Consider the following 56,188-nt stretch of genomic DNA (forward strand, 5'->3'; position numbering starts at 1 on the left):
TCTCGCCAAAAAAAGATGTGCAGACAATCACTTGGCCAGGGTCGCGAGACACTGCCTTTATCTTGCCTTCCCGGTTCCTCCTGCCTGCCCCCCATCCGGCGCAAAAAGAAAGCCGGGACACGCTGCCGGTATCGCAGCGTATCCCGGCCCGGACCGAGGCGGATTTCACGCATCCGCGAACGCCCGCCTGGCCTGCGCCCCTTGCCCGAAGCTGCGCTTGCCGAGCATGGCCTGGGCATTGCCCTCGCCATCGACAAGCATCACCGCGACGAACCAGCGCCTGTCGATCCGGCCGAGAATTCGCACCCGGTCGAGCTCGATATCGACTCCGCCGCCACCGAAGTAACAGCCGAGCCAGCGCACCTCGAGGCGTGCGTCCCAATGAAAATCGGCCTCCTCGGCCTCGAGGAATCGCGTCGCCAGTGCCCTGCCTGCGCGCGCCCCGAACTCGATCTCGAGCCCTGAAACCAGTGCCGCCATCACGCGATCGGCCGCGTCCGAGAGGGATTGAACCTGTACCATGACCTGTCTCCGCTTGCGGTCCCCATCATCGAGGACAAGGCCTCCGGGACGGGTGGCGGAGCGGCGGTCAGGGCCGCCTGGGCGAAGCACAGGCGCCGCGAAGCGGACATGGGGGGAACCGATTTGCGTAGCAAATTGGGGGGCACCCATGGGCCTTGAGGGCCGCTTCGCCGCCCGTAATGCTGGGACTTCACGACGAGCCTCCCCTGCCTGTCCATCTCACGGGACCTCACGGCGGAGCACGAATATCGTCGATCCCGAAGGCGGTGCAGGCGGCTCCAGCGGCGTTGCGCGCACCTCCCGGCGCACCAGGAACAGGGGTGGCGGCGCGGGGGGCTCGCTCTCCGGCAAGGCCGGTGGCGCGCCCGTCACACGCGTCAGATAGGTCACCGTCTCGGCGGGCAGCCGCGCCGTGCCGGCACGCCAGGCGGCGTAGCGTCCGGGCCCGGCATTGTAAGCGGCGAACGCTCCGGGATAACCGAACCGGTCATACATCCGCCGCAGATAGCAGGCGCCCGCAATGATGTTGTCGGCAGGCAGGTCGGCGTCGTCGCCAAGCCCGAGCTCGCGTCGCAGCTCTGCCCAGGTCGCCGGCATCAATTGCATCAGCCCGATCGCGCCCTTGCGGCTGCGGATCGGGCGCCCGTTCAGGGACGTCCGGCCGCCGCTTTCGAACCGCATCACCCGTGCGATCCAGTCGGCCGGCACGCCGCAGCGCGCGGCTGCAGCGTCGATTTGCGCCGACCAGCGCCACGTCTCGTCCACCTCGACGGGACCGGCGAGAAGGAGCAGCGCGAGGCTCAGCGCCGCCATATCAGCCTCGCCCGGCCGACCAGGTCCCGGCCCGGACTCGTCCCGAAATAGCGCCCGTCGAAGGAGCCCGGTGCGTCCATCAGCAGCAGATAGTCACCGCGTGCGAGCCGCTGGCAGCCCTGCCACCAGGGCAGGGCGCGGCCGCTCGGGTCGCGCGCCAGACGGTTCGCGACCGCCACGCCGTTCACGAAAACCCTCGGTCCCGAGCCACAGACAAGATCGCCGTCAGCCGCGGCGACGCGCTTCACCAGCGGGACGTTGCCGGGGAGATAATGACGCTCGGCAGCAAGTGCGCGCCAGCGCCGAGGGATCCAGGCAATCGCCATCTCGCCGCGTGCAGGCGCATCGCCCGGCCACACCCAGTAGAGCCCGATCGGCGCGCTGGCACTGGCGTTCCACACCAGTCGCGGCGCCGGGGAATAGACCGGCGGCGCGGCGAGCAACACCAGCGCGGCGCCGCCAAGGATCGCGAGACGGAGACGACGCAGCCGTTCCAGCTGGTGCGCATGCCGTGTGTCGCCCCGGGCGAGGAGCGGCGCCTCGCCTTGCCCTCGGGGCGCCGTCACGAGCGGGTGCCGCGGGCACTATGCTCGCGGCTCCACGTGTCGAGATCCTCGATATGATAGTGGACGAAGCGGCTGTGTCGCCGGAAGACCGGTCCGAGCCCGCGCATGCGCAGCCCCTTCAGCAACCGGCTGGAGATGCCGAGATAGGCCGCTGCCTGATCCGTATTCAGGAAGGGCGATCCGCGCTTGGCGCTGGTCGCCCGGTCGATATCGTCGCCGTCCATGCCCGTGTCCTCGATTGCCTCGACGCGACCTGAGATGACGGGCGGGACACCTGGCCGGGAGTGTCGAAAACCGGGGACGCCGATTCCGACACCCCGGCTCGAGGACGCCCCGTGCCGCCCGGCACGGGGCGCCCGGCCTCAGCGCGACCAGATCAGCGAGAAGCCGCCCTGCTCGCCTTCGACCAGCGTCGCGTAGATCGGCGCGGGCAGCGAGGGGTCGTCGAGCTTGACTGAGACATAGGGCCGGTCCTCGCGCGAGACCTTGGTCCAGCCGGCCCCGAACTCGACGCCCTGCGCGGTCGTGATCCGGTAGTCGGGCGCCTTGTCATTATCCTTGGGCGAGGGCTTGATGCTTGCCTTGGCGTTGAGGGTCAGGGTCCGGATGGTGCCGGTGAACACGCCCGAATCGTCGCGGGTGAAGGTGCCGATGGTAGCCATGATGCGTCTCCTTGTGCTCCGACGCCGCGCCAGTGCGGCCTCGATGGCGACGCCCGGGCACCGCCAGGCGGCCGGCATGCACCGGGCTCGAAGAGCCGGGCCGCAGCGTAGCGAAGGGCGGCCAAAGCCGACTTTCTTGCCTCGCGAGGAAGGCGCCGGGGGGCAAAGCTCCCCAAGCCGGGGAAGAAAGCCGGCGACGCCGTTGCTGGCCCAGGCCGCGCGGTGCCAGTCGGCCATCGTGGAGAGGCCGCATGGGGCTGCGAGCCACGGAGAGACAGGCTCTAGCCTTGCGATCGGCAGCTTCGGTCGATGCGATCGGCTCGCCGCAGCCAGGATGCATGACGCCGCGCGGCGCGCTATCAGGCCCGCCCCGGGGGATGGCATGACGATATCGGAACAGGTCCGCAGGCTGATCGAGCGGCTCGCGCCGGAGCCGGTGTGCGACGATTGCATCACGCAGCGGCTCGGCCTGGGCATCCGGCAGCACGCCAATGTCGCGACCCGCGAGCTCGCCGGACGGGACGGATTCGAGCGCCGCAAGGACGAATGTGCGCTGTGCGGTGCGACCAGGCTGGTGATCGGGAAAGGCGCGCGCTGAGGCGCGCTGCGTGACCGCGTCGCAGTCGTGCGGCCCGTCCAAGCCGGGAAAAGGGGCGGCGGAGAGCCGCCCCGTGAAGGTTCAGGCGGCAAGCGGCTGAGGCTCGGGCGCCCTTGCCGCGAGCGCGGCATCCACCTCGGCGCGCGCGTCGAGCGTGCCGACACCGCCGCGAGCGGTATAGGCCGAGGGCGGGAAAGCCATCCAGCGCGGCACCCAACGCTCGACCTTCGCCCGCCCTCCGGCACCGGCCAGATGGTCGGCGACGATCCGGCGCATCGTCTTGCCGGTTTCGCCGGCATTGGCATCGGCGATGGTATTGCCGGCCACATCGGCGACGAGATGGGCAAGCACTTCCTTGTCACGGACCAGCGCCAGAAAGGCATCGTCCGCCTCCCACCAGTCTGTCATGCGGACGCCAAGCTCGGACCCGACCGCCTCGACCGCGGCGCTTCCGGCGGCGAGTGTTTCGCCCATCAGCACCGCGACGACGTCCATCAGATCGGCGTCGGACAGGTCGAGCAGGGTCAGGAAGACACCGACCACGCCCCGTCCGCCATGCCCGCGACACAGCGTCGGCGCCTCCGGATCGAAGCCGAGCAACGCCAGCATGTTCCGGCGCTTCTCGTCGAAGACCGTCTCGCCGCGACAGGTTTCGAGCGACTCCTGCACTGCGTCGCTCCGGGCCTGTTGCGGCTCGGGCTCGACCCGCCAGAGCGGCGATCCGGCGATGGCGTGCGCGACCATCAGGCGCAGCGCGACGCCCGGCCGGGTGAGCAAGGCAGCGCGCACCGCCGCATGGCGGTGCAGGTCGATATAGGCCTGGAGCGGCCCGCTGACCTCGGGGCGCACCGGCCTTGCCGGTGCTGCTTCGGGTGCTTCGCCGCGCGCGATCCGGCGCGCTTCTCTGGCGGAGAGATAGCCTTCGTGGAACACCACTTCGCCGTCGGCGCGGACATCGATGTAGACGCGCCCGCCCTTCCGCTTGGGCGTCTTCTCATGCTCCCAGCCATGGAAATGCTCGGCCGGACCGATGATCTCGACCCCGCTCCAGCCCGCTTCCAGATAGGCGGCGCGCCGCGCCTCGATCGCTGCATTCTGCGAGCGCCAGAAGGCATCGGCATCGGCGACATAATGCTGCTCGGCGAACAGGTCGGCGACCATCCCCAGCCCCGCCGCATCGACATCGAACAGCGCATGACGGGCGGCGATCGCCTGCCCGCCGAGCAGCCAGCCGCGCAGCTGCCAGCCGGTCGGACAATGCGCTTCGGGCGCGTCCCACAATGCGACCCAGTCCCTTTGCCGAGCCTTGGTTGCGAGGGTCAGGTGGCGCACGGTCGCGGCGTCTATCTTCTCGCGCCGGCACAGGTCGCGGATGCGAGGGAGCAGGTTGCCCAGCGCGAGCGTGCGTCGGACGGCGAGCACGGGCAGGGCGAAGGTGTCGGCGATTTCCTCGGGCGACCGGCCTTCGCGCACCAGCCGGACGAAGCTTTCCCAGCGGCTGACCTCGTCAGGATCGAGGCGCGCCATATTCTCGATCAGCGACGCCTCGACGGCGGCGGCATCGTCGCCCGCCTCCAGGATCGCGCAGGGCAGGCGGACGGGCTCGGGGGCGGCGCCGCCCTCGGCCCGTTCCGCGGCGACGATCTGCGCGGCGCGGAAACGCCGCGCGCCAGCGAGAATGCCGAACCGGTCGTCGGTGCCGGGACGAACGATCAGGCTCTGGAGGATGCCGCGCTTGCGGATGCTCGGGAGGATGTCGGAGACGTCCGGCGACCGCTTGGCGAAACGCATATTGGCGGGGTCGACATAGAGTTTGTCGAGTTCGATGAACTGGAGTTTCATGACACGTGCTCCTTGTGGGCACCGGTCTCATCCATGGCGAGGCATGGGCGGAGCCGGTTTGGACTGCGGCGAAAGGCGCGCCGCGCGCCTTCGCGCCGTCACCCGGACGGCGGAAACCGGTCGGCCAGATCGCGCGCGGTATCGCTCGCGCGGCGCAGCAGCGCCTCGGCCGTGAGGATCGACCCCGCCTTGCGGGCCCATGACGTCCAGTCGGCGAGTGGCAGGGTCGTCGCGAAATTTGAGTCGCGCTCGATGCGCAGCCCATAGGGCAGGCGCAGCGCCTCGATTTCGGACAGCGAGAACCAGCCAAGCTCGGGGCAGCCGAACCCGAGGTCGGCGAGGCCGAACAGCGCGTCGCCGTCGTCGTCCAGTTCGCTCGCCAGCCAAGTCGCGGGCGAGAGCGGGTGGAAGAACTTCACCAGCGGCCGCTTGTCGGCGTCGTCGCTGCGATATTGGACCCGCAGCGCCGCCCGAAGCTCGGGGGTGAGCAGGCTCATAGCTCCGCCTCCATTCGAACGACACTGCGCGACGCCGACACCGTAGGAGGCTCCGCCGCATCCCCCGGCACCGGGCCGTCGGATAGAAAGGCGAGCAGATAGTCGGCTGCCTTGCTGGCAAGGCTGGCGGCGCGGAAGATGGCGCGATTGTCGGCTCGCAGCACCTCGAGCCACGACCCCAGATAGTCGGCATGGCGGACGCTTGGGACGATGCCGAGCGCGGAACACAGAAAGGCCGAGGTCAGCTCGGCGACCAGTTCCTCGCGCGCATAGCCGGCGCTGCCGAACGGGTACGACAGGTCGCGCGCGAGGCGGCTGGCATGCCCGGTCCAATGGCCGAGCTCGTGCAGCGCGGTGCGATAGTAATCGATCTGATGGCGGAAGGCAGGCTGGGGTGGGACGCGGACATAGTCCGCGCCGGGCGCATAATAGGCCTCGGCCCCGCCGATCCGGAAGTCGGCCCCGCAAGCGCCGATCAGCGCCTCGGCGACCGGCACGACCTCGCGTTCGGGCAAAGGCGCGGAACCGGCCATCAACCGCTCGGGCAGCCCGTCGCACTGGGCGACGTTGAACACCGTAAAGCGCTTTAGGAACGCCACCGGGCGCGCCTCGCAACCCTCGCTGGCCGCGCGCTCGCGCTCGGCTTCCGGGGTGAACCGATCGGCATAGACGATGCCGACGCCGCGCTCGCCCTTGCGGACGCATCCGCCCGCATCGAGGGCCTGCCGGAAGGTCAGCCAGCCTTGCGAGGCGTAACCGCGCGCGATGACCTCGCCCCACAGGATCAGCACGTTGATTCCCGAATAGGCGCGCCCCGAAGCGGCATTGCGCGGCAGGCCCGGCGCGGTCGCCACGGCGTCCCAGGGCTGCACCCATGGAAACCGCCCCGCCTCCAGCTCGGCGACGATCCGCGCCGTCACCTCGTCATAGAGCGAGGCGCGCCCGGCGCCTCCAGCCTCTCCCCCAGCGCGACGCCCGCGACCCTTGCTCATGCCCGGCCTCCTCGACCCAATGCCACACCCGGCCCCGGAAAGCGGGGTGGGCGGCGAGGAAGCCCGCAAAGGACCGCGGGACAGGGCGGGGCGCACCGTGAGGCAGCAACGAAGTGGAGGACCCGGCCCGCAGGGCCGGGTTGCGCCGCGCCCGAGCGGGCCTAGAAGGGCGCGCCGGCCACACCGCTTGCCGAGGCCGGACCCGAAACGCCGGCGCTACCAGCGCCGACCGCAGACCAGCGCCAGCGATCGGCACCCTCAGGGCAGGGACGCGCGCGCGGCCCGGCAGCCGTAGAGCGCGACCGCGCGAAGCGCGGGGCGCTTGAGTATCGACCCTGAGGCGCGATATGCATGGGTCGGCTTCATCCCGGATCATCGATCTCGACGCCCTGGTGCAAGGTCCCACTGCGCCCCGAAATGCATTCGATCGTCTCGCAGATCGGCACGACCCAATTGCACCCGGGTCCGGCACGGCGCCGACTTGAATTACGTCCCTGCTCGATCCGAGTCGGAGGGAAACATCAATGCGACGGCTAGCGGCCATGAACGAGCCACGCACCGCGCGCGCGCAGACGACGCGCGCGCCTGCGCCAGGCTCGCAACCGCGAGCCGCATCAAGGCAGCACTCTCGCATCCGGACGGCCGTCGCCGCGGCGTGCGCTCGCCTGCCCGTGAGCCAGCCGTCGCGGTGCCCTCCGGCCGGATCGAGCGCGCTACACGTCAAAGCAAAGGGGATTGCGGCCCCTGACGGCTTCACGGAAGGCCGTCAGCGTACGCTCAGCTGAATCCGCGTTCCGCTGCCGGCGCCAGCCGGCCTTGATCGATACCCGGATCGATCAACCGTCAGCTATCGCCACGAGATGGGCCGAAACGGCCAGCGACACGGCGACGTGCCATGCGGCGTAGAGCGGGACCACGCCATGCGTGGGACGCCTGATACATCAGCCCGAATAGTGAGGCCTGCGCCATCCCCTGCTTTTCAACACCACGCTCCGACGCCGAACCAGATCGTGCCACATTGCCGTTGCTCGGCGCGTGGTCAGGTCAGTGCCGAAGAGCACTGAACTTCGCCCACCCCTCTCAACTTTCTGCCACCCGGCCAAGCCGCCTGCCCGTTATCGATCGCTTGATGATTGTCCAAGTTCGTAGAGTATCGCCTTGAGGCGCTCGCTTGATGGATCGAGAGCCAGTGCGCGCTGGTAGCTCTCCTTCGCCCGGCCGAGTTGCCCGGCTGCGCGGTAAGCTTCGCCCAGGCTGTCATACGCATTGGACGAACGCGGGAAACGGTCCACGTTCCACCGAAAGGCTGGCAGAGCCGCGTCAGCATCGAGGATGTTCATGGCGTCATAGCCCACGCGGTTGACCGTCGCTTCCAGCTGCTCGGGCGGCATCGTCGCCGCAACCGCCGCGACCGCCTGCTCCCACCTGTCCGACGCCAGTCCCTGGGAAAGAACCTCCTCCTGTTCTTCCCCCTGTCTTGCGGCCCCGGGCATGACACGGTCGGCGACGAGGGTGGCAAGCCGGTGGCGGTCGAACGTCGTGCGGCCGCCATTATCGAGATAGATCACCGTCGCACTGTCATCCGGATCCATGGTTCGGAAAAAATGTCGCCAGACGAGACGCACATCTCCGCCATGCCCTACGATCGTGACATCATCGTGCCGATAATATTCCCATCCATGCGTATGCCACGCAGCCGTCCCGGAGGGCATGGAAAAGGGCGCCCAGGATGCCAGGAGTGCGTCGAGCGGCACCACTCTCCCGGCGATCAGCGCTTGAGACCATCGGACCAGATCGGGCACGGTCGTGAAGACGCCGCGCGATCCGAAGGTGTAGGCGGGCCAGGATGGCGAGACATAGGGCAGCGGCGGTCGCACCCTCCCGGGTGCGGGTCGATAACTCGACACCAGGTCGGCCAGGCTCGGCTGCCCTTCCACATGATAGCCGGTTCGCGACATTCCGATGCTTTGGAACTGCCGCTCGACCAAGGCCTTCAGCGGCTTCCCTGTCGCCTGCTCAAGTGCCATTCTGGCGAACAGAAAGTTCGTCTGATTATAATCGTTACGGGTGCCCGGCGTGAAGCGAAGCGGGAGCGCGGCGATTGCGGCGAGCGCCTCATCCTGCGTCGGTTCGACATGATCGGGAATATAGTCCGGCAGCCCGGAGACATGGGCGAGCGCCTGCGCCAGGGTGATTCCGGCCCAAGCCGACGGGAGCCCCGCGCGTATCGCTCCAAGGGGTTTGTCTAAGTCGATCCTGCCGGCGCTATGCGCTTTCAGCAACTCCGCGATGACGAACAGCTTCGAGATCGAGAAGAGCGGATAAGCGGAGCGATCGGTGATCGGCGCACCGGTCTCGCGGTCGGACAACCCGGAATGACGCGAGTAGACCAACTGGCCGCGCCGCAGCACCACGACGGAATGGCCAACCGTCCCATAGGCGAGCGCCGCGCTGTCAAGCAGATCATCGATACCGAGCGGGATCGCCACTGCACGAGCGGTCTGCGCCCATCCGATCGTTGACGCAAGGCCGGACAAGCCAAGGCCAAGTACGCCTCTCCGGTCGATATCGCGCAGGTCTGACATTCGTCGCACTGAAACACCTTTCAAAACGAATGCGTCCGCGTTGCACCGGTTGTCCAGTCCAGACTCTCACGCAGCCAAGCATTCATGATCCGATCCAACCCGACGTCCCCGCTCGGTGTATCCCGCACCCTCCAAGAGCGGAGGCAATATCGCCATTCAATGCGGGCTGGCGACGGCGATCAAGGCCCGCTTCACGCTCGAGCGGCGCCGGCTCGAAAGGGTGAGCGTGATCGCCAACCCGATCGCGTTACACATGTCGGCCAGAGGTGACAGATGCCAGCTGTCGCCCTGCAAATCATTATTTTTCCGTAGCATTGGCAAGTGGCGCGAAGCCGACCCGGGCATGAGCGCCGTGGGGACGGAACCAGATTTCAGCACACGCGGCGTAGGATCGGGTTCGGAATATTGCGAAGGCCGTCGATGCGCAGGGAGTCATTCACTCTGAGATGATCGCGTGCAACTTCACCACGGCACCCGGGTCCAATTGTCTCGGACCAGTTGCAGCAGCCCGCGGCCCAGGGATCGATTGTCGCTGCGGCATATTCAAGGCTCAGGAGCGCCTGGAAACCCGCGCGGAGGGCCAGATCGAGGAATATGCCCCATCCGGTATCCTTTATGTTTCCTGCGCTGCCACGCCCAGGATTTCGCCGACGACATCTTTCAGCGCGAACCGCCACTCTCTCGGTTCGAGGGAGTAAACCCCTTTGGCACTGGCCAGGCTCAGCCGGGAGTTCTCCGGCCGCCGAGCGCCTGAGAGAAGTTCGTGAGATGATATGGGCGTAATCCGGGCCATGGGCCCTCCCCAGGCGCGTGAAAGCCTGAACACTTCGGCAGCCACCTCCGCCCAGCTGGCCTCGCCGGAATTGCTGAAATGGATGATCTTCGACGACGGGCTGCCCTCAGTCGCGATACGACATGCGATCACGACGAGCGCACGCGCAAGATCGAGGGCGCTGGTCGGCGCCCCCCTCTGATCGTCCACCACTCGAAATTCATGCTGGTGGGCTGCCTTCCCAAGCAACGTTCGCGCGAAATTGGACCCCCACGGGCTAACTAGCCAGGATGTGCGAACGATCACGCAGCTCGCGCCCGACGCTTGCAAGGCAAGCTCTCCGCCCAGCTTGGACGCGCCGTAGACGCTAAGCGGACCAAGCGGGTCGAAGACCTCCCAGCCCTCCTTCTTCGAACCGTCAAAGACATAGTCAGTCGAGATGTGGACCAGCGGGATATCCGCTTCGGCGCTTGCGCTACCAAGCGCAGCGACCCCCAGCGCGTTGACAGCCCAGGCGCCGACCGGATCCTGCTCCGCCGCATCGACCTGCGTGTAGGCGGCGCAATTTATAATCGCCGCCCACTGCCGGCTATTCACGATACGCGAAACCGCATCGGCGTCGCAGATGTCGAGTTGAGGTCGGGCAAGGCCAACAAGTCTCCAGCCCGCCGGCCATTGGACGCGACGAAGCGCTGTACCAAGTTGCCCGTTGGCGCCGATCAGGAGCACTTCTTTCACAGCAATTCCAATCTTGCAGCGTCATGTGCGGGCGAGGCGCTGAGCATGTCGCGCAGAAAGCAACAACGCCGCTGCACATCACCGAACCACAAGGGCCAATGGGCGCCCATCATACTCGAACGGGCTCTCGAAGTGAGCGAAGGGTGGGTGCATGCCGTCCCTCTCGCTGATGATCGGTCTAAAGCCTTCTGGCATCGGCCAATGGATTCCAAGGTCGGGATCGTCCCACGCCAGACCTCCCTCAAATTCCGGGCGATAGTCCCCCGAACTCTTGTAGGTAACCTCGCATCCGGGCTCGAGGGACAGATAGCCGTGAGCGAAGCCTTCAGGCACATAGAGCTGATGCCCGTCATGCTCGGCCAGTTCTGTGCCGATCCATTTTCCATAAGTTGGCGAACCTTTGCGGATGTCGACGACGACATCGAATATGCGGCCGCGGACACAACGTATCAGCTTCTTCTCCGCATGAGGCGAAGCTTGAAAATGCAACCCTCGCAAGGTGAAGCAAGCCTGAGACGTGGAATGGATGTCGCGTACGAATCCAGTCGTGATGCCCAGCTCGACAAAGTCATCACGGTTGTAGGTTTCGACCAACCAGCCACGTCGGTCAGCATGGCGGTGGCGTCGGATCAATTGAATCGGCGGCGTCGCCGTCAGGTCTGTAACCACCCCGAAAACCTCGTCCTTCAATCACTGGACCTGGGCGACGCATACGTCACCATCGACGCCCTAGCGCCTTTTCTCGCTCGCGCGCGAATATTGCCGTCGCGCCTGGCGCAGTCGGAGGTGGCGACTTGGCCCGGGTCCCATTTATGCCTAGCCTGTGGTTCGCCGAAGCGGGCTCGAGAGCCCCATCGAGACATGAAAGCGCGGAGATCATTGCATGGTTGAAATGCCGAGCTTCCTGGAAGTTGCCGAGCCGGGTTGCGCCGTGGAAGACATGGATGACGAGATTGTCGCGCTGAACCTGGCGACAGGTTGCTACTTCAGCATGCGCGGATGCGCGGCCTCGCTCTGGCGGGACCTGGCTGCGGGGACGCGCGTCGATGTCCTGCGCAACCTGTTCGATCAGCCGGCCACGCCGGAGGGCGGCTTCGACAAATTTGTTGAGGCGCTGCTGTCGGATGGGCTGATGCGCCCCCGCCGCGATGTAGGCGCAGATAGACATTCTCTTTCGGTCGCGACCTGCCTCGACCAAGGCGATCACATCCTTATCCTCGAGAAGTTCGACGACATGCAGGATCTCATTCTTTCCGACCCCATCCACGACGTCGACGCGAATGTCGGTTGGCCAAGACAGCCCCAGAGTGAATGAGCTCGCGGCGCAACGCATAGGCAGCGCATCCGGTCAGCGGATCGTGAGCGCGATCGAAGTCATTGACCGCTGGTTCGACCTGAGCAGATCCCCACCCCCGGGATTGCGTCGCTCGGGATGCACGATCGCGGGGATCGCTGTGAGCATTGGAGCGTGCAGCGCGGGAGTTGCGCAGCGGACCGCAAGGAGGCTGGTGCGGACAGCCGAGCCCGCAGGCGGACTGGCGAATATCTACCTGATCGAGACAGAGATTGTCGGTTGGCCGGACCCTCCGCTAATCGACGACACGCCGCTGCTACGGCGATTGCTGGCGGCTCGGGGAATCGAGGCGATCCATCTCCCCGCCGACGCGGTAGTCCCGAACCCGCTCTGGATCCTCTCGTCTGAGGTGGAGGACACGGTACTCGTCGTGACCCGATCGACAGCCGACATGCCGTCCTGGCTGGCGGACGCGCCCTTGACCATGGCGCTAAGCATGGTCTTGGGCGCTCGCGACCTGACCGTTCTGCATGCCGCCGGCGTCGGGCACGATGGACGGGGACTTCTGATCGGCGGAGCGGGAGGTGTCGGCAAGTCCGCCACGACGCTCTCGGCAGTGCGATGCGGCCTCGGCACGGTCGGGGATGATTACGTCGTCCTGGACGGCGCGCGGCCGCCGAGGATCCATCCGCTTTACAACCTCATGAAGCAAACGCCCCGCGGACTTCAGCGATTTCCCGATCTTTTTTCGCGCTGTGCTCAGCTTCCCCTAAATTGGCACGGAAAAGTGGAGTTTGAAGCCTCACTGGTGCGTTCGGGCTGCATGGCCGACGCCTTGGAACCGACCGCCATCCTGATCCCGAACCAAGCGTTGGGTTCCCGAACCAGCTTCACACCTATTAGCCCCGCCGACGCCTTCAGCGCGCTTGCCGTGAGTACGGTTTCGCAACTCCCAGGGAGCGCGACCAGGGTGTTTTCGAGTCTGACCCGGCTGACGCGGACCTTGCCCTCATTTCGGATCAACCTCGGCACCGACGCCGACGAGGTCGGCACCAGCGTGCGGCATTTCATCGAAAACGGTCCTTGAGCGATGCCCGCGCCATTCCCGCAAGCCTCGGTGGTCATCCCCGTCCACAATCGCGAACAACTCGTGGTCGATGCCATTTCGTCCGTCAGGCAGACCACGGTCGACGTCGAGATCATCGTTGTTGACGACGGGTCAGACGACCACACGGCGCGCATTGTTGGAGACATGGCGCTGCGCGACCCCAGCGTCCGACTGCTCCGCCAACCACGCAGCGGCCCTGCTGCAGCCAGAAACGCAGGCGTCGCGAGCGCGCGAGGCGAATTTCTGTCTTTCGCAGACTCGGACGACCTATGTGCCCCGGGCAAGCTCGAGCGCCAGATCTGCAAGCTCGAAGATCATCCCGAGCTCGTGGCGGTTGTCGGAGCGGTGGCGGGTTTCAAATCCCTGGATGGCCAGGGAAACCCGCTCTGTGACCCGGAGCACCCCCGGCGTCACAACGCCGCGCTTCAGGCCGCAACCTTTCGAACCGAACGCTTCCGTGGCTATGGCGAGCTGGCGCGCGAGATGCGCTTCGCCGAAGATGTCGACTATTTCCTGCGTTTGCTCGAAGCCGATGCGCCCTTGCTTCTCGAGCCCGAGATCGCCTGCATGTACCGATTTCACGAGCATAACATGACGAGGCGCCTGGATGAGCGCAATCAGGGCTATGTTCGCGCTTATGCACGATCGCTCGCGAGGCGCCGACAGGCCGGGAGGAGCGGGCCGCTTCGGTCATTCTTCAATCAGGTGATCCAGCGGGACATGATCATTGGCGGCTGATGCATCTCCAATACCTGCCATGGCGGACACTCGACATTGGGTTCTGCAGCCGTTGCAGCTAGAAGCGGGTGCAGGATGTGAGGCGCTATATTGGCGCCGCCACGGTCCCGGGAACAGCTGGGCAACGGTGCAGGACCCGCGCCGGATACTGTGTGGGTCGACGCTGAGCCTGGACAGTTTCTGCAACAGTTTCTTCGCTGCCTATTGGCTCGAATTGACGGTGCTGGATCAGGTCCTGATCAGGCTGGAAACGACAGGCTATTGCAGATTGAGGGTGATCCGGGCCGGTGCCGACGGGCAGCGCGAAACCGTCGTGAGCCGCGAGATCAGCGGCGACAATATCTCGACAGAATGCAAGGTTGCGCTTCGTCCGGCCGTTGCACCACCGGGTCGGCTGTTCATCGAGATCGATGCGCTCGCCGGATCGGTGATCCTTCATGAAGGGCATTGGGGCACGGCAGCCAAGCCCACCCGTCCGGTCCGACTGGCTTTGGCGACATGCTGCTACGCCGCCGGCGAAATGGTTTTGGAGACGCTGAGGCGACTTGCGCCGACGATCCTATCGGACACTCGGATTGTCCAGGTGATCGTGGTCGATCAGGCCCCAGACAGCGCCCATAGCCCGCTGCCCATCGGCGAACTCGCCGCCAGCCACGGCATCGAATCCAGGTTGCAGTATGTTCGTCAGCCTAATCTGGGCGGATCAGGCGGGTTCGCCCGCGGGATGATCGAGGCATTGGCTGCAGACGCCACGCATGTTCTTTTAATGGACGATGACATAAGGCTCGACCCGAATGTCATTGTCCGGCTGGTCGCCATCCTGGGATATCTCGAACATCCGGTCACGCTGGGTGGCCAGATGCTGGACATGACCGACCCGCTGCGCCTTCATGCGTCGCACGAGAATGTCGAACCTGAAGCGTTCAGGTTACGCAATCCTTGTCACGGCATGCGCTTGGACGAACCCGATACACTCGACGCTTTCGCAATTGTCCATCGAAGCGACTATGCGGGGTGGTGGTTTTGCTGCATCCCGACCGTCACCATCGAGGCGGCGGGGCTGCCGCTTCCGCTGTTCGTCCGGCATGATGATGTGGAATTCGGACTCCGGACCTCCGCGATGGGAAGCGCAAGCTGGGCGATGCCAGGCCTGTTCGTATGGCACGCCTCGTCCGCTGCCAGGCCCGCACCGACTTATGCCTATTACGACCACCGTAACAGGATGATCGCCGCGATGCTGCACGGCAACGTCACAGCGGACCGGCTGGCAGACCAACATGCCGGTGCGACGCAGAACGCTTTGCTGGCCGGTCGGCTCGACCTTTGCCTGGCCCTGTGTCGTGCCGCAGACGACTTCCTGTCAGGGCCCGAAAAGGCGTTTGCCGGCCTCGAAGCGCGGCACCAGCGTCTGGTCGGCGACTTGGCGCGCGCGCTCCTTCTAAGCGTCGCCGCTGAACGCCTCGCACGCCAAGGCGGGTCAGCGGCAAGATCGAGCGTCACCCAGCGGATCGACGGCCTGTGCAAGACACTGCAGGAAGAGCGCAACCGCACGGTGCTGGCCTTGACGCAGCATGCGGAAGACGCGGGGCGTCGCTATCGTACCGAGGCCGGCCAGCATAGCGACGCGACGAAGTGGCGAAGCCTGTTCAACGAGATGGACGCCTCGGGAGGTACGCATGAGACGCTTGCCTGAGGTTTCGGTCGTCATGCCCGTCTACAATGGTGCCGCCTATGTGGAGGCTGCGCTTCGATCGATAGCAGCGCAGGATATGGACATGGAGATCCTCGTTCATGACGACGGCTCCACGGACGACAGTCTCGAGATTGTGCGGGCATTCGCGCGTTTGGATGGGCGCCTGGACATATCGACGGGTTCCAATGCCGGGCCCGCCAGCGCCCGCAACCGATGCCTTGAACGCGCTCGGGGCCGTTGGATCGCTTTTCTCGACCATGACGATGTGTGGCCCGTCGGTCGTCTTCGCAGGCAGGTGGGAATGCTGGAAAAAAATGCAAAGGCCGGAGCGGTCCTCGGGCACTGCATCATGTTCGGCTCCTCACCGGACGACCCCGCATCTTTGTCATCGGCGGACGGCCGGAAAGTCCTGGCGGGCTTCCTTCAGGCTGGAACGTTCAGGTCAGAGGCGCTGCGCGCGCTCGGCGGCCTTGATCCAGACCTTCGCGCCGCAGATGATCTTGATCTCTATCTGCGACTTGCGGAGAGCAATTGGTCTCTCATGATCGACCCTGAGATCGCCTTCCACTATCGCTTGCACCCCGGGCAATGGACCGCCGATACGCGCTTCGCCACAAGCCAGACCGTGCGCGCGCTGCATAAGTCCATCAGCCGCCGACGCGCTGCCCATGGCGGTGTGGCACCGCCCCTGGTCGTGCGATGAGCGTCACGAAGTCGCGCAACCTGCCCCTGGTCTCCGTGATCATGCCGACATGGAACGGTCGCACGTTCATCGCCTCGGCGATCTCGTCGCTGCAGGACCAGGATCATGAGGCACTGGAGATTTTGGTCGTCGATGACGGTTCGACCGACGATACCCGTGCGATCGTGCGCGGGATCGCAGCCACGGACGCCCGCATCATTCTGATCGAGCAACGTCGCGGCGGGATTGCGGCTGCCCGTAACCTCGGCCTCGCGCGAGCCTCCGGCGATCTGATCGGCTTCCTCGACCATGACGATTTGTGTCCCGGCGGCAAAATTGCGCGCCAGGTGCGCAGGCTAAGCGACAAGCCGGAAGCGGTCGCGGTATTCGGACGGACGATATTGTTCGGCTCTTCGGCAATCATCAGCGCGGAGGAGGCAGCGGCCGCCGGAAAACCCGTCCTCACGATGGTGCTGGCATCGGCTCTGTTCCGACGGCGGGTCTTCGATGCGATCGGGCAGCTTGATCCGCAGTTCAAGCTGGCGGATGACTTCGACTTCATTCTGCGGCTCGTCGAATCAGGGCTGACGCTGACACTGGAAGAGGATGTGGCGGCGTTGCACCGCCGGCATGAGCGCCAGGCAACGCACGATTTCTCAGCGACCAGAAGCGACATGATGCGTGCACTTTCAGCCTCGCTCAAACGGCGACGGGCTGCCGGAATGGTCGGCCCACTGCGCCACCCCCTGGTCGAGGCCGGCCGACCGTGAGCGCGATTGCAAACGCCTGCTACGAAGTTATTCTTCCAGCGTTCAATGCTGCTCGGACGATCGAGGCCGCTCTTCACTCGGTGCTGGCGCAAACCCTGCCGCCCGACAGGATTATCGTAGCAGATGATGGATCGACCGACGACACGGCGTCAATTGCCCGCTCCTTCGGCGATCGCGTAACGCTGGTTCGGCAAGCCAATCTCGGCCCCGCGGCTGCCACGGACCTGGCGCTGGCGCATAGCCGCGCGACGCTGATTGCCGGCATGGATGCCGACGATATATGGTTTCCGACCAAGGCTGAGCGGCAGCTCGGTCAGCTTGGCGGCGACGACCGTCTTGACGGCGTCTTTTGCCACGCCGTCAACTTCAACCATGGCGAAGAGCCGAGTGCCGACGGCCCCTCGCGTCCGCTCTGGGGCCGCAGCGCGATGATGATCAGACGATCGATCGTCGATCGTATCGGCCCGGTTCATCACGCTGACACCCCCCGCGCCTTGGGCGAGATGGTGCGATGGCTCGATAGCGGAAGAAGGCTCGGCGCGCGTTTTTCCATGATGCCCGATTGCCTCGTCGGGCGCCGTCTCATCGAGGGCAGCCTGAGCCATGCTCGCGATCCGAAGGCACTGCTGCCGATGTTGCGCGCGCGGCTCAAGGACCGCCGCTAATTCGGCTTGCCGTCTCGGTATCGGCGCTCGGTTCTGGCGCGGCCTAGAACGGCTCGAGTCGCGGCCCGCTTCAGGAAGTCGATTCTGCCTGTCGTCTGCCACGCCGTTGAATAGCGAGACGTGATCGACTTCAGTCTGCCACCACAACTCAAGCCGCTCCGCCTGCTCACGACCCAGAGGCCCAGCGGAAAATGGACGCGCTCCCGCGTCAGGGCAAACTCCATTCGCTCCTGTCGGGTGTCGCCCGCACGCGCCAGCCGACGAACGATCGTTTCCGGAACCGGAAGACTGAAGTGATCATTCAGATAGCCAAGCCCCCGAGATGCAACCAATGCGAATTGCAGTTTCTCGGCACGCTCCGCAAAACGGTCCCAATCCAGTGCCTGGCCATAGGCGCGGATGCAGAAGACCGCATCGGCGACCCAACGGATCGGCGGAACCTCGTTCACCCGCAGGCCGTGGGTCAGCGTGTGGAGCAACTGGTCGTGTCGGGACAGGAAATGTGCGGGTAAGCCGTCTTTCTCGATTTCGCGGCTGTCCTCCCACAATGCTTCGACCTGGCGGTCGTCAGTGATCTCTGGAAAAGGCGAAACATGGACATCGATCTCACCGATCGATGAACGAAACGTCTCCGATTGTCCGAACAGGCCCGGATCGCCGCCCGTCGATATCCAGCCAAGGTCTTGCAAGGTGATCCCGACGATCCTCAGATCGGATGGCCTGACAAGGATGTCGATATCGTCGGCGGGCCGCAGCGCGCCGTGTCCGTAGACATCGGGACCGAGCGCAGCCCCCTTTAGCAGGAGGTGCGGAACGCCGATGTCGTCGAGCAGTCTGCGGATGAGGGCAAGCTGCGCCTGAAAGCGCTGATTGAAGTACCATGCCCTGCGGTAGAAGCCGTCGATCCTGGCCCGCAGCGGATGATCGATACCGTGCTGTTTCAGCCGGGTCGACAGCAGCGGCAGCAGGCGCTGGCTGCCCGCATCCAGGGTGTCGAAAGCTACCCTGCCCAGCCAGTCGCGAGCGGCGCCGGCGGCCGTGGGCCCCTCGTCCAGCACCGCGTGCAAAAGCACCGCCTGAAGCGGATCTGGCCAGAAGCGGCAGGTCGCCATTGAGTTCCACATTGCTGAGAGTCGCCGTTGTTTAGCCGAGCCGGTGCGATATGGAAGGTCAGGTCGAGACCGAGCGTGGCGCCGATCTTGTTCGAGGAAATGCTGCTAAAGTGCCGAAAGCGACTCGTCAGGCTCTGATCGCGAGGCTTTTATCGCACATCTCGCCCGCGCGGCGCCGGGACGTTGCTGGGGTCAGCCTCCTGCTGCTCGTCGGCGCCGCGGCGGAAGTCATGGTTGTTGGCGCCATCATTCCGTTTCTGGATGTCATGACAGGCGGGCAGCAAGCCTGGATGTTCCCCGGTGCCGCACGGTGCCTTGCAAATCTCGCAGAGAATACGGGCGTAGACACCGCGACAGTGGCGGGCCTGATCCTGATTGCGGTCGCGATCCTCGCTGCCGGAGCCAGGCTGGTGGTGGCCTGGCGCCTACACAAGCTCGCATTCGACATCGGTCACGATCTCAGTACATCGGCCTACGGCCACATCCTCGCGCGGCCCTACAGCTATCATGTGGCAAGCAACAGCGGGGAGTTGATCCTGGCGATCTTCGACGTCCAGCTCGTCGTAATGAACGTCCTGCTGCCTGCCATGCAGGCGCTGTCATCGCTGGTCGTCGCCACGCTGATCGTCTGCTTCCTAGTCGCGATCGATCCTGCGATCGCCTTGTTGTCCAGCGGGTTTGTCGTTGCCGCGTATCTGATGATCGCTTTATGGGCTCGGCCCAGACTCCGTGCCGGGTCCGCGGTCGTGACGGCTGCCCAGAGCGAACGCATGCTGCTGCTGCGCGAGGGGATTGGCGGAATCCGGGACGTGATCCTGGGAGCATTCCAGCCTAGCTTCGAGCGCGCTTATGCCAAGACCGAAGAGCGGCTTCGGGAAAAGCGGCGTGAAAGCGTATTCCTGAACGCCGCGCCGCGATATCTGATCGAAGCAGGTGCCGTGATTCTCATCGCGATCATCGCTCTCGCTCTCGCCAACCGACCCGGTGGGCTGATCGAAGCACTGCCGATGCTGGCTGCGATGGCCGTGGGTGCCCAGCGCCTGGTGCCGATGGCGCAGCAACTCTATTCGGGGGTCGCTCTATTTTCCGCGAACGCACACCAGCTCACTCGCGTCCTGAACCTTTTCGATGGGGAAGACGACATATCTCTGGCGCAGCGCTGCGCGGAACCCCTGCCCTTCAGATACGCGATCACCCTCACTGGGGTGTCGTTCCGCTATCCCGGGCGGCCGGATGACGCGCTTCACTCGGTGGATCTGGAGATTGTACGAGGCATTCGGCTCGGAATTACCGGTGCCTCAGGGAGCGGCAAAAGTACCTTGATCGATATCGTGATGGGGCTGCTCACCCCCACGAGCGGCGAAATCCGGATTGACGGCGCCCCGCTGGGGCGGGTGAACGCGCGCAACTGGCAGTCCCGGATCGGCCATGTACCTCAAACGATCTTCCTGCTGGATGGAACGATCGCGGCCAATATCGCCTTCGGTGTCGAGCCTGGAGCCATCGATCCCGACAAGGTTCAGGCCGCGGCACGAGGTGCGATGCTCGAACCGTTCATCATGAGCCTGCCCGAGCGCTTCGAAACCCGCATCGGCGAAAATGGCGTTCGCCTGTCAGGAGGACAAAGGCAGCGAATCGGTATCGCTCGAGCGCTTTATGCAAACACGTCTCTTCTCGTTCTCGATGAGATCACCTCTTCGCTTGACGACGAGACGGAGATGAATGTCGTCGAGACAATCCGGAGCCTGCCTCGTTCGATAACGATCATAATGATTTCGCATCGTAAGGCGTGTCTCGATATTTGCGACCGAACGATCCATCTGTCTCACGGAACCCTATTGCCACGGAAGACGGTGTGATTCGTGAAATCAGTGGCGACAGGACGGTCAGCTGGATCGTTCGGGTTCGAAATGATGGGGAGCGGCGGGGGATCTGGCCTGACTCATCAATGGAAGCAGTGCGGACATGACCACGCTGATCGCCGATAGCGTGGCGTGCAGCAGCCATGTTCATCCGATCGCCTCTGCGGGGGCTCGGCCAGAGGCCTATGACGTGATGGTCGTCGGCGCGGGCTTCGCCGGTGCGGTGATGGCCGAGCGGCTCGCAGCCGATGCCGGCAAGCGCGTCCTGGTGCTGGATCGCCGGCCGCACGTCGCGGGAAACGCCTACGACCGGTTCGACGATGCCGGGGTGCTGATCCATCAATATGGGCCCCACATCTTTCACACCAACTCCGCGGACATATTCGACTATCTGTCGCGCTTCACCGCGTGGCGCCATTATGAGCATCGCGTGCTCGCCGTGGTGGACGACAAGCTCTTGCCAGTGCCGATAAACCGCACGACGCTGAACCGGCTATACGGTCTCGACCTGCAGACTGACGAGGCTGCCGCTGCGTTTCTTGCCTCGCGCGCAGAGCCAGTCGATATGGTGCGCACCTCGGAAGACGTGGTGATATCGGCGGTTGGCCGCGAGCTCTATGAGACCTTATTCAAGGGCTATTCCCTCAAGCAGTGGGGTCTGGATCCGTCGGAGCTGGACAAATCAGTCACCTCGCGCGTTCCGACGCGAACCAATTGCGACGACCGCTATTTCACCGATCGGTTTCAGGCGATGCCTGCCCAGGGGTTCACGCGCATGTTCGAGCGGATGCTCGACCATCCCAATATTGATCTGCTGCTCGGTGTCGACTTCCGCGACGCTCGCGAGGCCCATCCGCACCAGCACCTCGTTTTCACTGGCCCGATCGACGAATATTTCGGCTGGTGCTACGGCAAGCTGCCCTATCGCTCGGTCCGCTTTCGACATGAAACGATCGATGCTGCGCAATATCAGCCGGTCGCCGTGATCAATTATCCCTCGTTGGATGTGCCGCACACACGTATCACCGAATATAAGCACCTGACCGGTCAGCAGTGCGCGCAGACGAGTATCACGTACGAATATCCCAGTGCCGAGGGTGACCCCTATTATCCGATCCCGCGCCGGGAGAATCTGGCGCTGTTCAAGCGCTACGAGGCGCTTGCGCTCGATCAGTCAGACGTGACCTTTGTCGGCCGGCTCGCGACCTATCGCTACTATAATATGGACCAGGTGGTCGGACAGGCACTCGCCAAATATCGATGGCTTGCCTCTCGCTGGGCGAAACCGGAAGAGCGCAGCCCGAAGACATCTCGCGTCCGAACCCGGTAGCCGGATTCCCAAATCCGCATTCCGGTTGCGTCGATCCCGCGCCCCAACGCCGACACGCTCTTGCGGGCATTCTCGGCACCTCAGGGGCGGCAACCGCTACCAGCCCGTCGCGCATGAACGGCCGACCGAGGAGCGCCTCGTCCGGCGCGAGATCGACGCTTATCGCCAGATCATATCCTTCTTCGATCATGTCAGCCGGCCGATTTTCAGTCGTCACCACCAATCGCACCTCCGAAATGTGACCTGCACGATCGGCTGGGAGACTGGCGGCGCGTCTATCCGGCATCGCCGCGCGCGCCTGCGCATAAGTGCAACTTCCTATAGCTGGTCGCCATGACAACCTTGTCGGGTTGACATAGTCGTGTCTCGTACGGCTCCGCCGCCACGGTCACGCATCATGACGCTATTTTTCATGATGACAGGGAGAAAAGTGTCGGTTTATTCATTGCATTGCTATGGTTCGGGAACTCGCAAATCCGATTCGTACTTGGCCTGTCGTGCGGCTCGTCGCATCAACGGTTACCTTTCTCTTAACTATATTTGCTGCACCTGCGAAGGCGCAGACAAGCGGCGAGGTCGGGGTCACCGGGCATGTCGCGCCGCGCTGCTGGGTCGTAGAGGGCAGTACCCAATCGGGGATCTCAGCCGAACCACGCACCTTGTGCAATCATGGCAGCATGACGATGCGGTCGAGCCGGAGTACGCCGCAGACCGAAGTCGCGCTCACCATCGAACCCAAGACCGCATCGCAAGACATGTCGTCTCTCGCCGTACAAGAGTTCACCGTCTCGCCCCGTCTCTGACGGCGGGTAGCGAGCCCTTCACGCACCATCATGACGGCGTCTCACCGAGCCGTAGCGCCTAGTTTCGCAGCAGCGCTCGCCAGCCTCCTGCCGCCATTGCTCGGGCCTCGGCTGCCCGACGACGCACGCGAGACAGAAGAAAGTCCGAGCGTCCTTTCCACTCTGTTCGTACCCGCTCCTCGCCGTAGAGTGCGACAGCCATCTCCCGGTACGACGCCCCCGCCGCGATCGCATCGCCGACACGCAAGGTCTCCAATCGTCGCGGCAGGCCGGGTTCGGCGGGATAGAGTCGGCGAATGAAGCGGCCGGTGCGCCATAATCCCAGCATTCGGCGAAGCGTCAGCACCGGCGCATCGACATGGGTCAGGCCGGACAGAAGATAATCGAGCCGGGCCGGGCCTTCCTCGACGAGGGTCCCCTCGACAACATCGATTCGGATCCGGTGCCAGCCATCGGACAAGGCGACATGCTCTCGGCCGCCGCCGCGCACGATGGTCGCCCAGCGCATCAGCCGGGCGAGATCGATCGCGTCCGGGTCGGCGCCGTCGGCGGGCACCGCACGCACCTGCAGCACGAAGGGATCGAGATCGGCATGCCAGAGCAGCCGGGCCTCGCGTGCGCTCCGGTGTGCATCCTCGGCGAAAGCACAGCCCGAAAGCCCGGGCGTCCACCTCCGTCGCCAGATGCCGGGCCGCGGCGGCGACGCGCCGCAGCCGGGCGCTGGTCGCGGCATAGCCTGGATCACGGCGCAGCCACTCCCAGGCGAGGCCGGCACGATCGATCCCGGCCAGCGCGCGATACGGCGCGCCGGCCCGCCAGTCGGGCCGGCCGTCAGGCACCGGCCTCATGGCCGGCAAGTCGCAGCACGAACCTTGTCGTCGACAGGCGATCTCGCACCTGGAGCCGCGCGGATTTGTCGCGCCGCCGGATTTGGATTACAGACAAGGGCTTATCGATCCGACCGCAGCGGCGACGGGAAAGCGGCGCAGGCGGGCAGGGCAAGTTCGGTCATGGACGCAGCGGCTTGGGGCGCGTCCCATATCGGTACGGCACTGCTCATGGTCATCGCGACAGCACAGCAATTCGCAACGGCGGCAGAGGCCGCGGCAAGCGTCGCCGAGCTCGCCAGGCTCGTCGATGCGATCACCCGCGAGATGGGGTTTCGCTATTTCGCGCTGACCCATCATGTCGAGACCATGGCCGACGCCCGGCCGGCGATCCGCCTCCACAATTATCCGGCCGAATGGGAATCCTATTTCGACAGCGAACAACTCGGTCGCTCTGACCCCGTCCACCGGGCGAGCCACCTGCGCGCACTCGGCTTTTCCTGGGCGATGCTGGGCGAGCTGATCGACCTCTCGCGCCGCGACGAGGAGATCCTGGCGCGATCGAGGCGTGCGGGCCTCGCCGACGGCTATACGGTGCCGGCGCATATGCCCGGCGAATCCGAGGGGTCGTGCTCGTTCGCGACCGCGCATGGGCGCAGCTTTCGCACAGACTGGATCCCACTCACTCAATATGTCGGCACGGCTGCATTCGAGGCCGCGCGCCGCCTGTCGGGCGTCCGCCGCGGCGCAACCGAGCGACCAAAGCTCAGCGACCGGCAGCGCGACTGCATCTACTGGGCAGCGCGCGGCAAGTCGGACTGGGCAATTTCGCAGATTCTCGGCATTGGACATGATACGGCGGTCCAGCACATGAAGGAGGCCCGGAAACGCTACGGAGTCTTCAACCGGACCCAGCTGGCGATCCATGCCCTCTATGACGGGGCGCTCACCTTCAGCGATGCGATGACCCGGTAAAACTCCCCATTTCTGGGGAATGGCAAGCACGAGCGCGCCGGCACAGCATCCAGGCTTTCCACGACCAGGGGAGCCCGGCCATGTTGTTCATGCAAGACGACCAGAGTGCCGCAAGCGACGCGGCGATGCGCGCGATGTTCGAGGCGAGGAAGCGGGTGTTCATCGACCTGCTCGGCTGGGACCTGCCGGTTCTCGCCGGCAAATATGAGGTCGACCGATATGACGATGTCCATGCCCGCTACCTGATCCTCACCGACGCGCACCAGAACCATCTCGCCTCGGCGCGGCTGCTGCCGACGACCCGGCCGCACATCCTGGGCGACCTGTTCGCCGAGCTGTGCGACGTACCGCCGCCCAGGGGCCCCGGAACCTTCGAGATCACCCGCTTCTGCCTGGAGCGAAACCTGCGGGCGCATGAGCGCCGGCGCTGGCGGGGCGCGCTGGTCGCGGCACTCGCACATTATGCGCTCGACCACGGCATCACGACCTATACCGGCGTCGCCGAGCAGGCATGGCTCGACCAGATCCTGCAATTCGGCTGGCAGGCAGAGCCCCTCGGCCGCCCGCGCCGGATCGACACGATGATGCTCGCCGCGCTGAGGATCGACATCGCCGCGGACACACCCGCGCTGCTCGCCGCCAACGGCATCCGCGCCGAAATACAGCTCGAGCGGGAGGCAGCATGATGGCAACCAGGCTCAAATCCGTCGCACAGACGCTACCCGACGCGACAGACCTGCTGCTCGAGCAGGGCTATTGCGTCCTGCGCCAGGCCTTTCCCACCCAGACGATCTCGGCGCTCGACCACGACCTCGCGCAAGCCTTCGCAGACACGCCCTTCTGTCAGGGTGGGTTCTACGGCGAGCGGACCCAGCGCTTCGGCCGGCTGCTCGCCCGCAGCGACCATGCCGCCGAGCTGGTCATGCACTCGCAAATCCTCGCCATCGCCGAACACGTCCTGAGCCCGTGGTGTGACTGCATCCAGCTCAACCTGACCCAGGCGATCGCGCTGCACCCGCAAGCGCTGCCGCAGCTGCCGCACCGCGACCAGGACATGTGGCGCGGGCCGACCGGCGCAATCGAATATCTGGTCAATGTGATGTGGCCGTTCACGCCGTACCGCGAGGCCAACGGCGCCACCCTGATCTGGCCCCATAGCCACGGCATCAGCGCCGCCGAACCAAGCGCCGACATCACGCCCATCGCGATCGAGCTCGACCCCGGCGACGCGCTCCTGTTCCTCGGCTCGACGCTGCACGGCGCCGGCGGCAATCGCAGCACGGCCACGCGGCGCGGCGCGATCGTCAGCTACTGCCTGGGCTGGCTAAAGCCGTACGAGAATCAATGGCTCGCCTATCCACCCGACATTGCCAGCCACTTCGCGCCGGACCTCGCGGCGCTGGTCGGCTACCGCCAGCACCGGCCCAATCTCGGCAATTACGAGGGCCAGTGCCCATCGGTCCTTCTTAACCGGCAGACCAGCCACCCGCTCGGAGCGATCGACGCGCTCCGGCCGGACCAGCAGGCCATGATCGAGGCCCATGTCGCCAACCAGCGCGCGGACGCACGGTCATGAGCCCCGGCGCGACGTTCGAGCGTGTCTACAACGAACTGAAGCGCATGCTGGCCGAGGGCGAGCTGCCGCCCGGCACGCCGCTCGAGCCGACCCTGCTGGGAGAACAGCTCGCATCCAGCATCACGCCCATCCGCGATGCCCTGCATCGGCTCACCGGCGAGCGACTGGTCGAGGCGCCAAACCACAATGGCTTCCGCGTGCCGCTCCTGACCGAGGCCGCACTGCGCGATCTCTACGACTGGAACGGCCAGCTCCTGATCCTCGCGGCGCGGGCCATGCGGCCAGCCTCCGGCAAAAGCCCGGGCGAGAGCGCGTCAGCCGCGCAAATCAACATCTCCGTACCCGATCTTTTCGTCGCCATCGCACGCACTAGCGGCAATGCCGAGCATGCCCGCGCGGTCGAGCAGCTGAACGATCGTCTGGCGCCGATCCGCAAGATCGAGCCGCAGTTGCTGGACGACATCAGCGAGGAGCAGGCGCTTCTGCAGGGCTTTCTCAGCAAGCTCGACCGATCCGCGCTCGCCGCAGCGCTCGATCGCTACCACCGTCGCCGCGTCCGCGCGGTGTCCGGCCTGATCGCCGCGCTCATGGCATCAGCCTCTCTATCCCGGTAGCATGTGCCCACGACACTGGGCGGCGACGCAACGGCTCGACCACTTGCCGCCATCCGCCTCCCTTCGTAGCGTTCGCACAGCGACGCAAAAGGGGCTTCGATGTCGGGAACCAGAATCAAGGCTGACAGCAGGGGCGCGCAGTCGTGACCGAGGATGAGGAGCGCTGGGCGGAGGCACTCGCGATCGAGAGGATCCATGGGAGCCTGGCGGCGCGGTTCGTCGCGGAGCGCATCGGCGCGTTGACCCAAGCCGGTGACGCTGCAGGCGTGACGCGGTGGCAGGAGATCGGGAGGAGGCTGAGCGCGCTCGGCGGACCGGAAGATCGCATCGCCATATGAGCGTCAGCGAGACGGCAATCGGAATTTACGATGCCCAGGCCAGCACGCTCGCCGCACGCTATGACGACCCGGCGCTACTGCGGGTCCACGATCCCATTCTGAGCTTGCTGCCCGACAATCAGGTCGACGCACTGGCGCTCGATGTCGGCGCGGGCTCTGGCCGCGATGCCGCGTGGCTGGTCACGCGCGGTTATCAGGTGGTTGCGGTAGAGCCGGCGGCGGGCATGCGCGCCGAAGGGCAGCGGCGGCACCCCGATCCGGCGATACGCTGGCTCGACGACCGGCTCCCGAGCCTGGCGAAGGTGCACGGGCTCGGCCTGGCCTACGACCTGATCCAGCTTGCTGCGGTCTGGCAGCACATCGCGCCGGAGGATCGGGCGCGCGCGTTCCGCAAGCTGGTCACTTTGCTCAAGCCGGGCGGGCTGATCATCCTCACGCTTCGCGAAGGGGCTGCCCCCGCGGACCGGCCGATGTTCGAGGTGAGCCTGGGCGAAATCGAGGGACTGGCACGCGTGCACGGCCTCGAACTTCTTCGGGCGGTCCCGAGTGGCGATCGCATAGGCCGCGGCGATGTTCGCTGGACCCATGTCGTATTGCGCATGCCTGACGACGGGAGCGGTGCGCTGCCGCTCATCCGCGGAATCGTGCTCGCCGACGATAAATCGTCGACCTACAAGCTGGCGCTGCTCCGCTCCGTCGCTCGTATTGCCGACGTCGCCCCCGCAACCGCCAGGCCGAGCCATGACGAGCCGGATACGGTCGAGGTTCCGCTCGGGCTGGTCGCGCTGAACTGGGTCCGAATGTACCTGCCGCTTGTTCGCGCTGGCCTGCCGCAGGCACCGCGCAACAGCGGACCCGAAGGACTTGGCTTCGCCAAGACCGGGTTCCGCGCGCTGCTCGCCGACGGGTTCGCCGCGCTCGACCTGCGACCTGGTGCGAGCTTCGCCGGCGACCGCGCAGCTGCGGTAGCCGCCGCGATCAGTGAGGCTGCAACCACCATCGCCAACATGCCTGCGAACTTTACGCGTTATCCCGGCACCGACCGACGCGTCTTCGGCGCCAGCAAAGCCCGCGCCACTCGGCCGACCGAGACGCTGACACTCGATGTCGAGACGCTCCGCAAATGGGGCAGCCTCTCCGTGCCCGGCCCGGTCTGGCGTACGCTGACCCGGCTCGGCGCCTGGGTTGAGCCGGTGCTGATCGCGGAATGGGCGCGGCTGATGCGCGGCTATGCCGAGCGCATGTCGCGGTCGCTCCCGCCTGGCGCAGCCGAAGCCGCGCTCGCTTGGGAGGAGCCGCTACGCGACACAGTCCTCGGACGCACGGCGGCCGAGCGCCTGCTTGCGCGTCGTGTTCCCGTCAGCTGCGTCTGGTCCGGCCAACACCTCAACCCGGCGCGGCTCGACATCGACCACTGCCTGCCCTGGTCGGCTTGGCCGTGCGGCGATCTTTGGAACCTCATGCCCGCCGACCGGCGGATCAACCAGCATCAGAAGCGCGACCGCCTTCCCAGCCAGTCGGCGATGGCCGGCGCACGCTTACGGGTCACCAGTTGGTGGCAGTCCGCCTGGATTGAAGACGCCGCACTGGGTGCCCGCTTTCTGCGCGAGGCCGATGCCGCGCTCCCGATCGAGCGCGGTGCCAGTCTGGACGACATCTTCACCGCGCTCGAATGGCGACGCCTGCGGCTGCGTCAGGACCAGCAGGTACCGGAATGGAACGGGCCACGTTCGACCACAGCCAGGTTGGATCGATAAGTCGATCTCATATGAAAGAGCATCTGGCCCAGCGAAGCATCAACACCTCTGAAATGGCCAGCGAGGGCCCGGCATGCGCTGACAAGCTCGGCTGATCAATTCGCAGCCTGATAGAGCTCGAAGCGCGCTGCCAGGCGGTCGCGGTCGGGGCGGTCTAAGTCGCGCGCCGGCATCAACAGGCTACGACCCCGCATCGCCTTGATGCCCTGTTCAAGCATAGGACCGTCGTTGAGCACCAAGAGCTGCTCGGAAACATGGATCCGATAGTCCGCATCGACGCCGATGAGATTGGCGTCGAACGCGGCATGATGGACCTTGGAGAGCGGGAGCCCGTTCGCGACAATCGGCTGGCCCAACTGCTCGTCCCGGTCAGCGACAATATGGGCCGCGTCCAGGAGGCGGCGCTCGGGCAGATGGGAGATGGCGCAGCGACCGTCATAGGCGGTCAGAACCGCTTCTCGGAACGTCGCCTGATGCAGGCGCTGGCTCACCAGGCGCAAGGCATAGCGCCGTTCCGGCGCTGCCGGCATTGCAGTCGCCGACGACGCGAGAGGCATCCCGAAGGCAAGCTTGGCGGCGAGGTCCGCTGCAGACCAATGCGCGATGAAGGTGGGGTAGATTGCGGTATAGCGCCCGGGGGCAATGCCGAGGAAATAGATGACCGGGACCTGCGCCTCCATCGCTTCGCGCATCCAGCGATTGTCGGCTGCCTCCGGATCGGTGCCCATGAATGCATAGTCGATCAGTTCTTCACCCGCGTGGATTTGCTCGTGAACCCGCCGCTGATCATCATACCAAATTCGAGCACCGGTGCGCGGGAAGACGGTCCGAATGCTGAGCAGGTAGCGCATGACCTGCGGCTTGAAGATACCGCGCCGCATATTGACCAGGGGGATGCGCTCGCCGCGGAATATAAAGCCCGTGGCGAGATCCTCCGACGAGAGCGGCCGAATTGCCGCAAGTCGCTCTAGATGAGCGATCGCAGTCTGGCGCATGGCCGCATCGAGAGCATCGGTAGAGATCATCCCAAATACCGGTTCTCACGATGCCACGCGAGGGCATCCAGCGCCGGCGGGGCATAGCCAGGGCGCGGCGGCCGAACGCTCGTACCGTGCAAATCATAATAATGGCGACCATTGTCGAAGTCCGCCTTGAGCCGGTGGCTGACCTCGAACCGATGATCGTCGGACACGGTGACATACCCCAGATCGAACAGCCGGTGGATGTCTGTGCGCAGGAGCAGACCATTGGCCGGATCGTGGGCGCCGCCTTCGCCATAGCCGCGAATGTGGGCCGCATCCAGGATCGGCAAGGTCTTCTCGCCCGATACGGCACAGCGCCGCTCATACGCATCGGTTACCGCCAACCGAAATGCGCCCTGACCCAGCCGCGGGCGGACCATCTGAGGTGCGCCATATCGCCCCGCAGGCTCCTGAAAGGAGGGAGGAGCCAACAAGGTCGATCGCGCCACGACGGCATCCCAGAGGTACCGCCCTTCCGCCTGGTCGGCGCTATATCGCTTGCCGGTGACGATGTTGCGAGCGAAGCTCTGAGGTACGGTCAGCCAGTGTTCGCGCGGCCAGAAAAAGGGCTGGGTCAGGATCCGGCACCCGATCAGCGGATCAACGCGGGGATCGAGCAGCCCGTCGTCACGACGATACCGAGCGATCCGACGCCGCATCTCAACGAGCGACGGTACCCCGTTCTTGATCCCGAACGCCTCCCAAGCCAGTGACAGCGGCACGTTCGAAGCATGGCTGAATACGCCGCCGCCGACGATATAATCGTCGGGGGAATGAAGCTTGAAGAGAAAGAGTTCGCCGACGGAGATTGCGCGGAAGTTTCGCGAGCCACTCGGCTGCCAGAAGTTGACCTCTTCAGGCTGCTCCTGGGATAGCAGATCGAACCAGCTGCGGTCCGTGATGCCGACGAACAGATTGACCACAGGCTAAACTATCGCCGTCGGGCATCTTAGAGCAAGTCCTCGGCGGCGGGAACTAGCCCCCCTGCGAAATAGTAGGTTTCGAGTTGCGATCCGCTCAAGCAAGACGCTCGAGGAAATCCCTCTTGGTTAGACTCAGAAAGCGGCAAGAAATGCCGGCCAGAACGTTGTTAGAGGGATAGAGGCGGCGCTTGACACATCGAGCGATCACAATCTCATCTCGCCAGCCGACGCTGCCAAATTTATAGGTCCCTTGCGGGTTCGGATCGCGCGCAATCCGAACGGGCCTCAACCACTGTTCAACAAATACCTAGAAGACCTCTGTGAGGCCTGTCAAACGGCCCTCTCTAATGGCGGACCAGTTGCGCTGGCGTGGTGATGCAGAATTCTGCAATGACGTTCAGGACCAACGCCGTCATTTATGAGTTATAACCTGGTACACGGGCAACCGCCACGTGCGGCCGGGGGGATTACGACGCTGCCGCCGTCCAGTTCAAAGAGGCGGAGCCTGCGCATTTCACAGAACTGAGTGACCCCGCAGGACCGGGCACCGCTCAGTCGAGAGCGCGTGTTTACGATAACCGCAAAGTAGTGCATGATTCGTACGGCAAGGGCCTACGGGGCCCTTGATGGGGAGCAACTGAGGTGAACCTGCCATTGGCCCACGGGTCACGGACATCCGGCCTCGGCGGGCGGACGCCACGCTATCAGGGCCCGCTCAAAGTCGAAGAGACCTCGCTTCGTGCGATCCTGCGCGAAACCCATCGGGGCAACCTCGAGCCTAGTCAGCTCAGCCTGCTCGATCGCGGCATGAAGCCAGATGCGGTCGATGGCTTGCCCATCTTCTACGCAGGCGATTTGAACCTGTTGAAGCGACCGGCGGTCTCCGTCATTGGCACCCGCAATGTGAGCGAGATTGGCAGGAAGCGCGCGATGCGAATCGCCCGCGAGCTGGTCGAGGCCGGCGTCGTGGTGGTTTCCGGATTGGCTGAGGGCGTCGACACTCACGCCCTGACGAGTGCACTCCGCAATGGTGGTTCGGTCGTCGCCGTCATCGGTACCCCGCTTGATAAAGCATACCCGGCGAGCAATGCGCGACTCCAGGAAGAGATTTACGACCGGCACTTGCTGATTTCTCAATTCCCGGCCGGTGAGCGAACGTTCCCCTCCAGCTTCCCTGCCCGCAATCGCACGATGGCCGCCCTGTCCGATGCCAGCGTCATCATCGAGGCATCGGAAAGCTCAGGGACGCTGCATCAAGCGGCCGAATGCGTGCGGCTTGGCCGGTGGCTGGGTATTTCAAAAGGGGTCGTTGAGGACCCGCGCCTAACGTGGCCAGCGAAATTTAAGAGCTACGAAAAGTGCGTCGTGCTGGAGAGTACTGAGGAGCTGCTGCATAAGATCTACGGGTCAGCTGCCTGATGCGTCTCTACGCAATTTGCAACTACCGCGGTAACAGCGAAACATGGACCGAGAAGTGGGAGAGTTCTCACTATACCGCGCGCAACCTCGTAAAGGCCGTAAAGGGCCTGCCCTTCAACGGCCACTCGATCGTGACACAGGGCGGGTCGGAATACAGGGTTGAGAATACGGCAGCGGGCCGCGCCGCCGCTCTTCACGTCAGCAGCCGCAGCATCGCTAAGGCCATTGTAGATGCCGGATACGAAGACGTCGCGATCATTCCCATACCATCGTCGACGTGCACTGACCCGGCATTGCAGTACACAGGCGCCAAATTAGCTGATGCAATTGCCGCTCTCGTGCCGGGCTTCGTCGCACGGCCGGTGCTTTACTTCGCGAAGGAGCTGCTAAAGAGTTCCGCCGGCGGCGGGCGCAATGAGGAGGCCATCAAAGCGAATCTGCGCTCAACTAGTCTAGCAGGAATTAACGCTGCGGTGCTGATCGACGACGTTTACACTACCGGGGCGCATTCGAGGGCGGCTGCGCGCTATTTGCGACAGCACGGTATCGACATCTCTGACATCTTCGTCATCGGAAGGACGGTTCACGAGAAGCCCGACAAAATGCTGAACCCGCCGTCGGAGTGCGTGCCTGATGGGGGTGGCTTGTTCGACTAAGCGGACGTCCTACCTTTCCGAAACTGTCGTTCACCCGTGGCGATGCACCATCTCGTGGCGTGTCCTGCGATCGCTGGTGGGGACCCGGCTTGGCCGTGCCGCCTGCTTTGAGCACGGAACGGTTCTTCCAATGACACTGACGGTATTGAGGAAGAGACTTAGCTGCTGGGCGCCGCAGGGTTAAAGCCAACCCGTTCGCCGGTCCGACCTTTTCTTCTGACAATCTGGGCTGCGCGAAATGGAAGCCGTCGACGGCCCACGCTCGCGTATTAGAGCAATCTGGCTCGGCAGAGCCCTACAAGCTCGGCAACGAGCGGAGGGTGCGACGGGTTCTGCACCAAGATCTGTGTCAGATTTACGGTCGGAAGGCGCAGACGCCCGCTACCAAGGGCTATGAGCGCCTCCGCCGCGGCCTCGCCTCTCGGCCGGTGGGCGCCATCGATGATGCGTCCGACGATCCGCCCTGCGTCCAGCCGCGCCCCGGCCTCGCCTGAGAAATCGATCTCGGTGGGCCTGGCGGCGCGAAGCAGGCTGGCCTGTATGACGCCGTCGTTGAACCGACCGAGATTCGAGGGGTCGAGCAGCGTCTGTTGAAACCAGTTCGCGCGCAGCACCCGTGCGCCGGGCTTAGGCGCCGTGGTGCGCAGCTTTTGCAAGACGTTACTGATCGTATAGAACACGTCCGCCTGGGTGGGCGTTGCGGTGGTCCGCTCGGGCAACTCCGCCGGCCAGAAGACGAAACCTGGTTGCAGCACCAACGGGGTCGCCCCCCCGGCGACGAACAGTTCGTTCGTAAGAGGATCCGAAGTTTTTCGGAGCAGGGCCAGTCTTGCCTGAAGGGATTCCGAGAGTGTAGCGCCGCGCACGACAGCGTCGTCGAGAAATGCTAGCTCGGCCTGCCAGGCGTTCGGGCCTCCGCCGGACGGCAGTATCAGTTCCTCGATCGCAGCGAACCTATGCTGACTCGGCTCCTGGGTTTGAATAAGCGTTTTCTCGAGATGCTGCCGCCCGGCCGCGCTGGCCGACTTCACCAACCCGACCACATAAATCTGCGGAGAGCTCGGTCGGACCTTGCGGAGATCACGGCTGATGTCGAGGAGTGCTCTCCCGCTCTCGATCACTGCGGCAGCAATCACGATCGGTGAGCCGTTCAACGGCACACCGTTTAATAAATCGGCCCGATCGAGGGCGTCGATGTCAGAGCGCGTAACGAACACAGGCTTGATGCCCGCTTTATTGATCAGATCCTCAGCAAAAAGCCTCGAATCGTCATTCAGAATGATGCATTCGCTTGTGCTCGACGGCACATGGGTCTTTGCGAAATAGTCAAGACGCTTCGCGAATCCTGGCGCCTGCAAGAGCCTGTCTGCGTCGACGACATACTGTCGAGCCGTCGCACCTGCCGCAAGCGACACACCGAACGCAGCGGACCCGGCAAGCCGATCCATCGTCGGCGCGAGGCGATCGGACGCATCATTCTTGTTGAGCGTGATCGGCTCAAATTCCGGACCACTGAGATCGAACTGGTCGCCGCGCAGATCAACGGCGATAGATCCCGCGTCGCACATGGCGCAGTCAGGCTCCCGATAGGTTTCGCGTGCCTCCGTGATGCCCAGCGGATTCAGCCATTTGTCGTACGAGAGATCGACCGCCGACGGGAACCGCGGCGACGAGGCTCCAAGGTAAAGCACATGCGCGATTCGGGAGCGATCGACCTTCCGCGCCTCGACGATGGAACCCAAACTGCCGCTCGACGTCGCCGAAATGAGGACGATCGCGGTCTCGCTTCTGCCGAAGTCGTAGCTCGCGACGCCCAGATAGGACCGGAAGCTGTCGCACTGTAGCGGCTGGCGTCCCGGTTGGAGAACGCTGAGATGTTCGTTCACGGCCGCGACGAGCGCGAACATAGAAGGTGTGTCGATATGCGCCTGCACCGCATTGTCCGGGATGAGCGGTAGAAGCGCCATCGCGATGATCGAGATCTCTGCGTGGCGCACCAGAAGGTTGGACAACCGCATGAAGCGATCGGTGTGACGCCCCGACGGATTGCGGAAATGATAGCTGGCACTGGCCTCAACGAAGCCGCCGTGATCTAGGAAGATCGCGGTGGCGGACCGCCTCGCGATCTCCTCAAGCGTGATGCCGCTCTCCTCCCCGTCACCGATCGCGACATCGCGGCCGGCCTCCGCACCCTTCCGGTCGAAGCCGATGACGGTGACGGTCGCATGCGGGGTAAGCCGGTGGCGGAGGCGCTTCAGATCGCGATCATTCCGGATCGCCGCTACCGCGGCCGCACGGCTGGTCTCCCTGACGACGAGTACGACATCGTCCGGCACGAGGTTCCGTTCGACCTCGGCGTCGATGAGCGCGACGAGCGTGTCGGCGGGAAGCACGTCTGCGGCCAGGAAGACGACGAACGTGTCGATCACGTGGGCCTTCGCCCGCCTCTCGAGGCGAAGGGAGTAGAATGGGCGCAAGACCTAGACCCCCAGGGGAAAGAGGAGTGTGAAAAGCGTACCGGCAACTGGCGCAACATCGCCGTTAGGGTCAGCCCAGTCGCACAGCTCGGGAAGATCGCCGAACTCACGCCGATCTTCGAGCCCGAGATCGCTGAACAGCGAAAGCCTGCCAGTCCGAAGCCGCAGGAAGCCATTTCGCTCGCGCAGAAGGTCAATTACGGTGGGCAGACCGAGCCCTGCCGAAGAGATCGACTTTCGGGAGACGTTCTTGCCGAAGCACCGTCGGACCAACATGCGCTCTTCGTCCCGATCAATCGAGGCGAGAGGCCGGCCGGAGAGACTGGCGGCCATGCCTGGCCCTGTGTCGAACACTGAGAGCTCGATCAGCTGGATGTCTCGACTGCCCGCCCGCGCCGGACGCAACCGCGAGAAATAGTCGGAGAACGGTTTGGCGTCGGCGGCGAGCGTTGGCAATGTCGTAGGTGTGATCGAATGACGACGGGCGTGGAAACCCCGCACCGATTTCGCCGGGACGTTCCCGCTATCGGTCGCGCGGCCATGCTCCTCGGTATTGCGAAATAGCTCGTGCAATGCACCGCCCAATGCCGAGGTAAAACCGTCCGGTATCCCTCGAGAGAGTGTCGACGGGATCAGTTCCTTTATAACCTCTGCCGCGAACAGGTTGAAGGCAGGCAACCTCCTGACCTGGAGCACGCCTTGCTCGTCCGGTGCATAGAAGGAACTTGGATTGCTCTTGGCGAGGTGGTCGAAGCAGATGATTTCCAGCTGCGGCCCCCTTGACCCATCCTCGGGCGTTTCAGACTGCAGAATCGAGAGGCGGTCGAGCGCCGCCTGTCGGAGAACCTCTGTGAGATCAGGGCCCCGGATGCTCGAAATCGCATCCGCAACCAATATGCCAACCAGGCCGTGGAGCCTGCTGACGAGCCTTTCAATCTGCACCTCGTCGCCCGGGCCTTCAGCGTAGCTCACGAGGACCGCCGGATCCGCCTCATTCGCCCAAGTCGACACCGCCTGGACGAACGCAGCCTCACCGCCTGCGGCGTGGTGTCTCGCGCGCGTCGGAATCTGAAGCTTGCCGACCGTGCCGGCTTGAGTGCGGCGGAGAAAGTCCTCTGCCGCCGAGACCGTCATGAAGCTTGAAAGTTGCATTGCTTTACCTTCGTGGCGTCGGCAAGCGTCCCCTATCCACCGTTCTCCGCTGTCGCAACCGCCTTGAGCACGGGCCGAAACCACTGATCTGCTCAACCACGGGCACGAGGCGCTGCCCATCCCGCGTCAGCGTCTATTCGGTCGTCACCGGTATGGTTGCCGATTCCTCGAGCGCGCGCAGGTCGAGCGTCAAAATGCGACGAAAATACGCCGTTCGGCTCCTGCGATCGGTATGTCGCTCAAGCCGAAAGCCGCCGGTCACACTCCGCAGACTGGCTGGTGGGGGTGCGCCCCAATCTCAGCCGTTCGCTGCCCAGACCGCTAATCCTGGAGCTGTCCTTCATCCGTAGGTGATCGATACAAAGTGGTGCTTGCGGTTGGACCGGTCGAGACCTTCGCGAACTGGTTGATTATACTCAACGGGTGCACGTTGCCATCGACCAGGACGACGCCCGACTTGCCAAAGTATTTCGGCGGTCCGGTCACCGCGAGAACGCGCTGGGCTTCGGGAAACCGCCCTGCACCAGCACCGTCACCACGCTGACGATACCGGCGCCAGTGTCGTGACTATGCAGGAACAGGCAGGACCCGAGCGGCAGCGGCGTGGCGGTCTTTCGGCTACAGTCGAGCACGCATAGCACGGCGACGCGCTTACCGGTTCCCACCGCGTACATGGCTGCCTGCTCGGCGAAGCGCTCGCAGTCCGCCGGCAGCAGCCGCTTGGACCGCTCGCTCTTGAGTTCGAGCCGCACCCCACGGAACGACAGATCGGTCCTTCCGCCGGCTGCGTACGCCTGCTGCTCCAGAGCCCCACCGATGCTCGGGACGCCGCGCAGGCGATCGCGCACGTCCTTCTCAAACGTGGCCTCGTCGACGGGGCTTGGGTAAAGCGCGTCCTGCACCGAGGCTCCGGCAAGGTTGGCGAGGTACGGCAGGAGCAACATCACGCTGCGGACGTCGTCCTCGGGAATCATCGGATCGCCGCGCAGCGCCTGACGAACATCGAGTATGCTGCGATCCAGCTCGCCGTAGCCGGACACCGCCTGTCCCTCCGCTCCGATCCCATCGAGGCGCAGCCGGCGCTGGCCTGCGACCACCACCTTCTCGTCGGCCGCGCTGGGCTGGAATTGCGCGGCGTAGATAAACTCAAGCGGCCTCGCGTCGAAACCCTGTGCCGCGTGGATGATCATCCGCTGGTCGGCCTGGAACGTGTAGGGCGGGTCGCCGTCCGGTCGCGGAAAGGTGAAGCGCGGGAGGTCCCAGACGGATGGCGGCTCGACCGAGACCGGCGTTATGTCGAGCCTGTCGGCATCTTGCGGCCAGCGCGACACGCGTATGATGAGGCCGAGGTCGTGTACCTGGTTCGGGCGCAGAGCGTGGAGGTTAGCGGCAGGAAAGCGGTCGATGGTGAATTCCAGGAACGCAACCGCGAGGTCGTCCCTTGTTGGGATGGGGTCGTCGGCGAACCTGGGATACTCAGGCACTGGATCCGCGAGGATCGCGACCGGTAGGGTGACCGCCGCGAGACTGCCGCGGAGCCGGGCCACATCCTCGGGTTCGATCGCGGCGGTGATCGGGTCGAGGAGTGCGGTGACGGTCGCGTGGTATTCGCTCGGTTCGCTTTCGCCGTTCAGTGCCTTAAGCTTCTGGCGCGCGGCGCGCAGGTATCGTTCGGCATCGGCCTCGGCGGTCTCCACCGCGGCCGCCCACTCGGTGAGGAGCGCGACGGTCTCGAGCGCCAGATCCAGCGCCCGCCAGTCCTTCGCCCCAGGCATTCGACCGAGACCTTTGGCGATCTCCGCCGCCCTTGTCGCCGAGACCCTGAGGTCTGCACCGGTGGCATCGACGCGCCGGAGCGCGTCGATCGCGTCAATCCGGGAGGGTACGAGCTGCTCGACTATCACGCTCACGCTGTTCGTCACGACGGGCCTTCAACTCCTCTTCTATATCGTTCCACCTTGTCGAGACCTCGGCGACTCCGCCGTACTCGTCCGCTTCGACGGCTGCCTCCAGCGCGAACGCCAGCTCGACCTTCTCGCCGAACAGCCGAGCGATGCGGTTACTCGGATTGTCCTCGAAACCGTCGATTCGGGCCCGCGCCACCCGTGCTGCGGCGGCGGTGGCGCCCGACCGGGCCAGCGCGTCGACCACCACCAGGGTGACCCACTGGTCGGTCTTCGCGAGCTCGAGGCCGACCGCCTCGAACTCCGCCGAATGGGCTGCGATGGCTGATGGCGAAAGTCCCATTACAAGTTCTTGGGCACGATCGCTGTTGTTGTAGCGGTCGACCATATGCGGCAGCAGCCGGATGACCAGCCTGGCGAAGTTGGCCTCGGTGCCCAATGTGTGGACGATGCTTCGGATGTCGGACTGCAGGTAGATCGGCTCGACGTCCATGCACACGCCTATCAGCCATCGGCGGATGGCGCCGCTATCCTTGCCGAATGCATCGGCCGAGCCGGCTAGCGTCCGCACACACTCCATCACGAAGTTGTCCTCGTCGCTCTGCGTTCGGTAGTGGCGGATCAGGTCAAGTAGGGCCCAGAGCGCCCGCATGCGCAACTCGTCCGGGAGGAGCGACGACCTGAGCGCCCTCGCGGCGTACTTATGCACGATCACGAAGTTGTCGTGGAGCAGGGGCACGAACGCCTCGAAAACGAGCGTGGGCAGGTTGCCGAGCGCCGTGTTTCCCAGCTTGCCGATTGCGGCGGCCGCTCCGGCGCGTTCGAGCGACGAGGGGCCGACCATCGCCCGGTAGAGGTGCGGAAGATACGTCGCCAGACCTGCAGCGTCGTCGGCGATCGCCGAGAACGTCTCGATGGCGATGCTGCGCAGAAGCTCGTGACCCTCCGGGATGGCAGTCAGGAAGCCGTCGAGCTTCGGCAGGAGCGCCATGTCTGCGAGCGCCGCCTCGGCCGCGAGGCGCGTGAGCGCCTTCATCAGGGATCGATAGCAGCCGAGGTCGTTGTTCCGTTCGATCCGCCCCATCGGATGCATCGCGTCGAGCGGAGCGTTCTCCAGTTCGCGGTATCGCTCGGCGAGTAGCAGCGTCGCGCCGAGCACCGCGTCGGTTTCGGCGGCGGCGAGTGGAACCAGGTCACGCGTGTGGCCGCGGAAGGCCTCGACCGCATTCTCCATGATCCCCTGATCGAACGGACCGGTCGTCGCCCAGATCAGCCGCCGGAACGAGATCCTCGCGCGCTCCGACTCTGGCGAGAGGCGGTCGTCGTGGCCGGTCCGCAGGGATCGCGCGTAGAGGTCGTGAACTCGCTTGGTGAAGTCGCTTCCGGTAACACCGATGTAATCCTGAAGCAATGCGTCCACCGTTGCGGGCCTGACGTCGAAGGCCGCGACGACCGCGCTCCGGACCGCATACAGATCCCCATGCAGTTCGTCGAAGTCGCGCACGAGGAGGCGGGCGCGGACGTACGTCGCGATCAGGGAGCGGGCATGGCGGTCCGCGGCTGCCGGATGGTCGGGCAGCAGAGCGCCGACGCCCCGGCCGGCGCTCTCGGCCGGCCACGTCTCGCCCGACGAGAGGAGCAGGCCAATCGCCTGGTCCACGGCATCTTGATGCATCTCGTAGAGACGTCGTAGGAGGGCCGGATCCCGAGTGCGTCCTCGCGCGAGGAAATCGCGGTGGTCCGGTTCCGCGAGGTCGATCGCGCCGTGCACGGAGGCCTGGGCGTCGTCGGGGCTGAGATGCTCGACGAGCGGCAGGAGCACCCGGGCTGCCAGCGCCCGGTGCGTCCCGGCCGCAAGCGCCTTCGCCGCCACGGCCGCCAGGCGTACCGAATCGGTCCCGAGGGTTTCTAGGATCTCGAGCGCGGGGCCATCGAGCCAGCGCTCGGTCTCGCAGACATCGAGTATGTACGCCTGCAGGTCGCCGGTGAAATGCTCGGGCGCCATCCGGGCGCTGGCCATGAGCCGCTGCAGGTTTTCCTCAGAGGCATCGCGGTCGAAGAGGGCGATGTCATCGACAAGCGTCTGACCGATCGGCGAGAGCCGTTCCTTGAGACGGCGTCTGGTCTCGTCCCGCGCGGCGAGCGCTGCGGCGTTCGCGGCCTCGGCTCTCGCGGCCTCGGCCGCGCGTAGTTCGCGCCGACGCTCGCGCGCGGCGAGAAACTTGCTGATGTTGGGCAGGCGCATTGGCTTGCGGTGCCCACAGCCCACACAATTCCGGTCGTGGAAATCGAGAGCCACATCTGAAACCTCGTAGAAGGAGGACGTGCCGCCATTGTCGGCGAAATCGCACTGGATGTGGTGGTGTCCGATCGGGAGACCTGTGTGCATAGCGAGCATGCCGCGGGCGTCGCATACTACCTTCGCGTTTCCGCACCAGTTCAGGATGAGCTGGATCGCCTCGCGGTTCCGCTCCCCGTTGGCGATCGCCTCGTCGAAGTCGTGTCGGCCGAGCATTAATGCATATTCGGCAGGATGGCAGTCGCGGGCAAGTGCTACGGCGTTGTAATCGGCGTTTTGGTACGTGGGGCGACGCGGCACCATCCGATCATGGCTGCCGGGGTTCGAATTCCGGACCGTTGGGCTCGCCTTCCGATGCCGCTTCGCATGCACCCCCCATCGCTTGCCCATCATGTCGCGGCTGTCGGCCATCCAAGCTATCAACAAGCTTGTCTGCTCACGCTTTCCCCCGATGGGCCGCAACGGCCCAGATTGAGACGCAAAGCCGCCGTTGACTTAGCGCGGGCGCCACCTATCAAGCTGCGGCGCTACGCCTCAAGGCTCCAATACGCTCCTCGCAAATAACCCGAACTGCGTGACCTAGTGCCTCCACACGACCGGCTAGCCAGGCCAGCTCGTCCGCCGTAATGTGGTAATGCTTTGAATAACGCGCTTTAACATAGGCTTCCTTTAGCTTCTCAAAGCGACCGCGGTCTACGCGAGTGTCGCGCGGCCAAGCGTCGATTAGACACGGATCAATGCGTTCGGCCTGGGCACGGAGGAAGCCAAGATTGTGAACGTGCGGCGTATAGAAGGTGCAGACCAGCAGTGCGCAGTGGTACAGGAACTCCGAAGTCTGATGCAGATCGAACGCCGCTGGCTTTAGGAAGCCGCGCTCCAAGCCAAGCTTGGCGAGTTCAAAGCGCTGCATCGAAGCAGGAAACCAATCCGCGAAATATTCCTCCGCCATCGCGAGTGCCTGCTGCGGCGTCTTCGGCTTGGGCTGGTGCAACTCCGTGCTGTCACTCTCGTACAGCGCGATCCCGTCCCGCGCGACGTCCATGAAGAAGTAGCGCCCATGCGCCAGCCCGTCATTAACCTCGTGCAGCGTATGCACGATGAAGTTGACCGGCGTGCGCAGCGTCTTCGTGACCGCAAGCTCACGGTTCAGACGATCCTCGGCCGTCGACCAAAAGGCTGCCCTGTCGGTCAGCTTGTCATGATTGACGATGATCAGCAGGTCGAAGTCGGACTGATAGCCCTTCGCGGTGTGCGGCTCGTCCACCCAGCCGCCGCGCGCATAGCTGCCGTAGAGGATGACCTTGAGGATGCGCGCCTGGCGCTTCCACTCGACCGTGGCGCTCGCGGTCGCATCCCTGAACTCCTCGAACAGGATCTGCACCACGCGCTCAAGCTCGCGCTGCTTGGCCGGTGGCAGGTGGTCGAGATCGGTACGCATTGAAAAATCCTAGACGCGTGAGGCAGCGATGCAACCGCGGGAAGGGTAATCATGCGCCACTTTCGAGCCTTCTCATCGGTTGTCTGATGATAGGTGGCGCCCGAGCCGTATCAGCGCCGATGCCAATAGCTGTTCGACCTCGGCAACGCTGATCGCGAGACGCTCGGCAATTGCCGGATAATCCAGGCCATCGACCGCGTGAAGCTCGAACACCCTGCGCTCGCTCCATGGCAGCGCGTCAAGCGCTTCGCGCAGTCGTGCAGCTGGTTCGGGACATACCTCGGTCATCGGAACGCTCCTTCCGCCGGCCGGAAGGGGCCGACAGCACGCGCACCGGGCACGCCGTGAGCGGCGGCCCGCACCGCAGGGCGAAGCGAAGCGGAGCACCCGGCATCGCCGGGTTGCGGGATACCGCGGCGTGCCCGACACGCGGCGCACGGCCCCCTCCGGCGGAAGAGGCGATACCCCGCACCGCCAGTCACCTGTTGCGAACGCCTGCGAACTGACGCAGACTCGGACGTGCAGCGCGGTATCGAGCCGGCAGCCCGCTGCGGACTGACCGCCAGGCATCAAGCGCTTCCGGCCATGACGGTCGGGGGTAATCCTCTGAGGCACCGCCCGGCACGAGACAGCTTCTCGTGCGACACTATTTCCACGCCCGCGCGATGCGCGGCGGCAGCTGCCCGCGGTGACGCGAATGCGGCAGGCTGACGAGGATCCTGGCGAGGCCGGCGTTCGAAGCGGCAGCGGTGAGGCACGCTTCGATACGCTCTACCGCGAGCAGGCACCGCGCCTGCGGCGCTGGCTCGATGCGCGCCTGCGATCGCGCGAGGAAGCGAACGACCTGGTGCAGGACGCATTCTCGCGACTGCTCGGCTCAGATGCCCGGGAGGGCCTGCGCCAGCCGGAGGCGTTCCTCAACCGGATCGTGCGCAACCTGTTGATCGACCGGTCGCGCCGGGTGTCGAACCGGACCGCCCATGTGCCGATCGACGAGATGAACGAACCCGCGGCCCGGGCCACCCAGGAGGATGCCATCGAGCTGACTCAGATGCGCGAGCGCTACCGGGCCGCCGTCGATGCGCTGCCACCGCGCACGCGGCAGGTGTTCCTGCTCCACCGTGCCGACGAGCTGGGCTACAAGGAAATCGCGACTCAGCTCGGCATCGGCATCCGCACCGTCGAATGGCATGTCGGCGAGGCGCTGGTGCGGATCGGCAAGGACCTGGGACAATGACCATCGCCGGCGGGCCGGCAGGTGAAGATCGCGAAACCCTCGAGCGCGAGGCCGCGCATTGGTTCGCGCGGCTTCGCGGCCCCGATGCCGAGGGCAGCCGTGCCGAATTCGAAACATGGCTTGCCCGGGGACCCGGGCACCTGGCCGCGTACAACCGCGCCGCCGAGATCTTCGCGATGGGCAAGCTGCTCTCGGAGCCACGCCAGCCCGTCCCCGGGGGCTCGGCCGACCCCGAACGCACGCATCAGCCTGTGCCCGCTCTCGCGCCCGCCGAGCGACGCAGGGTGCCTTCGATAATAGTGGCATCCATCGCCGCGTGCGTGATCACCCTGGGCGGATGGGCGGTCTTGCATCGCTCGGGACCAGGTGCGGACTCGAGCACAGTCTTGGCCGCCACCACGGATCATCGCCGGATCACGACGGTCGCGGGCGAGACGCGCGTCGTGCGGCTGGCCGACGGCTCGACGGTGCATCTCGGCGCCGGAACCATCCTTGACGTCGAAGTCGGCAAGGATCAGCGTATCCTCGCCCTCTCGCGCGGCCAGGCCCGGTTCGAGGTCGCGCATGAGCGCCGCCCCTTCATCGTTCAGGCCGGCGGCGGGAGCGTGACGGCGCGCGGGACGATCTTCGAGGTCGCGCTGACGCCGGCGGGAAAGGTCGATGTCCGCCTGCTCCAAGGCGCGGTCGATGTCACCCTGCCGCGGGAGCGGCGTTCGGCAAAGCCGCCGATCCGCAAGCTGGCGGCAGGCGAAGGCGTCTCCTTCGAAGCGCAGTCGGACGCCCCGGCGACGTCTGCGGTGACCATTGGCGAGACACCGGCGAAGGCGGCCGTCGCGCGCGAGTTCGAGGGGGTGAGCGTCGCCGAACTGGTCGCCCTCGCCAACCGCGGGCCTGGGCGACGGATCAATCTGACCGACGGAGCGCTTGCCGGCGAGCGCGTCTCCGGACGGTTCCGGGTCGACGATACCGAACTCCTGGCCAGGCGGCTGGGTGCGCTCTTCGGCCGCCAGGTCGGGGTCAACCCCGCCGGGGAGATTGTGCTGGCGCCGCCGGGACCTGCCATTAGCGGCAGCTGAACCATGGGAGAGGCCGAGCGTCCGCACCCAGGCGGGCACGAGCAAAAGGCTTTACCCCAAGGTTGCGAATGAAGTCATTTCGGGACAATTGGGCTTGGATCGGCATGGATCGTAAATATATCAGCGGGCGATCCAGGCGCCGCACAGACGAGTGCGGCCGGGTGGCCGCCATTATGTCCAGGCCTCGCGGCTAAAGGTGGCGGCGCGTGTCCAAGACATGCTTTCCCGCCCGGCTCTCTTGCGCAGCAAGATTGGCCAAAACAATCACGTTATAACCGGATTATAAGCTTCTTATCCCGGCAGATCCGATTATCTTCGGAGTGGTCATGGCCATGACTTTTCTCTTGTTTGGAGGACTGCCATGAAACGCGAAAATGAAGACACCATCGAACTCGGCGTCGTGAGCATCGACACCAAGGGCCTCTTCGTCGGCGGTGCCGACCAGGATAACGGCCAGCTGAAGCCGATCGGCCTCAGCGACGACTGATGGAACCTGGCGCGTGCCTCAACGGGCACGCGCCTTTCTCATATAAGAGGTTCAGCCATGCCGCTCAGCCTGCGCGCCGGGCTGTCCTGGTGCGTCTGTGCGCGTCAGGCAGTCTTTCTCGACCTCAAGGGCGATCGATATTTTCGCCTGCCCGAGACACTCGACGGCCTTTTCCAGCGCTGGGCGGCCGGCGAGGAGGTCGTCACCGGCGACCTCGCGCCTCTCGTCGCGCGCGGGATTCTCGAGCCAGGCGACCGCGGACCGGTTCCCCCTGCCCGACATGTACCGGCAATCAGGGACTTCGCGCTCGGCAATAAGCGGCGCGCTCCGCTCCGGCACGTCATCGCCGCGATCGGCAGCCAGCTATGCGCACGCCGTGCCCTCAAGCGCCATTCGATCGCGAGCGTCGTGGCGCGCCTCGTCGCAGAGAGCTTGACCGCGACGGACCTTGTGCTGGACGAAACGCGCCACCGCAGCGTCGCGAGCGCGTTCGCTGCCAGCGGCATGGTGCTGCGCGCGGCAGACGAATGCCTTCCCCGCGCGATCGCAGCCCGGCGGATGTGCCAGCGACAGGGGCTGGACACGGCCCTGATTTTCGGAGTCCGCCTCAGTCCGTTTGCGGCACATAGCTGGGTCCAGGCAGGCGATGCAGTGATCGTCGGCGATCTCGAGAATGTGCGGCTCTACACGCCGATCCTGGTGCTGCCATGAGGCCCCGCTATCTCCTGCTCGTCGGCCCCGAGGCAGTGCCTGCAGCGAACTGCGCGGCGCAGGCGACGGGCCTGCACCTGGCCTGGTCCGCCCCGAGCGTCGCAATATTGGTGAACGATTCCTGCAGCTGTCTCGAGATCGATAGCCAAGCGACGGTGGTCGGCACCCTGTTTCATCGCCATGGCCCCGCCCGGCCGATCGAGGCATTCGGCGAAGCGGAGCAAGTGACGCTGGCACGTGACGGCACGCAAGCGCTGCTGCGATCCTATTGGGGCGGCTATCTTGCGCTCTTGATGCGCGGCGACGCTGTCGAGATCTTGCGCGATCCCTCGGCCTCGCTGCCTTGTTACCGCGCGCGGTCAGGCCGCACCGCATTGTTCGCTTCCGACGTCGATCTGCTGGCGCAGACGAAAGGCGAGCCGCTCGCGATCGATTGGAATGCACTTGGACGTTTCCTCCATAGCTGCGGGCTCCCCACGACCGAGACCGCGCTTGAAGGCGTAAGCGTACTCCTGCCCGGCGATGCTATCCTGCTCGACGGCGCATCCGAACGCACATCGCCGGGCTGGTCGCCCTGGGACTTTGTCGAGCCGCGCGCCGAGGAGCCGAACGCTACGGTCGAAAGGCTACGCCGGACCATCGAGCTTTGTGTCGCGGGATTGTCGGCCCGCTACAAGCATCCGCTGGTCAGCCTGTCAGGCGGTCTCGATTCCTCGATCGTCGCGGCGTGCCTGGCACGCGCCGGCCGGACCGCGTCCTGCCTCACCATGTACACCGATGACCCGGCCGGCGACGAGCGCGGATTTGCCGGAACGCTGTGCACCGAACTCGGCCTGCCGCTTGCGACGTGCCGCTACGACCTGGGCAATGTGGACCTCGGCCGCGCCCTTGGCGCGCATCTCCCATTTCCTGTGGGCCGGGCAGAGGCCCAACCCTATGAGGCAGCCCACCGCGCGGTCGCCGCGCGCGTCGGCGCCGACGCCTTTTTCAGTGGCAATGGCGGCGACAATGTCTTCGGCTTCTCGCAGTCGGCCGCGGCGCTGGCGGACCGAGCCCTGTACGAGGGACCGGGCGCCGGCGCTTTCGCCACCTTGCGGGACATCTGCCGGCAGACCGGTGCAGGGCCGCTGCGCGTCACGCGCGCGGCTGCGCGCATCGCGGGGCAGCCCGCCGCCTATGTCTGGAAGCCGAGCCTCGGCTTCCTGCATCCCGACCTGATCGCTTCGCTGAGCGACCGCGTCTTCACGCATCGCTGGCTCGATGCGCCGCCGGGCGCGCTGCCGGGGAAAGCGGCCCATATCGCCGGCTTGTTGCGCGCCCACCTCACCCTGGAGTCGGATCGCAGCCGGATCGCTCCGCTCGTCAATCCGCTGCTGGCGCAGCCGATCGTCGAGGCGTGCCTCAGCATTCCGAGCTGGCAATGGCGCGAAGGTGGACGCGACCGTGCCGCGGTCCGTAGCGCTTTTGCAGGTCGGCTTCCCGAGGGGATCCTGGCGCGCAGGGTCAAGGGAACGCCCGATCCGTTCTGCGGCGAGATCGTCCAGCGCACGCGCGAGGAACTGCGTGCGCGGCTGCTGGACGGACAGCTCGTCGCTCGTCGGATTCTCGATCCAAATGCGATCGACGAAGCATTGAGGCCGGATCGGTCGACAAGCGCCGAGCAGAATGTGCGCCTGCTCGAACTCGTCAACGCCGAAGCATGGTGCGGCGGCTGGTCGTAAAGCCGCGCAGGCGACCGCGCGCCGGAAAAAGTGTGAAGGCCAGAACCAGAAGAGGAGAAAAGTGATGACTGCGGAAGGATTGCAGGTGATCGAGCTGGGTTCGGTAAGCGGCAACACTCGCGGGAACCCGGTTGGTCGAGCCGCAAGCGACTCCGGATTCTTGCAGCTCGGCGGCTCACGGACGATTAGGCCGGGTACCCAGGGTCCCTTTCGATCGTGCGTTGCCGGAACTAGAAGAGCCGCCGGTCGATACGCCGGAAGGCACTTCACCCGCAGCGGTTACCTCCCGAGCCATTGCGGCAGTGACGGTCGCCGATCCGAGCCAGCGGCATCTTATCGCTTGGCGTCGATCGCTCCTACAGGCGCGTGACTATTGCGGGGTGAGAAAGCTGCGAGCTTTTGCGGCGACAGGTGAGGCGCTAGGTCCGACAGGATGAAGCGTCGAACGTTCCGCCTCCTGTTCGCTACCACCGTGCTGGTCGGCATCACGTTGGGTGCCTTCGCGATACCTGCCCCTCCCCGAGCCCCTTCGGATGCGTGGGCCACCGACAGATTGACGGGCTGCCGGGTTGTCGACGGCGACACGCTGAATTGCGAGGGAGAGCGTATCCGGCTTCTTGCGATCGACGCTCCCGAGAAGGCCGGGACATGCCGCCCAGGGAGGAAATGCGCGCCCGGGGATCCTGTGGCATCTGCTGCCAGCCTGCAGGCGGCGATGCGCGGGACGTTGACCATCGAGAGGCTCGGGCAGGATCGCTATGGTCGGACATTGGCCCTCGTGCGAAGCAGCAGGGGCGATCTTTCATGCTGGCAGCTCAGCCGGCGCCAGGCGGTCTACCGCAAGGACTGGGACGATGCGAACCGGGTAGCGCGCCTCTGCCCGGACGCGCTTCCGGCGGCTCACAGGTAATCTATCCCGTTGCCGGACAGGTTGCCGGCCGCCCCGTTATCGGACCTATGCTCGATTCAGGGCAGTCCCGTTCACCTACCTGCCGATATCGAGAGATCATCGCAGGGGTAACGTCGCTTGCGAAGCATAGGGGCGCATATCCACCGCCGCGACTCCAGGCGCTGCGACCACCGCATCGGCTGCCATTGCGTGCCGAGTTGTAGGGGCACGGGCAATTGCCAGGATAGCTCGCGATAGATTGCTTGATCAGCCGCTGCTTGATTTGTGCTGTAGAGAGCGCGCCACTTTGCGCAGCCGCAGGCGCCGCAAACATCACAGCAGCGCCCACCAAGAGTGTCAGCCTCATTCTTTGCCCCCCCAATCCGTAAGGAGAGCCTAAATAGTCGTTACGAAAACGCAATAATCAGTTTCCGATCATGCGAAGGCGCGTGGATCGACGGGCAAATAGATTGGCCTGTGCGGCTTCCGGATTTACCGGACCACATGCCGGGCGATCATGCGCGACGAGCTTCCCGAGCCGCCAATCCGTGTCGCCGAAAGACGACGTGCCGCCCCTCTGTTAAGTTAAGCAAAGCCTGACGGTTGGAAACGGTCACAGCGGCGTGCGCGCGCCCTTTTTGTACTGGAAACCGCCACCGCGCATGCAACATCAAGGTTCGGGATTTCATGCCTATTTGCTGGCGCCTGGCGAAGCTGACGCGTCAATCGATCAGCGGGGGGGCCGAAATTTCCCACATTGGCGATCGCACACGATTCCCTCTGCCGGATCCCTTGCCGACATCCGGCGCGCGCAATATGTGCTAATCCATGATAACAGAATGTTCGCCGAGGCGGTTCTTCTGACAATGGTGAGGAATGGAAGGGATCTGGCGGTGGCACTGTCGTGCCTCGCGTTCATCGGATGCGCGATCTATTTCGATTGGCGCGCCGCCGTCCTGATGTACCTCGCATGGCTTGTCGAGGATCGGCTGCTGACGAAGCCAGGCCACAACGGCGGGCCTCGGGATCAGTAGTGAAGTCTGCGCAGGCCGTCCAAGCGCGGAAGCGCGCTCAGTCGGCGTGCAACTACCCAACTCGTCGATCTGATCGTCTGCAGCGGTGCAACTATGGGAAAACCTCGTCGATCGCCGTTTTCATGCCATCGCAGGGGTCTCATCGTAGCTCGCTTGAGCTTGCCGCCCCGGGGCGATGCCGCAAACGAGTTAACCAGGCAGGTGCGGTTCGAACAGGTCCGACCACGCGGGGATTCTCTTCGGCTTGACCTTGATCGAATGGATGGCTGAGCAGGCAGGCGACCGGCGCTTCAGGGTTTGCCCGCTTCATCGGGCTCGAGGCCCAGGGGTCTCGCAAGAACAGAGCGAACGCCTCGCTCATCAGCAGCGGATATTACGCCTGCGCGTTCCATGCGATCGAGGTGATTCATGGCTTCGTTGAAGCCGATTCCCAGGCTGCGCGCGACAAAGCTCCCGGACGCGCGGCGCGAAACGATCACGAGATTGCGCGAAAGAAGATAGTTGAGCTCGCTATAGGGGCGGGGCTGCTGCCAGCCCGGTGGGATCACGACGGTCATCGTCAGGCGCCTCCGAGGCCATCGAGAAGCCATGGGCGGCGTCATGATGGGCGCGATCATATGGCACCGCCAGACCGAGGGATGCAAAGTCCTCGGGGGTTTCGCTTCGTGCCAGGTCGGGCGGATGCAGTCGCGAAGACGCGTCTGCGCCTGTGCATCCCGGGAGGGCATGATCCCTTGCCGGACGATCGCACAAGAACGGTGCCCGACAGTGGCAAAAGCCCGGACCGCATGACATGCTGGGCTGGTGACGTGGTTTAGCTCGATCAAGCTCGTCGAATACCGGCCGAACAGCCGCATGGAGAGCCATGCGCACGAGCAGGCCAGCCTGAGCCTGATCGTCGACGGCCGATATGATGAGCAGGTTCAGGACAAGACTGCCCGGCATGGCCCCGGACACATGCTCTATTGCCCCGCTGGCGTCGAACACGCGCAGTCCTTCCTCGGCGCAGGGGCCTGGCAGGCGCTCATCACCCCGGCTAGCGATTGTCTGGATGCCCTGAGCGAGGGCATCGATCTGGCAGATGCATCATTTCAGACGAGCGAGCAGTTCGCGACCCTGGGCCGGCGAATGGCTGGCGAGCTGCGCCGGAGCGATCGGTTCAGCTCGCTCGCGCTTGAGGCACTCGCATTGGAAGCGGCGACGTTGTTCGCCCGCGCGACCTGCAGCCATGACCGCCCGCCCAGATGGCTGCTGCGCGTGCTCGACTATGTCCGGGATCATGGGAGCCAGGTCTTCACGATCGACGACGTCGCCCGCGCTGTCGAGTGCAGGCCCGAAGATATCGGGCCTGCACTCAAGGCGCATCACGGTGTATCCCTTGCAGGCCTGGCGCGCCGTTGCCGCCTCGAAGCCGTGGCCAGGATGCTGGTGGCCGACGAGCTTCCGATCAGCGCGATCGCCGTCGATTGCGGATTCTGCGACCAGGCCCACCTCACCCGCGCGTTCAAGAGCGTCTACGGCATCACGCCGGGCGCTTTCCGAAGAATGAAGCCCGCCACCGCGCTGCTTACAAAAGGGCGATAGGCGTTCAATACGGCCGTTTCAGGCACCGCTAGATCATGTGCGATCACGGTCCCGGAGCATGCCATGTCTTTTATCACCAAATTCGTCCTCGGTTCGGCGGCTGCAGCACTGCTCGTCGCCAATGCTCCGGCGTCGACCGACCAGGACCGCTGGATGTCGGACTATGAGGCGCTCAAGAGCGCGCTGGAAGCGCAGTACGCCAATCTGACATGGTTCGCCTCCTCGCAAAGTGGCGTCGACCTGCCCGCGCTTGATCGAGCCACAAGAACCGCGCTCCAGCGGGCGAAAAGCGAGCAGGAAGCGCGGACGGCGCTGCTTGCCTTTCAAAGCGCGTTTCATGACGGACATTTCGTCGGGCGCGCGAGTCCGGACCCAGCGTCATCGGAAAGCCCCGAACCCGACATGCCCGATCTCAAGGCCACGGACGACGCCGGTCGCGCCTGTGTCGCCCTCGGTTATGCTGGCGCGCAGGCCCAGTTTTCGCTGCCGATCGAGACGCTGGCCGGCTTCAGCCTTGCGACGGATGGTGAGGCGCAGCCGTTCAGGACGGGGATCATGACCATGGGCTCGCACCGCATCGGGGTCGTGCGGATCGAAAGCTTCGCGATGGACAATTTTCCATCGCTATGCCGGCTCAGCTGGAACGTCGAGGGGGTCAACCAACAGGGCGATGTCAGTCAAAGCGCGCTCGAACGGGCTGTGGCAAAGGCGTGGTATAGCGAACTCGCGGCAAGACTGCGCTGGCTGGCCAGCCAGAATGTCGAGGCGGTTCTCGTCGACATCGGCGGCAATAGCGGCGGGGACGATTCCGGCGATATCGCCACGCGCCTGTTCACCGATCGCGTCGTCAAATCCTCGCCCCTGCTCGTCAAGAAGGGCCCGTCCGCCAAAACTTATCTGGCAGAGCAGGTGCAGCAGGTCGACTATGGCTTGAGCCTGCGTCCTGATAGAGAGGGAGCACGGCTGCTGACCCAGGCCCGGGCGCGACTGGCCGCAACCGATGCAGCACCGCCGCCGGCTGCCTGTAGCCTGTCCTGGGTCTGGCGCGAGCAACGCCCATGGAATCCCTTCGGACCCTGCAGTGACTTGGTGCAGATCGGAAGCGCTGGCGGGCCGATGGACAGCCTTGGTCCGGCCGTCATCCCCCAGCCACGCATCGCCAGGCGGCTGTCCTGGGCGATCGATGCAAGGGACAACTGGGGCGCATGGACCGGCCCCACCTACGTCTTCGTGGATGGCCGCACCGCGTCGTCAGCGGAGATGTTTGCTGCGACGCTCCAGAACAATGGCGTCGCGCGCATTGTCGGCGTCCCATCGGCCGGAGCCGGATGTGGGGCGATGGGCCCAGACGGAATGGCAATACTGCCGGCCACACGACTGACCTTCCGCTTCCCGACGTGCGTCCGGCTTCGTCCCGACGGAAGCAACGAGGTCGCCGGCATCACCCCCGACATCCCCGTCAAGCCGACGCAGGGCGAGAGCAGGCGCGCACGCGCGGTTCGAATGTTCGGCGCGCTGATCGCGGACCTGCCTGGACAACGCGGCAAGCGCTGAACGCACCTCACGGACCATCCTGCGGACTGCGGAGCCGACGCCGCCAAGGGTGTCAAAACGCGTATTGGCGCCGAAAGCCCAAGCGAGAAAGGTCAGGCATCGCCGCTAAGTTCACCACATGCGCTGTCGTGACTAGCGACCCGGCTCGCGTTCCGCACCTTGCTCGGAATGAGCCCGAAGGCGCGCAAAGGAGAGCAAAGCGAGAGGATAGGGCTAAGCATCCTATTCTCGGCGCGAGGTCGACACCAGCGTGCGCGACTGGTGCACTGCGATGCCGATGGATCAGGACAGCTGGCCATCGGTACGAGGTTCGGCTCTGCGCTGAACGGGGTGCGCCAAAGAAGCTCCGTTCTCTGGCCATCGGCACGGGGAGGCGCATATCCTGGCGTGGTCCGTCCTGCCGACCACGCACAGCGCCATTTTGAAGGAAGCTCGGATTGGCGGACTTCAAGCGTATCTGCTGGCGGGTAACGTCATGCTCCACCACAGGCCGCCCCGAGGGCTTCCCGAACGCACCCGCGTAAGGCCGGAAGCACTTCCCTTTCGAACCAGGGATTCTTGACCATCCAGCCGCGCGAGCGCCAGGACGGGTGTGGCAACGGAAAGTGCGACGGCAAATAGCGATCGAACTGGCGGACTCGGTCGGTCATTCGACCCGGCCCGAGCGCATGTTCCTGGGCGAAGGTTCCGACGAGCAGCGTCAGCCGAAGCGAAGACAACTCCCTCAGCAGTGGCCAACGCCATAGCTTCGCACATTCCGCTCGCGGAGGAGCGTCCCCACCGCTCGCCGCTCGGCCTGGATAGCACAAGCCCATTGGCAGAATCGCGACGCGACGCGGGTCGTAAAAGATATCGTCGGCGATTCCCATCCAGTGCCGAAGCTGCTCGCCCGACGCGTCGTCGAAGGGCTTGCCGCTGTTATGAGCGCGTGTCCCGGGTGCCTGGCTCGCAACGAGCAGGGTGGCCGTCTTCGACATCTGCAGAATAGGCCTGGGACCAAGCGGAAGATGTGGCATGCATTCGCAGCATGAGCGGACCTGGGCCAGCAACGTATCGAGATCGGGTTGGGTCATCTCTCTGTTAAAGAAAGGAACTCTCACCTCGTTCCCCTCGTTCTGAGCATCGCATTGCGAGATAGTGTTCGGCCGGTTGCTTCTTGTCACGTTGAGCGGCGGCGCCCCCCATATTCGAGAGGACGGGTGGTGGAGATGCAGCGAAAGCAGAGTGGCTCAACCATCGTAATTCCAACGATCAAGCGTGAAAGCAGTGGGCGATCGGCCGCTGAGCGACGCGGATCACCAGACCGTTGCAGCGTTCAGAGAGGATCCCCGCAGGTTTCTTCGGTTCAGCGAGAACGCAGCCGAGGTGGCCGGAGTCACCGCGCAGTACTATCAGCTACTTCTTGCCCTATGCGCCTCCGGTGGGCCGATTGTCCGTGGGCGAGCTGGCAGAACGGCTGCTGCTTCAGCCTCCCAGTACCAGGTGGATTGATCAATCGGATGGAGTCAGCGGTAGTGGTCATGCGGTTGAAGTCAGTCAGAGGTGCGCGCCGCGTAGATGTGCGCGCGCCCGATGCCGGTGATGCCTTGCTGCCCTCTCTCGCGAAGGTGCAGCGGAACGAGTTGCAGCGAATGCGGCCTATGGTGACCGATCTGGCAGATCGCGTGGCTTAGGCGCGAGCCCCCGCCAATGACATCAGAAGGTCAGACTCTGCGCGAAGCGCTTCCAGTGTTCACCATCGGTCATTCGACACGGTCGATCGAGGAGTTCGTAACTCTGCTCCGGGCAGGTCGCGTTGAGCTCGTCGTAGACATTCGAACCGTCCCTCGGTCCCGAACCAACCCGCAATATAATCTCGACGTGCTCGCCGATGCGCTTCTTCCATTTCAAATTGCGCACTGCCGCATCGCCGAGTTGGGCGGGTTGCGGAAGAAGTCCGATGTTCCACCGGATGTGAATGGGCTCTGGCGGAACAAGAGCTTCCACAACTATGCAGACTATGCACTTTCCCAGCCGTTCCGTGACGGGCTCGCTATCCTGAACCAGCTCGCGTCAGAGCGCCGGACGGCGATGATGTGCGCCGAGGCGCTCTGGTGGCGCTGTCATCGCCGCATTGTCGCGGATTATCTCATGGGTGAGGGTAAAGAAGTCTTTCACCTGATGGGAGAAGATACCGTTTCCCGGGCGAAGCTGACGGAGGGGGCGATCGTGAGTGGCCACCAGATTCTTTATCCGACAAGCGCCGTTTCAGCTTAGGTTTCGATCAGGTCCCTGATGCGGCTTGCAATGTCGTCCATCGTGAACGGCTTGATCAGGACATGCATGCCCGGCGCAAGGTGGCCATGGCTCAGAACCGCATTTTCGGCGTAGCCGGTGATGAAGAGGATTTTGAGGTCGGGACGATGGCGGTTGGATCGACCAATCCTCAGATTCGAACCGCAGCCCCAGTCTGCGACTTCGAGGACCCTCGCCCACAGCGTGATGACGAAAGCTGAAAGTCGCTTGAATTCGAGACCCGTCTGAGCTGCCCCAGAGATGTCCGTCCAGACACCAGCCGGTGCCTGACGCGAAGTTTGGAATCCGGCGATCCTTAGGCCCGAACCCAAGACGCTGAGTCGCTTGGGCGGAGGCCCAGATGACACCGACGAAGCTCCTCATTGGCCAGATGCTGATTGTCGCCGCGATCGTCATCGCGGGCATCTGGTTCGCGACCCAGTGGGCGGCTGCGGCGCTGGCCTACCAGCCCGAACTCGGCGCGCCCTGGTTCCGGTTGGGCGATCTGCCCGTCTATGCGCCCTGGTCGATCTTCCCCTGGTGGTTCCATTTCGACGCCTACGCCCCGGTCGTGTTCGACGAAGCCGGCGCGATCGCCGCGGCCGGTGGGATGGTGGGGTGCGGCGCAGCGGTCGCCGGTTCGATCTGGCGCGCACGCCAGCAAGGCAATGTCACCACCTATGGCTCGGCGCGCTGGGCGAATCCCCGCGACATCCGCGCCGCCGGACTCGCCGCCGACGCCGGCGTGTTTCTGGGCCGGGTCGCGTCGCACTATCTGCGCCATGACGGGCCGGAGCATGTCATGGCGTTCGCGCCGACGCGCTCGGGCAAGGGCGTCGGCCTCGTCGTGCCGACCCTGCTTGGCTGGACTGGCTCGGCGGTCGTCCACGACATCAAGGGCGAGAATTGGCAGCTGACCGCCGGCTGGCGCTCGCACTTCTCGCACTGCCTGCTCTTCAATCCGACCGATGCGCGCTCCGCGCGCTACAACCCCCTGCTCGAGGTGCGTCGCGGTACCGACGAGGTCCGCGACGTCCAGAACATCGCCGACATCCTGGTCGATCCCGAGGGTGGGCTCGAACGCCGCAATCACTGGGAGAAGACCAGCCACTCTCTGCTGGTCGGCGCGATCCTGCACATTCTCTATGCCGAGGAGGAGAAGACGCTCGCCCAGGTCGCGACCTTCCTGTCCGACCCCGAGCGCCCGTTCGTCGCGACGCTGCGCGCGATGATGACGACCAACCACCTCGGCAGCGAGGAAATGCCCCTCGTGCATCCGGTCGTCGCCTCGGCCGCGCGCGAGCTGCTCAACAAGTCCGAGAACGAGCGCTCGGGCGTGCTGTCGACGGCAATGTCGTTCCTCGGCCTCTACCGCGACCCGACCGTCGCCGCGGTCACCGCAGCTTCGGACTGGCGGGTCGAGGACCTTGTCTCGGCACGGCATCCGGTCTCGCTCTATCTGGTCGTCCCGCCCTCGGACATCAGCCGCACCAAGCCGCTGATCCGGCTGGTGCTCAACCAGATCGGCCGTCGCCTGACCGAGCAACTCCATGCCGCGGGCACGCCCGGCCGCCACCGGCTGCTGATGATGCTGGACGAG

Annotated in this window: 52 protein-coding genes and 3 pseudogenes (1 of these 55 only partly in view); 29 read left to right on the top strand and 26 right to left on the bottom strand. The window is 64.8% G+C overall.

The features are described from left to right. Positions 1-165: 165 nt before the first annotated feature. The 5 genes from TPR58_RS02595 to TPR58_RS02615 all read right to left on the bottom strand — a co-directional run bounded on the left by TPR58_RS02595 (position 166) and on the right by TPR58_RS02615 (position 2,563). Positions 166-522, bottom strand: coding sequence for a hypothetical protein (locus TPR58_RS02595; protein WP_346245033.1), 357 nt, complete (start codon positions 520-522; stop codon positions 166-168). Between the two features lie 219 nt (positions 523-741). Next, the gene (locus TPR58_RS02600; RefSeq protein WP_346245034.1) at positions 742-1,335 is read right to left on the bottom strand and encodes a lytic transglycosylase domain-containing protein; all 594 of its coding nucleotides are present in this window, start codon (positions 1,333-1,335) and stop codon (positions 742-744) included. Further along, positions 1,323-1,901 carry a S26 family signal peptidase gene (locus tag TPR58_RS02605; RefSeq protein WP_346245035.1) on the bottom strand — a complete coding sequence of 193 codons (579 nt, stop codon included), beginning with the start codon at positions 1,899-1,901 and terminating at the stop codon, positions 1,323-1,325. The genes TPR58_RS02600 and TPR58_RS02605 overlap by 13 nt, the downstream gene beginning before the upstream one ends. Next, a complete protein-coding gene (locus TPR58_RS02610; protein ID WP_346245036.1) occupies positions 1,898-2,125 on the bottom strand; it encodes a DNA-binding protein in 228 nt (75 codons plus the stop codon). Before TPR58_RS02610 ends, TPR58_RS02605 begins: the two co-directional genes overlap by 4 nt. Before the next feature lie 138 nt (positions 2,126-2,263). Beyond that, positions 2,264-2,563: a DUF736 domain-containing protein gene (locus tag TPR58_RS02615; protein WP_110151342.1), complete on the bottom strand. Its 300-nt coding sequence runs from the start codon at positions 2,561-2,563 to the stop codon at positions 2,264-2,266. A gap of 382 nt (positions 2,564-2,945) precedes the next feature. On the opposite strand from TPR58_RS02615, the gene TPR58_RS02620 reads away from it, so the two are divergent. Beyond that, positions 2,946-3,161, top strand: a complete 216-nt coding sequence (locus TPR58_RS02620; RefSeq protein WP_346245037.1) for a hypothetical protein — start codon at positions 2,946-2,948, stop codon at positions 3,159-3,161. Between the two features lie 81 nt (positions 3,162-3,242). Here TPR58_RS02620 and TPR58_RS02625 read toward each other — a convergent pair whose 3' ends face one another. The 6 genes from TPR58_RS02625 to rfbC all read right to left on the bottom strand — a co-directional run bounded on the left by TPR58_RS02625 (position 3,243) and on the right by rfbC (position 11,277). Beyond that, positions 3,243-5,003 carry a ParB/RepB/Spo0J family partition protein gene (locus TPR58_RS02625; protein WP_346245038.1) on the bottom strand — a complete coding sequence of 587 codons (1,761 nt, stop codon included), beginning with the start codon at positions 5,001-5,003 and terminating at the stop codon, positions 3,243-3,245. A 98-nt stretch (positions 5,004-5,101) separates the two neighbouring features. Next, positions 5,102-5,500: a DUF2958 domain-containing protein gene (locus TPR58_RS02630; RefSeq protein WP_346245039.1), complete on the bottom strand. Its 399-nt coding sequence runs from the start codon at positions 5,498-5,500 to the stop codon at positions 5,102-5,104. Continuing rightward, positions 5,497-6,492, bottom strand: coding sequence for an ArdC family protein (locus tag TPR58_RS02635; protein ID WP_346245040.1), 996 nt, complete (start codon positions 6,490-6,492; stop codon positions 5,497-5,499). Before TPR58_RS02635 ends, TPR58_RS02630 begins: the two co-directional genes overlap by 4 nt. Positions 6,493-7,607: 1,115 nt before the next feature. Then, positions 7,608-9,077 (bottom strand): serine hydrolase, encoded by a 1,470-nt coding sequence (locus tag TPR58_RS02640; RefSeq protein ID WP_346245041.1) that lies wholly within the window; start codon positions 9,075-9,077, stop codon positions 7,608-7,610. Between the two features lie 613 nt (positions 9,078-9,690). Then, positions 9,691-10,587: a dTDP-4-dehydrorhamnose reductase gene (rfbD, locus tag TPR58_RS02645; protein WP_346245042.1), complete on the bottom strand. Its 897-nt coding sequence runs from the start codon at positions 10,585-10,587 to the stop codon at positions 9,691-9,693. 78 nt (positions 10,588-10,665) lie between these two features. Continuing rightward, entirely contained in the window at positions 10,666-11,277 is a 612-nt protein-coding gene (gene rfbC, locus TPR58_RS02650) for a dTDP-4-dehydrorhamnose 3,5-epimerase (RefSeq protein ID WP_346245043.1), read from the bottom strand. A 193-nt stretch (positions 11,278-11,470) separates the two neighbouring features. Between rfbC and TPR58_RS02655 the strand changes: the two genes are divergently transcribed. The 7 genes from TPR58_RS02655 to TPR58_RS02685 all read left to right on the top strand — a co-directional run bounded on the left by TPR58_RS02655 (position 11,471) and on the right by TPR58_RS02685 (position 17,537). Further along, positions 11,471-11,902, top strand: coding sequence for a hypothetical protein (locus TPR58_RS02655; RefSeq protein WP_346245044.1), 432 nt, complete (start codon positions 11,471-11,473; stop codon positions 11,900-11,902). Next, entirely contained in the window at positions 11,895-12,968 is a 1,074-nt protein-coding gene (locus TPR58_RS02660) for a hypothetical protein (RefSeq protein ID WP_346245045.1), read from the top strand. Before TPR58_RS02655 ends, TPR58_RS02660 begins: the two co-directional genes overlap by 8 nt. 3 nt (positions 12,969-12,971) lie before the next feature. After that, positions 12,972-13,727: a glycosyltransferase family 2 protein gene (locus TPR58_RS02665; protein WP_346245046.1), complete on the top strand. Its 756-nt coding sequence runs from the start codon at positions 12,972-12,974 to the stop codon at positions 13,725-13,727. A gap of 127 nt (positions 13,728-13,854) precedes the next feature. Beyond that, positions 13,855-15,420: a glycosyltransferase gene (locus TPR58_RS02670; RefSeq protein WP_346245047.1), complete on the top strand. Its 1,566-nt coding sequence runs from the start codon at positions 13,855-13,857 to the stop codon at positions 15,418-15,420. Next, positions 15,404-16,123, top strand: coding sequence for a glycosyltransferase family 2 protein (locus TPR58_RS02675; RefSeq protein WP_346245048.1), 720 nt, complete (start codon positions 15,404-15,406; stop codon positions 16,121-16,123). Before TPR58_RS02670 ends, TPR58_RS02675 begins: the two co-directional genes overlap by 17 nt. Further along, positions 16,120-16,872, top strand: coding sequence for a glycosyltransferase family 2 protein (locus tag TPR58_RS02680; protein ID WP_346245049.1), 753 nt, complete (start codon positions 16,120-16,122; stop codon positions 16,870-16,872). The genes TPR58_RS02675 and TPR58_RS02680 overlap by 4 nt, the downstream gene beginning before the upstream one ends. Then, positions 16,869-17,537, top strand: a complete 669-nt coding sequence (locus TPR58_RS02685) for a glycosyltransferase family 2 protein (RefSeq protein WP_346245050.1) — start codon at positions 16,869-16,871, stop codon at positions 17,535-17,537. The genes TPR58_RS02680 and TPR58_RS02685 overlap by 4 nt, the downstream gene beginning before the upstream one ends. On the opposite strand, the gene TPR58_RS02690 is transcribed toward TPR58_RS02685, so the two are convergent. Further along, complete coding sequence (locus tag TPR58_RS02690) at positions 17,534-18,649, bottom strand: nucleotidyltransferase domain-containing protein (protein ID WP_346245051.1); 1,116 nt, start codon at positions 18,647-18,649, stop codon at positions 17,534-17,536. The genes TPR58_RS02685 and TPR58_RS02690 overlap by 4 nt on opposite strands. Before the next feature lie 50 nt (positions 18,650-18,699). Here TPR58_RS02690 and TPR58_RS02695 point away from each other — a divergent pair, with 50 nt between their 5' ends. Further along, complete coding sequence (locus TPR58_RS02695; protein WP_346245052.1) at positions 18,700-20,508, top strand: ABC transporter ATP-binding protein; 1,809 nt, start codon at positions 18,700-18,702, stop codon at positions 20,506-20,508. A gap of 106 nt (positions 20,509-20,614) precedes the next feature. After that, complete coding sequence (gene glf / locus TPR58_RS02700; protein ID WP_346245053.1) at positions 20,615-21,841, top strand: UDP-galactopyranose mutase; 1,227 nt, start codon at positions 20,615-20,617, stop codon at positions 21,839-21,841. Between the two features lie 85 nt (positions 21,842-21,926). Here the strand turns inward: glf and TPR58_RS02705 are convergent. The 3 genes and pseudogenes from TPR58_RS02705 to TPR58_RS22645 all read right to left on the bottom strand — a co-directional run. Further along, a pseudogene (locus tag TPR58_RS02705) lies at positions 21,927-22,127 on the bottom strand (hypothetical protein); the annotation flags it as partial. A 575-nt stretch (positions 22,128-22,702) separates the two neighbouring features. After that, complete coding sequence (locus TPR58_RS02710) at positions 22,703-23,377, bottom strand: DNA -binding domain-containing protein (protein WP_346245054.1); 675 nt, start codon at positions 23,375-23,377, stop codon at positions 22,703-22,705. Further along, positions 23,343-23,492 (bottom strand): annotated as a pseudogene (locus TPR58_RS22645) (transcriptional regulator domain-containing protein); the annotation flags it as partial. The pseudogene TPR58_RS22645 and the gene TPR58_RS02710, both read right to left, overlap by 35 nt. A 162-nt stretch (positions 23,493-23,654) precedes the next feature. Between TPR58_RS22645 and TPR58_RS02715 the strand changes: the two are divergent. From TPR58_RS02715 to TPR58_RS02740, 6 genes are all read left to right on the top strand, one after another. After that, positions 23,655-24,446 carry a LuxR family transcriptional regulator gene (locus TPR58_RS02715; protein ID WP_346245055.1) on the top strand — a complete coding sequence of 264 codons (792 nt, stop codon included), beginning with the start codon at positions 23,655-23,657 and terminating at the stop codon, positions 24,444-24,446. An 80-nt stretch (positions 24,447-24,526) separates the two neighbouring features. Further along, a complete protein-coding gene (locus TPR58_RS02720) occupies positions 24,527-25,132 on the top strand; it encodes an acyl-homoserine-lactone synthase (RefSeq protein ID WP_346245056.1) in 606 nt (201 codons plus the stop codon). Continuing rightward, on the top strand, positions 25,132-26,022 hold the full coding sequence (locus tag TPR58_RS02725) for a phytanoyl-CoA dioxygenase family protein (RefSeq protein WP_346245057.1): 891 nt from the start codon (positions 25,132-25,134) through the stop codon (positions 26,020-26,022). The genes TPR58_RS02720 and TPR58_RS02725 overlap by 1 nt, the downstream gene beginning before the upstream one ends. Continuing rightward, complete coding sequence (locus tag TPR58_RS02730; RefSeq protein WP_346245058.1) at positions 26,019-26,636, top strand: GntR family transcriptional regulator; 618 nt, start codon at positions 26,019-26,021, stop codon at positions 26,634-26,636. The genes TPR58_RS02725 and TPR58_RS02730 overlap by 4 nt, the downstream gene beginning before the upstream one ends. Positions 26,637-26,779: 143 nt before the next feature. Then, on the top strand, positions 26,780-26,974 hold the full coding sequence (locus TPR58_RS02735) for a DUF6961 family protein (RefSeq protein ID WP_346245059.1): 195 nt from the start codon (positions 26,780-26,782) through the stop codon (positions 26,972-26,974). Next, positions 26,971-28,731, top strand: a complete 1,761-nt coding sequence (locus TPR58_RS02740) for a class I SAM-dependent methyltransferase (protein ID WP_346245060.1) — start codon at positions 26,971-26,973, stop codon at positions 28,729-28,731. The genes TPR58_RS02735 and TPR58_RS02740 overlap by 4 nt, the downstream gene beginning before the upstream one ends. Positions 28,732-28,826: 95 nt before the next feature. Here TPR58_RS02740 and TPR58_RS02745 read toward each other — a convergent pair whose 3' ends face one another. Next, positions 28,827-29,756 (bottom strand): HNH endonuclease, encoded by a 930-nt coding sequence (locus tag TPR58_RS02745; RefSeq protein WP_346245061.1) that lies wholly within the window; start codon positions 29,754-29,756, stop codon positions 28,827-28,829. Beyond that, positions 29,753-30,676: an HNH endonuclease gene (locus TPR58_RS02750; RefSeq protein ID WP_346245062.1), complete on the bottom strand. Its 924-nt coding sequence runs from the start codon at positions 30,674-30,676 to the stop codon at positions 29,753-29,755. Before TPR58_RS02750 ends, TPR58_RS02745 begins: the two co-directional genes overlap by 4 nt. 642 nt (positions 30,677-31,318) lie before the next feature. Between TPR58_RS02750 and TPR58_RS02755 the strand changes: the two genes are divergently transcribed. Together TPR58_RS02755 and TPR58_RS02760 are read left to right on the top strand one after the other, a co-directional pair. Beyond that, complete coding sequence (locus tag TPR58_RS02755; protein ID WP_346245063.1) at positions 31,319-32,095, top strand: DNA-processing protein DprA; 777 nt, start codon at positions 31,319-31,321, stop codon at positions 32,093-32,095. Beyond that, complete coding sequence (locus TPR58_RS02760) at positions 32,095-32,751, top strand: hypothetical protein (RefSeq protein WP_346245064.1); 657 nt, start codon at positions 32,095-32,097, stop codon at positions 32,749-32,751. The genes TPR58_RS02755 and TPR58_RS02760 overlap by 1 nt, the downstream gene beginning before the upstream one ends. Before the next feature lie 269 nt (positions 32,752-33,020). Here TPR58_RS02760 and TPR58_RS02765 read toward each other — a convergent pair whose 3' ends face one another. The 6 genes from TPR58_RS02765 to TPR58_RS02790 all read right to left on the bottom strand — a co-directional run bounded on the left by TPR58_RS02765 (position 33,021) and on the right by TPR58_RS02790 (position 42,309). After that, the gene (locus tag TPR58_RS02765) at positions 33,021-35,180 is read right to left on the bottom strand and encodes a hypothetical protein (protein ID WP_346245065.1); all 2,160 of its coding nucleotides are present in this window, start codon (positions 35,178-35,180) and stop codon (positions 33,021-33,023) included. Between the two features lie 51 nt (positions 35,181-35,231). Further along, positions 35,232-36,380 (bottom strand): hypothetical protein, encoded by a 1,149-nt coding sequence (locus TPR58_RS02770; RefSeq protein WP_346245066.1) that lies wholly within the window; start codon positions 36,378-36,380, stop codon positions 35,232-35,234. A 482-nt stretch (positions 36,381-36,862) separates the two neighbouring features. Continuing rightward, the gene (locus tag TPR58_RS02775; protein WP_346245067.1) at positions 36,863-38,302 is read right to left on the bottom strand and encodes a hypothetical protein; all 1,440 of its coding nucleotides are present in this window, start codon (positions 38,300-38,302) and stop codon (positions 36,863-36,865) included. After that, complete coding sequence (locus TPR58_RS02780; RefSeq protein ID WP_346245068.1) at positions 38,250-40,994, bottom strand: hypothetical protein; 2,745 nt, start codon at positions 40,992-40,994, stop codon at positions 38,250-38,252. Before TPR58_RS02780 ends, TPR58_RS02775 begins: the two co-directional genes overlap by 53 nt. A gap of 103 nt (positions 40,995-41,097) precedes the next feature. Beyond that, positions 41,098-42,021: a HEPN domain-containing protein gene (locus tag TPR58_RS02785; protein ID WP_346245069.1), complete on the bottom strand. Its 924-nt coding sequence runs from the start codon at positions 42,019-42,021 to the stop codon at positions 41,098-41,100. Between the two features lie 72 nt (positions 42,022-42,093). Beyond that, complete coding sequence (locus TPR58_RS02790) at positions 42,094-42,309, bottom strand: RNA polymerase sigma factor (RefSeq protein WP_346245070.1); 216 nt, start codon at positions 42,307-42,309, stop codon at positions 42,094-42,096. A gap of 409 nt (positions 42,310-42,718) precedes the next feature. On the opposite strand from TPR58_RS02790, the gene TPR58_RS02795 reads away from it, so the two are divergent. From TPR58_RS02795 to TPR58_RS02825, 7 genes are all read left to right on the top strand, one after another. Further along, positions 42,719-43,258: an RNA polymerase sigma factor gene (locus TPR58_RS02795; RefSeq protein ID WP_346245071.1), complete on the top strand. Its 540-nt coding sequence runs from the start codon at positions 42,719-42,721 to the stop codon at positions 43,256-43,258. Beyond that, positions 43,255-44,334 (top strand): FecR family protein, encoded by a 1,080-nt coding sequence (locus TPR58_RS02800; protein ID WP_346245072.1) that lies wholly within the window; start codon positions 43,255-43,257, stop codon positions 44,332-44,334. The genes TPR58_RS02795 and TPR58_RS02800 overlap by 4 nt, the downstream gene beginning before the upstream one ends. 361 nt (positions 44,335-44,695) lie before the next feature. After that, a complete protein-coding gene (locus tag TPR58_RS02805; protein WP_346245073.1) occupies positions 44,696-44,821 on the top strand; it encodes a benenodin family lasso peptide in 126 nt (41 codons plus the stop codon). 57 nt (positions 44,822-44,878) lie between these two features. Then, entirely contained in the window at positions 44,879-45,532 is a 654-nt protein-coding gene (locus TPR58_RS02810) for a lasso peptide biosynthesis B2 protein (RefSeq protein ID WP_346245074.1), read from the top strand. Beyond that, entirely contained in the window at positions 45,529-47,253 is a 1,725-nt protein-coding gene (locus TPR58_RS02815; protein ID WP_346245075.1) for an asparagine synthase-related protein, read from the top strand. The genes TPR58_RS02810 and TPR58_RS02815 overlap by 4 nt, the downstream gene beginning before the upstream one ends. 433 nt (positions 47,254-47,686) lie before the next feature. Next, the gene (locus tag TPR58_RS02820) at positions 47,687-48,163 is read left to right on the top strand and encodes a thermonuclease family protein (RefSeq protein ID WP_346245076.1); all 477 of its coding nucleotides are present in this window, start codon (positions 47,687-47,689) and stop codon (positions 48,161-48,163) included. A gap of 818 nt (positions 48,164-48,981) precedes the next feature. Next, the gene (locus tag TPR58_RS02825; RefSeq protein ID WP_346245077.1) at positions 48,982-49,176 is read left to right on the top strand and encodes a hypothetical protein; all 195 of its coding nucleotides are present in this window, start codon (positions 48,982-48,984) and stop codon (positions 49,174-49,176) included. 290 nt (positions 49,177-49,466) lie between these two features. Here TPR58_RS02825 and TPR58_RS02830 read toward each other — a convergent pair whose 3' ends face one another. Continuing rightward, positions 49,467-49,733, bottom strand: a complete 267-nt coding sequence (locus TPR58_RS02830; RefSeq protein WP_346245078.1) for a DNA translocase FtsK — start codon at positions 49,731-49,733, stop codon at positions 49,467-49,469. A 247-nt stretch (positions 49,734-49,980) separates the two neighbouring features. Here TPR58_RS02830 and TPR58_RS02835 point away from each other — a divergent pair, with 247 nt between their 5' ends. Then, a complete protein-coding gene (locus TPR58_RS02835) occupies positions 49,981-50,760 on the top strand; it encodes an AraC family transcriptional regulator (protein WP_346245079.1) in 780 nt (259 codons plus the stop codon). A gap of 63 nt (positions 50,761-50,823) precedes the next feature. Next, complete coding sequence (locus TPR58_RS02840; protein ID WP_346245080.1) at positions 50,824-52,314, top strand: S41 family peptidase; 1,491 nt, start codon at positions 50,824-50,826, stop codon at positions 52,312-52,314. 473 nt (positions 52,315-52,787) lie between these two features. Here the strand turns inward: TPR58_RS02840 and TPR58_RS02845 are convergent, their stop codons facing one another. Further along, on the bottom strand, positions 52,788-53,387 hold the full coding sequence (locus TPR58_RS02845) for a uracil-DNA glycosylase family protein (RefSeq protein WP_346245081.1): 600 nt from the start codon (positions 53,385-53,387) through the stop codon (positions 52,788-52,790). 655 nt (positions 53,388-54,042) lie between these two features. Here TPR58_RS02845 and TPR58_RS02850 point away from each other — a divergent pair. Further along, on the top strand, positions 54,043-54,570 hold the full coding sequence (locus TPR58_RS02850) for a DUF488 domain-containing protein (RefSeq protein WP_346245082.1): 528 nt from the start codon (positions 54,043-54,045) through the stop codon (positions 54,568-54,570). Here TPR58_RS02850 and TPR58_RS22650 read toward each other — a convergent pair. Beyond that, positions 54,567-54,716: pseudogene (locus TPR58_RS22650) on the bottom strand (response regulator); the annotation flags it as partial. The gene TPR58_RS02850 and the pseudogene TPR58_RS22650 overlap by 4 nt on opposite strands. Before the next feature lie 233 nt (positions 54,717-54,949). Between TPR58_RS22650 and TPR58_RS02860 the strand changes: the two are divergent. Next, positions 54,950-56,188: the 5' portion of a conjugal transfer protein TraG gene (locus TPR58_RS02860; protein ID WP_346245084.1), read on the top strand. The gene runs 780 nt beyond the window's last position; only the first 1,239 of its 2,019 coding nucleotides appear in the window; the start codon lies at positions 54,950-54,952; the stop codon falls past the right edge of the window.

It is taken from the genome of Sphingomonas rustica (assembly GCF_039652585.1).
Lineage (GTDB): Bacteria > Pseudomonadota > Alphaproteobacteria > Sphingomonadales > Sphingomonadaceae > Sphingomonas > Sphingomonas rustica.

What these genes read in the sequence shown, in the direction of transcription:
- TPR58_RS02680 (WP_346245049.1), top strand. Translation starts at nt 16,120, where the DNA reads ATGAGCGTCACGAAGTCGCGCAACCTGCCCCTGGTCTCCGTGATCATG.
- TPR58_RS02690 (WP_346245051.1), bottom strand. Translation starts at nt 18,649, where the DNA reads ATGGCGACCTGCCGCTTCTGGCCAGATCCGCTTCAGGCGGTGCTTTTG.
- TPR58_RS02840 (WP_346245080.1), top strand. Translation starts at nt 50,824, where the DNA reads ATGTCTTTTATCACCAAATTCGTCCTCGGTTCGGCGGCTGCAGCACTG.
- TPR58_RS02845 (WP_346245081.1), bottom strand. Translation starts at nt 53,387, where the DNA reads ATGACCCAACCCGATCTCGATACGTTGCTGGCCCAGGTCCGCTCATGC.
- TPR58_RS02665 (WP_346245046.1), top strand. Translation starts at nt 12,972, where the DNA reads ATGCCCGCGCCATTCCCGCAAGCCTCGGTGGTCATCCCCGTCCACAAT.
- TPR58_RS02640 (WP_346245041.1), bottom strand. Translation starts at nt 9,077, where the DNA reads ATGTCAGACCTGCGCGATATCGACCGGAGAGGCGTACTTGGCCTTGGC.
- TPR58_RS02800 (WP_346245072.1), top strand. Translation starts at nt 43,255, where the DNA reads ATGACCATCGCCGGCGGGCCGGCAGGTGAAGATCGCGAAACCCTCGAG.
- TPR58_RS02785 (WP_346245069.1), bottom strand. Translation starts at nt 42,021, where the DNA reads ATGCGTACCGATCTCGACCACCTGCCACCGGCCAAGCAGCGCGAGCTT.
- TPR58_RS02595 (WP_346245033.1), bottom strand. Translation starts at nt 522, where the DNA reads ATGGTACAGGTTCAATCCCTCTCGGACGCGGCCGATCGCGTGATGGCG.
- TPR58_RS02600 (WP_346245034.1), bottom strand. Translation starts at nt 1,335, where the DNA reads ATGGCGGCGCTGAGCCTCGCGCTGCTCCTTCTCGCCGGTCCCGTCGAG.
- TPR58_RS02760 (WP_346245064.1), top strand. Translation starts at nt 32,095, where the DNA reads ATGCGTCTCTACGCAATTTGCAACTACCGCGGTAACAGCGAAACATGG.
- TPR58_RS02810 (WP_346245074.1), top strand. Translation starts at nt 44,879, where the DNA reads ATGCCGCTCAGCCTGCGCGCCGGGCTGTCCTGGTGCGTCTGTGCGCGT.
- TPR58_RS02795 (WP_346245071.1), top strand. Translation starts at nt 42,719, where the DNA reads ATGCGGCAGGCTGACGAGGATCCTGGCGAGGCCGGCGTTCGAAGCGGC.
- TPR58_RS02620 (WP_346245037.1), top strand. Translation starts at nt 2,946, where the DNA reads ATGACGATATCGGAACAGGTCCGCAGGCTGATCGAGCGGCTCGCGCCG.
- TPR58_RS02790 (WP_346245070.1), bottom strand. Translation starts at nt 42,309, where the DNA reads ATGACCGAGGTATGTCCCGAACCAGCTGCACGACTGCGCGAAGCGCTT.
- TPR58_RS02825 (WP_346245077.1), top strand. Translation starts at nt 48,982, where the DNA reads ATGTTCGCCGAGGCGGTTCTTCTGACAATGGTGAGGAATGGAAGGGAT.
- TPR58_RS02715 (WP_346245055.1), top strand. Translation starts at nt 23,655, where the DNA reads ATGGACGCAGCGGCTTGGGGCGCGTCCCATATCGGTACGGCACTGCTC.
- TPR58_RS02815 (WP_346245075.1), top strand. Translation starts at nt 45,529, where the DNA reads ATGAGGCCCCGCTATCTCCTGCTCGTCGGCCCCGAGGCAGTGCCTGCA.
- TPR58_RS02820 (WP_346245076.1), top strand. Translation starts at nt 47,687, where the DNA reads ATGAAGCGTCGAACGTTCCGCCTCCTGTTCGCTACCACCGTGCTGGTC.
- glf (WP_346245053.1), top strand. Translation starts at nt 20,615, where the DNA reads ATGACCACGCTGATCGCCGATAGCGTGGCGTGCAGCAGCCATGTTCAT.
- TPR58_RS02610 (WP_346245036.1), bottom strand. Translation starts at nt 2,125, where the DNA reads ATGGACGGCGACGATATCGACCGGGCGACCAGCGCCAAGCGCGGATCG.
- TPR58_RS02745 (WP_346245061.1), bottom strand. Translation starts at nt 29,756, where the DNA reads ATGATCTCTACCGATGCTCTCGATGCGGCCATGCGCCAGACTGCGATC.
- TPR58_RS02730 (WP_346245058.1), top strand. Translation starts at nt 26,019, where the DNA reads ATGAGCCCCGGCGCGACGTTCGAGCGTGTCTACAACGAACTGAAGCGC.
- TPR58_RS02770 (WP_346245066.1), bottom strand. Translation starts at nt 36,380, where the DNA reads ATGCAACTTTCAAGCTTCATGACGGTCTCGGCGGCAGAGGACTTTCTC.
- TPR58_RS02805 (WP_346245073.1), top strand. Translation starts at nt 44,696, where the DNA reads ATGAAACGCGAAAATGAAGACACCATCGAACTCGGCGTCGTGAGCATC.
- TPR58_RS02780 (WP_346245068.1), bottom strand. Translation starts at nt 40,994, where the DNA reads ATGGCCGACAGCCGCGACATGATGGGCAAGCGATGGGGGGTGCATGCG.
- TPR58_RS02740 (WP_346245060.1), top strand. Translation starts at nt 26,971, where the DNA reads ATGAGCGTCAGCGAGACGGCAATCGGAATTTACGATGCCCAGGCCAGC.
- TPR58_RS02675 (WP_346245048.1), top strand. Translation starts at nt 15,404, where the DNA reads ATGAGACGCTTGCCTGAGGTTTCGGTCGTCATGCCCGTCTACAATGGT.
- TPR58_RS02625 (WP_346245038.1), bottom strand. Translation starts at nt 5,003, where the DNA reads ATGAAACTCCAGTTCATCGAACTCGACAAACTCTATGTCGACCCCGCC.
- TPR58_RS02830 (WP_346245078.1), bottom strand. Translation starts at nt 49,733, where the DNA reads ATGACCGTCGTGATCCCACCGGGCTGGCAGCAGCCCCGCCCCTATAGC.
- TPR58_RS02710 (WP_346245054.1), bottom strand. Translation starts at nt 23,377, where the DNA reads ATGCCGCGACCAGCGCCCGGCTGCGGCGCGTCGCCGCCGCGGCCCGGC.
- TPR58_RS02615 (WP_110151342.1), bottom strand. Translation starts at nt 2,563, where the DNA reads ATGGCTACCATCGGCACCTTCACCCGCGACGATTCGGGCGTGTTCACC.
- TPR58_RS02655 (WP_346245044.1), top strand. Translation starts at nt 11,471, where the DNA reads ATGGTTGAAATGCCGAGCTTCCTGGAAGTTGCCGAGCCGGGTTGCGCC.
- TPR58_RS02695 (WP_346245052.1), top strand. Translation starts at nt 18,700, where the DNA reads ATGGAAGGTCAGGTCGAGACCGAGCGTGGCGCCGATCTTGTTCGAGGA.
- TPR58_RS02725 (WP_346245057.1), top strand. Translation starts at nt 25,132, where the DNA reads ATGGCAACCAGGCTCAAATCCGTCGCACAGACGCTACCCGACGCGACA.
- TPR58_RS02630 (WP_346245039.1), bottom strand. Translation starts at nt 5,500, where the DNA reads ATGAGCCTGCTCACCCCCGAGCTTCGGGCGGCGCTGCGGGTCCAATAT.
- TPR58_RS02720 (WP_346245056.1), top strand. Translation starts at nt 24,527, where the DNA reads ATGTTGTTCATGCAAGACGACCAGAGTGCCGCAAGCGACGCGGCGATG.
- TPR58_RS02635 (WP_346245040.1), bottom strand. Translation starts at nt 6,492, where the DNA reads ATGAGCAAGGGTCGCGGGCGTCGCGCTGGGGGAGAGGCTGGAGGCGCC.